The sequence below is a fragment of the Pokkaliibacter sp. CJK22405 genome, from assembly GCF_046614695.1.
Lineage (GTDB): Bacteria > Pseudomonadota > Gammaproteobacteria > Pseudomonadales > Balneatricaceae > Pokkaliibacter.
Genome location: NZ_JBKKHQ010000028.1, coordinates 57,672 through 107,521 on the forward strand (window position 1 = coordinate 57,672; position 49,850 = coordinate 107,521).

The following is a 49,850-nucleotide window of genomic DNA, read 5'->3' on the forward strand; positions in this document are numbered from 1 at the left end:
ATGACCGCTACTTCCACATGCGCGAAGATTTTCTCCAGCATGTGTTCAATAGAATCTGCCGATTGGAAAGGAAATGCCTGGATCATGCGAGTGCCACAGTCCTTAAATCGAATAAGCCCCAAGTATTAAACTTACTCTGCCGTTCACTCAGGTCAAACTTTCTGTGGCTAAAAAGCCAGTATTTACAAACGAATATCGCCAGAGTGATGGATTTCTCTCACACGCTGGCGATATGGCAGGATTTTTTCTCAACTTGGGACAGATAACGATGGAAGAAGCTCGTTAACTGCTCAGGCGGTCAACTCGGTCAGTTGCTCAACGACCCGGTCAGGAGAGGCTGTGGTGATGGGTTCACCATGATTATAGCCATAGGGCACACCAATGGCGGCCATTGCGGCGTTTCGCGCAGCTTCGATGTCATGGCGGGAATCCCCCACCATCACACATGCCGCTTTCGGCACCTGTAAGCGCTCGACAGCCAGCAGTAATTGCGCAGGGTCTGGCTTTCGCTGTGGCAGGGTATCGCCACCGATGATCACGCTGAAGTATTGGCGAATCCCCAGATGTTCCAGTAATGCAGGAACGTAACGCTCCGGTTTATTGGTCACCACCGCCAGCTTAAGCCCCTGATCCTGTAACTGTTGAAGCGCTTGGCTGACACCGGGATAAAGGCAGGCATTCTGTCCATTCAGGCGCTCATACGCACTGGCGAAAAGTCCTTCGGCATCTGACAAATGCTGCAACAAGGCAGGATGGTCGTCTGTAGGATACATCTCATGAGTCAGCGCTCGCTTGATCAGCAAGGTCGCACCATTACCCACCCAGTGCCGAGCACCTTCAATGCCGGCGGGCGGTTTACCCAGCGCGGTCAGCATTTCATCAAGCGCCGCTGCCAGATCAGGCACGGAGTCCACCAGCGTGCCGTCCAGATCAAAAAGCACGCCCTGGCAGGTTTGCCCGCAAACCTCGTCGATCAACTGACTCATACCGAAGCCTGTTTCAACAGTTCATCGCGCATCGCCTGAATCGTCGCCGCGTAGTCGTCGGTATTGAAGATCGCCGAGCCCGCAACAAAGGTATCTGCGCCCGCTTTGGCAATCTCGCCAATGTTATTGATCCCCACCCCACCGTCGACTTCCAGACGAATATCCAGCCCGGAGCGGTCTATCAACGCACGCGTCTGGCGGATTTTTTCAAGGGTGTGCGGAATAAACTTCTGACCACCAAAGCCCGGGTTAACGGACATCAGCAAAATCATATCGACCTTATCCAACACATGTTCAAGCACATGCAGCGGAGTCGCAGGGTTCAGCACCAGACCTGATTTGCAGCCACCGTCACGCACCAGTTGCAAGGAGCGGTCGATGTGCTCGGAGGCTTCCGGGTGAAAAGTGATAAAGCTGGCGCCCGCTTCGATAAAATCGCCAATTATGCGATCCACCGGTTTAACCATAAGGTGGACATCAATAGGCGCCTTAATGCCATAATTGCGCAACGCCTTGCAAACCATCGGCCCTATGGTCAGGTTGGGCACATAGTGGTTATCCATCACATCGAAATGTACGATATCGGCACCAGCGGCCAGCACCGCGTCCACTTCTTCCCCCAATCGGGCGAAGTCGGCGGAGAGGATCGAAGGAGCAATCAGGTAGTCTTTCATGATGAGGCGTTCCGTTAATACCGAGTCCGGGTCTGATTCAGGGGTTGCGCAGCAAAAGCGTCGCCACCGCGGGTCAGTATACGTAAAAGCGACAGCCCTTGCAGTGGCGATAGCCTGCGGGCTTTCCGCCTGGCAGCTTGAGGCGGCAGAACCTCCTGCGCCAGCGACCACTAATGATCCGGCGCAAGCGCCTGCCACAGCTGGAACGCAGAATACCACTGCGGCGGCCCCTGCCGAGCGCGTGTTACTCGATCCGGTGACTGAGCAGATTGCCGCACTGGCAAAGGAGGAGCACCCACCGACTCAGGTATTGACTCTGGGCGAGGCTCCCAACCAGTTCCTGGGGCTTTATGTTCCGCGTAATACCGCCCTGGTTTCCGGCGGTCTGATCATCGTACCGGATGATGGCACCCATCCTGACTGGCCGGGGGCGGTTCACGCTTTGCGTTCAACCCTGCCCGATTACGGCTGGGATACCCTCAGTGTGGCGATTCCACCGCTGCCGTTACCGGCAATTCCGGAACGCACCCTGCCTGTTCTCAAGAACATGAGCGAAGTACAGCAAGGCGCCGCCACATCACAGGCGCCAGCCGAAAATACAACGGCGCCAGCGACACCTGCGGCTGATGCACCCACCACCCTGCCCGAGCAAAATCCACCGGATGCGGCCAATGCTGCCGGTGCTTCTGCTGCCGCTGACACACAGCGCCAGGACTACGTCACTCTGGTGAATACCCGTATTCAGAGTGCAGAAAGTTACCTCACTTCTCAGGGCGTGCAGAAAATCGTGGTTTTGGGTGTGGGTAGCGGGGCAGCTTTAGCGGCCCAGTATCTGGCCGGTAAAAACGACTCGTCAACAACGTTGATTATGGTGGATACCCGCCCGGTCGACGCTCCCATTTCAATCGACATTATGGCAACGCTGGCAGGTTTCAATGGCCCGGTGTTGGACCTCTATCATGGCGATTACCGCAACCGGTTGGCGAAAATGCGCCGGGATAATGCGCGGCGCTTTGGCAAACTCGCCTATGAGCAGATCCGTCTGCAGCCCCGCTTTGCCAATCCCGCCGAAGACTGGGCTTTTCTGGTTCAGCGAGTTCGGGGCTGGCTGAAGACCCGCCAACAGGAACGCCCTGTGGACCCGCGTACGCCAGGCTAATCGGTCTGATTCAGCGTTTCGTGCTGAGTTAACTGCGAGGCTCGAATTCCCCGAAAGCGGCAGGTAGCAGACCTCCAACCGTCCACTCCTGTAGCTCATCACGGTCGCAACTGGCTCGCACACAAGCCTCAGCGCTGAAAAACTCGGCAATCACCTGACGACAGGCGCCGCAGGGGCTGTATAGCCGTTCTCCCGGCATATAGATCATCAGACTATGAAACTGCTCGGGCTTTATACCCTGTGAAAGCGCCGCAAAGATGGCGCTACGCTCCGCACAATTACTTAACCCGTAGGAGCTATTCTCAATATTGGCACCCGTGACAATGTGGCCATCCTTAAGCTGGATTGCCGCCCCCACCGGGAAATGGCTGTAAGGCACATAGGCATGAGTTGATGCATCTCTCGCGGCATCCCGCAGCATACGCTTCTCACTAACCGTCATCTCTGCACTCACCATTATCAGACGCTCCTCTTCATGCCTGTGACTCTGCTTAACTTGGGGGCAGCCCCCTTTGCGCCCAACTGATAAGGCCCATTCTTACCGGGCGCTGCATCAGGAATCCTCCTAACCCTAATCAGGCGCCAAGTTTCTGCTATCATCCCCGCCATATTCTGAGCAGATATTCAGTGTCTGTTTCCAGTAAACGCACCTATTCTTTTTCGGAGCCGCATGATGAGTATCTGGGTTGATGCCGACGCCTGCCCCAACGTGGTTAAAGAAATCCTTTTTAAGGCGGCCCAGCGCACCCAGACGCCGCTCACACTAGTGGCAAACCAATGGATCAAGACGCCGCCTTCCCCCTTCATTAAAGCGTTGCAGGTTCCCTCCGGTTTTGATGTGGCGGATCACGAAATTGTCCGCCTTTGCCAGCCGGGAGATCTGGTGATTACCGCGGATTTGCCGCTGGCCGCAGAGATCATTGAAAAAGGCGGCCATGCGCTAAACCCGCGTGGCGAGATGTACACCACTGAAAATATTCGTGGTCGTCTGAATATGCGTGATTTTATGGATACCCTGCGAAGTAGCGGTATTCACACAGGCGGCCCGGCGCCACTCTCCGCGCAGGATCGCCAGCAATTTGCCAACTCGCTGGATCGGTATCTGGCCAAGCGCTGATAAACCCTCCGATTTACAACGCTTTGTGGCGAGCTGTTTCAATGACTTGAAGGCAGGCTTGCCGCTCTCCATATAAGTTTCATCGCTGGTTCCCTTGGCCAGCCGCGCAACGCGCAACAAAACGCGCGCTAAAAAGTTCAGACCGGTGAGATCACTCCATCGCGATGAACCACAAGGGTGACCTCAGAAAGTGAGGCAACTTTACTCATCAACGCAAGGAGCAATGTGATGTCTTTAAAGCCCACTTTGATTGCACTTTCTCTGGCCGTCAGCACCACTGCCGGCATGGCTTACGCAGCCCCCTCTTCTACCAGCAGCGAATGTGATGCGGTTTGTCTGAAAACCGAACTTCCTGCCAACTTTCAGAGCAAAACCACTAAAGTTGTCGGCGGCAACCTGACGCCTGCGCAGATGGCCGTTCAGAACGTTGCCAAGAACCCGACTTACCGTACCTTCGTGCCCAGCACCTACAACGGTAACTCCCCCTTCCCAATGATTGTGGTTCTGCACCCAAGTGGTGGTGACCAAAACTCCGCTTTTGCTGCTCAGCAGTTGACTCAGCTGGCGGAAAAAATGGGTTATATCATCGTCTCGCCACTGGGTTACAACTCCACCGCAGGCTACGGTAATACCTACCCTATCGTGCAGTCCGGCTACAACGGCGCCAACAACGGCATCAAGCTGCCTCAGCCTCAGGATAACTACCTGAGTGAAGTGGCGGTGATGAGCACCATCGCCAAAGTAAAACGTGAGATGAATATTGATCCCTACCGCGTTTACCTGATGGGTTACGGTATGGGTAGCATCGGTGCACAGCATCTGGCGACCAAGTACCCTGGTGAGTTTGCTGCCATCTCTGCCGCCAGCGGTGCGGTAGCGGCGTCCAACTACCCGTATGACATTCTGGCGCAGAACCACATTGCTGCCATGTATGTGCAGGGTGATGAAGACCGTTACACCCCGGCCAACGCCACTCGCAATATGTACCTGCGCGCCAAGCAGGCGGGTGTCGATACGGATCTGGTCAGCGTGGAAAATGCCAACAGCCAGGATGCCTGGGTGAAAGCACTGCCACAGACCTTCAACTTCTTTACCCAGCATCGCAAATACTGAGTTTAAAAACTCAGTCCATTTGCACAAAGATGGCTGAAACCACTGCCTTAGGGTAAGCTGGGTCTCAGTAAAAACGGCGGCGACCAGTCGCCGTTTTTTTATGTCGATTTAACTTGAGAGATGAGGATTCTGTCATGCCCGTAGCAGGTGCACGCCACATCCTGGTGAAAACCAAAGAAGAAGCTCAACAGCTGAAAGACCGTATCGCCAAAGGCGAAGACTTTGCTGAAATGGCACGCAAGTATTCCCAGTGCCCATCCGGCAAACAAGGCGGCGACCTCGGTGAATTCCGTCCCGGTCAGATGGTTAAACCCTTTGACGACGTTGTCTTCAAAGAGAGCGTTCTGGACGTTCACGGCCCGGTGAAAACCCAGTTTGGTTTCCACCTGGTACAGACGCTGTACCGCCGTTAATCGAGACTTCGCTCTTAATCGACACTTCGTTCTTAATCGAAGTCTCGACGTGACTTGCCCGGCTCCGGCCGGGCTTGTCGCTCATGAGGCACAAACGGCTTTAGTGCCGTACTGAGCTGGGCCATATTGGTCGGCTTGAATAGCACCTCATTCATTCCCGCCTGCAAACACAGATCCCGTTCATTGCCCATAGCATTGGCAGTCCAGCCGATGATAGGCAACTCCCCCTGCGACTCACGTACTCTGGCACAGAGGGTATAGCCATCCATCACGGGCATATGGCAGTCCGTAATGATCAGCCCCAGCGACTCCTGATGCGACTGCCAGCAGCGTAACGCCTGCTCGCCATCCTCCGCAGAGAGCACCTCAGCGCCCAGCCGCTTTAGCTGACCTTTAAGTAACATGCGATTGGTGGCGTTATCATCCACCACCAGCACCTGCATCCCCACCAGCATCGGCGGCAGCGCTGAGGCTGGCTGAGCTTTAGTCGTTGCCAGTCGCTCCATCGCCAGTGGCAATTCAAGATTCAGCGTAATACGTGTTCCCACGCCTTTGCTGCTGTGAAGTACCAGATGCCCGCCCATAAGCTCTGTCAGGCGTCGGCAAATCGACAGGCCCAGGCCCGTTCCGCCATACAGCCGGCTGGTATCAGCGCTGGCCTGAATAAAAGGACTGAAGAGGCGTTTTTGTACTTCCTGCTCAATACCGATACCGGTATCCCGCACCGTCAGGCTGATACTCAGATAGCCCTCCCGCTCAACACGCGAAACGGCACTGACTTCCACCTCACCATGCTCGGTAAACTTGATGGCATTACTGATAAAGTTCGTCAGCACCTGCTCCAGACGCACGCTGTCGCCCATGACAAAACGTCGGCTTTCCTCATCGGAATACCACTGAATGCGCAATCCTTTGGAGCTGGCCAGCATGCGGTAGGTATCGACGGAATGCTGCATCACACTCAGCAGCGACATGGGCGCGACAGACAAATGCAGCTTGCCCGCCTCCATTTTCGAGTAATCGAGAATGTCGTTGATGATGCGCACCATGTGCTGCCCGGACTGCCTTGCCACTTGCAACGTTTGCAGCTGACCATCATCCAGATTGCGCTCCGGCATCAACTCCAGCATACCCAGCAGGCCATTAAGTGGCGTTCTTATCTCATGACTCATGGTGACGAGGAAGTCATCCTTGGCCTGACTAGCCCGCTCGGCATGCTCAGCCGATTCTCGCAAAGCACCTTCAATACGCCGGCGATGCCGCACTTCAGCATCCAGTGCGGCGGTGCGAGAGGCCACCTGACGTGCAACCAGCGCTTGCTGGCTCGTCGTACTCAGCACGACGAGAACAGTAAAAATGGTGACGATCAGGCTGCCGATCAGCAGGATCTGTCCGGGGAGTGACAACCCACCCTGATAGAAACCCGGGACAAACATACCTTCCAGTACCCAGTTCTGATTTGCGAAGCTCAGCTGCTGCACCGCTTTTAAACCATCGCTGTTAGCGAAATCACCAATCTGCATCAGGGTTTGCGGTACGGGCCCTCGATAAATCAGTCGCAATTGCAAATCCCGGCGAATGGATTCCTCATAAAGCAGTGTTTGCAGGCGGTCCAGCTCGACCATGCCAATCACGGTGCCGACAAACTTGCGCGAGCCTTCCGCGGTAAAGGTGCGGCTACTGTAGGCTGAGCTGGCAAGCACGAAGCCTTTCTGGCCCGTCGGTAGTGTAATCGGGGGGGAAAGAATGACACGCCGGGTGACTCGCGCCTGGTTAATGACATCGTTAATAGCGGGGATCTGGGCGAAGTTCGTTCCCGGCACCAAGCCACTGAATGAGGGGGCGACATACTGTAAAGGCGAGTACTCAGCAGCATCACCAAGCTCGCTTTTTTCACCGGCAGGAGGCTGAATTCGGTAGTCCTCATCCCAGCTTTTCTGGGCTCGCTCAAAGCTGTTTTTGTCCTCCTCACTCACCTCTGGCACCCAGGAAATATAGGACAGGCCGCTACGGGCCAGACTCGAGAGTGCAAACTGACGAAACTCCGACAGCTTCATGCGTTTGTTAAATTCAAACAGCTGAGGAAAAACCTCTACCTCATTCATCATGCCCTGCAGGGAGAAATGCAGACTACGGGTGGCCTCGGTGATACGGCTTTCCAGCTGCTGCCGCATGCTTTGCTTATCAACGACGCCTAACCAGATATGTGCCGTCACCATAACGGCCAGTACCAGCAAAAGCGGCAAGGTGACCTGAGAATAGCGAAAACTCTTGAAGGGAGGCTTAAACAGCCATAGCCCCATCAACGGGAAGGCGACCAGCACACCCAGCGCATCGCCAACCCACCATTGCAGCCAGGTATTCCAGAGATCCGAGTAATAGAGCTGATCCAGCAGATAGAGCGAACCTGTACTCAGCGTCGCAGAGACCAGGCAGCCCAGCGGCCCGGCAATCAGCAGCAGGCCAAGCAGGCGGTTATTCCCCAGAGGCCAATGGTGCAGCTGCATAAAACGCGATAAAAACGCGCTAATCACAAAAGCCTGCAGCACCACTCCGCTGGTCAGTATCGGCAGACTGGCCCAACTGGCCGCTGACCATGAGCCCGCAGGCGTTAGCGAATGCAGCTGGACGCCGATATTAATTGCCGCGCCGAGCCCAACACCTATCAGCCCCGGCCAACTCCAGAACAGGGAAAAACCCACCGCAATACCTGCAGGAATCCACACCGGGGTGGCGTAGCCAAAAGGCGTTGTCAGGGAAAGGTTGAGCCAGGCAGAAAGGTAATAACAGACCGCCGCTATCAGGATTCGCATCAACGCAGACTGTGGACGCAAACGCACGTAGCGAACAAAAGGCTCGGTATAAAAGAGATTGATCATGGCACCTCGGCCGCTCACACCATCACCGGCGGTAACCAGAGGCTACCGTTCCTATCCTTAGGATTGATATCACAAGCGTAGTCGCAAGCGAGAGGAGCTGCCTCCATTACGTCGAATGGAGGCATAATTGCGTGTAAATCAGGAAGGTTTGTTCGCAATCAGTTGATCAGCACTGAACCATAGGTCGGCTCAGCCTGGGCTTCGGACAGTGCCAACATGGCGCTACGTCCAAGACCTGCATCATCGGCGATACCACTGACTGCACTGATATCATGCGCCAGGGAGGACTGCTGACGCTGCACCACATGACGGGCATCACGCGGTGGTACGCCAAAGTACTCTCGGTAGGATTTGCTGAAATGTGGCGTTGAAACAAAACCGCAGGCTGCGGCGACTTCAATGATCGACATCGAGGTCTGCTTCAGCAGCTGGTGCGCACGGTTCAGACGTAACTTGAGGTAGTAACGAGAGGGCGAGCAGTCCAGATATTTCTGGAACAGACGCTCCAGCTGACGGCGGGAAACCCCGACATAGCTGGCCAGTTCATCCAGAGCAATAGGCTCTTCCAGATTGGCCTCCATCAGCATCACGATTTCAACCAGCTTGGGCTGGGCTGTCCCCAGCATATGACGCAGCGGAATACGCTGCTGATCATCAGCGCCGCGAATGCGCTCGTACATGAACATTTCAGAGACTGCGCCTGCCAGTGCATGGCCGTGCTGGCGCTGAATCAGGCTCAGCATCATGTCCATTGGCGCAACACCGCCGGTGCAGGTCATGCGATCACGGTCATTGGTGAAGACGCGGTTGGTGGTGTTGATCTTGGGAAACGCCTCCTTGAGGCTGGAAATGGTTTCCCAGTGAATACTGCACTCGTAGTTATCAAGTAAGCCTGCAGCACCGAGCACATAACTGCCGGTACAAATCGCGCCCATGGTGACATGGCGGCGGGCCTGTCCTTGCAACCACTGTAAGTGGGCTTTGGTATAGCTGCGGGTGATATTCACGCCACCGCAGACAATCAGAGTGTCATGATCAGGATGGGCATTAGCGGCCGCATCAGGAATCACCTGGATACCGTCGCTTGCCATGACTGGCTTGCCATCCAGGCTTAAGGTATGCCACCGATACAGCTCTCGTCCGGAAAGCTGGTTGGCCATGCGCAGCGGCTCAATCGCCGTTGCCAGTGAAATCATCGTGAAATGATCCAACAGCAGGAAACCCAGAGAACGGGTCGCAGGCGCATTTCCACGGTGGTAGTTCATTGCAGTCATTGTAAAACTCCCCAAAATCACGACTCTGTACACCGCCTTTAACCGTCAGCGATGTGGTCAGGCTTCGTCACTTTTGTTGTTTTTATATAGCAGTGCCCGGTTTGCCGGTACTGACTGGGGGCTCATAGGAGCTGCCCGACCTTGAAGGTCCGACAGCTTCAATGTAATGCAGTGGCGGGTGATTGCAATCCTGCAATGCAACAGAGTTTATCGAGGGAATACCACCGTACGGTTACCGTGAAGGAAAACCCGTTGTTCTATGTGATAGCTCACCGCTTTTGCCAATGTAATACATTCTACATCTTGCCCCTTGGCAACGAGGTCTTCGGGATAGTGAGCATGATCCACCGGCTGTATACCCTGGGTGATAATCGGACCTTCATCCAGCGCGTTATTAACATAATGCGCTGTCGCCCCCACCAGTTTGACGCCTTTTTCATAGGCCTGATGATACGGGCGTGCTCCTTTGAACCCGGGCAACAACGAGTGATGGATATTGATAGCCCATCCATCGAGACGTTCACACATTGCCGGTGAGAGCACCTGCATATAGCGGGCCAATACGACCAGTTCAGCGCCACTTTGCTGGATGCATTCCCACACCTGCGACTCCTGCTGCGGCTTAGTCTCTGATGTGATTGGGAAATGGTAATAGGGTATGCCGTGCCATTCTGCTAATGAACGCAGGTCAGGATGGTTGGAAATAATGGCGGGGATTTCGATTGGTAACGCCCCTGTCCGGTATCGATACAACAGGTCGTTCAAACAGTGATCATACTTGGACACCATGATCACTACTTTGGTGCGCTTACGACTGTCGTTCAGTGACCACTCCATCTCAAAGGGAGTCGCCAGATCAGCAAAACCTTCCCGAAAGGCGACATCATCAAAGTCAGGCTCAGCACGAAATTCCGCACGAATAAAAAAACGACCGGCCATGCGATCGTCAAAGGAATTCAGCTCAGTAATGTAATGTCCGGTTTTTCGCAGATAACTGGTCACCACATCCACTGTCCCGATCTCGCTTGGGCAGTGGGCGGTTAAAATCCAGGGAGTCACAGTACTCATTTAGAGCTCCTTGCTATCCGGTCACGCCGGACGAGAGATGTTCAAGAGAATGTTCCGGCAAAGCCGAAGCGATCACTTCGGCGCACCAGAGAAAAGAAGTTCAACACTCGATGGTATTGACGGCCAAACCTCCCTTGGAGGTTTCCTTGTACTTGTCCTGCATGTCACGACCGGTTTCGCGCATCGTCAGGATGACCTTATCCAGAGAAATAAAGTGGCTACCATCACCACGAAGCGCCAGCTGAGTCGCATTGATGGCCTTGATCGCCGCAATGGCGTTGCGCTCAATGCAGGGAACCTGTACCAAGCCGCCCACCGGATCGCAGGTCAGGCCGAGATTATGCTCAAGGCCAATCTCCGCCGCGTTTTCCACCTGCTCCGGGGTTCCACCCAGAATTTCCGTCAGTCCGGCCGCCGCCATAGCGCAGGCTGAACCCACCTCTCCCTGACAACCCACTTCTGCGCCGGAGATGGAAGCGTTTTCCTTACAGAGCACGCCAACGGCACCAGCCGCCAGCAAAAACTCGACGGCATCGTCTTCAGTCGATTGCGGGTTAAAGGTCATGTAGTAATGCAGTACTGCCGGGATAATTCCAGCGGCCCCGTTGGTCGGCGCCGTCACCATACGGCCACCGGCAGCGTTTTCTTCATTGACGGACAGCGCATAGAGGTTGACCCAATCCATTGCGCTTAATGTGGTACTGATGATGTTGCTGCCACTGGACGCACGCAGTGATGCATACAACCGATGGGCACGGCGCTTTACATTCAGGCCGCCGGGTAAAACGCCCTGCTGGTGCAAACCGCGCTGAACGCAGGACTGCATTGCCCGCCAGATCTGCACCAGGCCTTCACGGATTTCTTTCTCGCTGCGCCAGGTTTTCTCATTTTCCAGCATCAGCCGGCTGACACGCAGGCCATGGGTCTGGCAAAGGCGCAGCAGCTCACGGGCAGACTTGAAAGGATATGGCAGCGCCGACTTAAGCTCTTCCAGCGTTTGGCCGGTCTGGCTTTCATCCACGACAAAACCGCCGCCAACAGAAAAGTAGGTATTGGTGAAAAGCACACTGCCTTTGGCATCAAAGACGGCTAAACGCATGCCGTTCGGGTGAAAAGGCAAGGGCTCGTCGATAAACACCAGATCAGTCGCTTCACTGAAGGGAATACGCTGACGACCGCCCAAAAGGAGATGCCCGCCTTCGCGGATCGCATTGATGCGGGGCGTAATGGTATCCGGATCAATCTGATCGGGACGCTCCCCCATCAGGCCCATCACCACGGCGACATCAGTCGCATGGCCTTTGCCTGTCGAGCTTAAAGAGCCATAAAGCCGAATCTCTACCCGCTGGCAGTCATCCAGAACACCTTGCGACTCCAGTGCGGAGGCAAAATCCGCCGCTGCTCGCATGGGCCCAACGGTGTGAGAGCTGGACGGGCCAATCCCAATCTTGAACAGATCAAATACGCTGACAGGCATAGCCTTCTCTCCTTAACGCCCAGCCATGGCACATCGACCCATTATCAGTGGGGTATTTTTCGCGCTCATGCCAGCAGACGACATGGGAATAGCTTAAACCGCTGCCGCAAGGCTGTTCCGATACGTTGCCGTCACCCTTCACACTGTGGAAAAAGCCACAGGCTTTGCGTACCCTTGGCGAATCAGGCGCATGCCGCTTTCCCGTTTACTGGCGAGGGCTGGCGGCACAAGCAATACCTCATGGATGCTCAGGATAATTCACACTCATGCTAGCCCCTTTGAAAGAAGCGCTTTATTTCATCCAGCACAATCAGCCTGCCATTCGTCGCATCATGCTGCCCTACCTGATTTTGCTGATGCTGGCTGATCTGGCCTCAGTGGTTTTTACCCCGGCAGCCAACCTGCAGATGCTGGTGGCTCTGTTGTTGTACCCCTATTTCATGGCCAAGCTGATCCGGTTTTTGCACATGACCGTCACCCGTGGCGAGAACGGTATCACCCCGAGTAGCATCCAGGTGCCCATGGCGCTCTGGTCGAGCCTGCTCCTGGGTTATCTGGTCCACGGTGTTGCCAGTACGCTTGGGCTGTTCCTGTTCTTCGTGCCCGGCGTGTATATCTTTATCAAACTGAGCTTTATTGACTTCAATATCGTCTGCCATGGCAGCAACGTTATGGATGCCTGTAAAGAAAGCTTTCAGCAAACCTACGATAACAAGATCGCCATTCTTGTCGGGATGCTCTCGATCATGGTGCCGACTTTCCTTGCCACAGTGGTGGTCGTCCAGATGACTTTTGCCATGGGCGTGCCGCTATTGGGCTTCCTGATCGGTAATGTGCTTTCGGTTGCCATGACGGTGATGACCACGGTCTTTCTGTTCCGCCACTTCACGCTGGCAACGACAGATTACGAATAACGACAGCCTCTTAATGCTGCATAAAAAACAAAAAAGCCTGAGTCTCTCAGGCTTTTTTTTATTGGTGAATAAACGCTTTCTAAAGAATCACTCGCGGCTCGGGTAACCCCGTTACGCCTTCCGGAGCTTCGGCAATAAACGTCTTACCGCTTTGCGGTGCTCGCGCCAGGGCCGCCTCGTCCATGTCCTCTCTGGCAGAGGTCACATACAGCTCATCAAAGTGCATGCCACCAAAGGCCGGACAGGACACCTGCGGTGCTGGCATATCAACACTCATCACGGGCTGACCCGACGGGCTATAACAGCTTACTTTGGCGGCCCCCCAGTGCGCGCACCAGAGCCTGCCGATGCTGTCGGTGACGGCGCCATCCGGGTTTAGTCCTGACGAGGACAGGTCCATAAAAAGCTCGGGGTCGCCCACCGGCCAACCATGGCCACTGTCCAACCGCCAGCGATACACCCGCTTTTGCGCGGTATCAGCGAAGTAGCCACACTCGCGGTTCTGATCAAAACAGATGGCATTAGGAATGGTGATGCCGCCCTGCATACGCCGAAGCTCGCCACGATAATAGCGGTAGAGGCTGCCCGCCTGCGGCTGTGCTTGCCGTCCCATCGTGCTGATCCAGAAACCACCCCAGGGGTCAGCCCGGCCATCGTTACAACGGGTATGGACCTGATCATGTTCCAGCGGCTCAAGCTGTTCGCGGACATTAGTACGAAGATTCAGTCGCTGGAGCGAACTGGCAGAGGCAATCAGCAGGTGTTCATTGTCAAGCCAGCCCGCCGCCGATACCGGCAACTCGAATTGCCAGGCCAGTGGCGCACCGGCATCGTCCTGAGACAGCAGCTGATAATTCAGAATATCGAACCAGAAGAACTGATGTCGCGTGGGATGCCAAAAAGCCCCCTCGCCAAGATGGCACAGACGATCATCGTGACACCGGGCCACGGCAGAGGCGATCTGACTCATGATGCTTTGTCCTTGTTTTCACTTTTATTTTTATTTTTTGACAACCTGCACAGCTACACGCCGCGCGGCAGGTCACGCCTGAAAGGTTCAGGCTCACAGCCCTCATGACTGTCACAGTGCGCAATCACAACCGCTATGCGACCAATGTAGGACGATAAAACAGCTCAGGCCACAGGCAAGGCATCGTAGGCGGCAACCACTTCAGCGGCGATAACCGCCACCTCCTCTGCCGTTCGCCCCGGTACATAAAGCCCCGTCCCCAGCCCGAAACCCTGAACGCCGGCACCACGCCACTGGCCAAGATTACTGGCATCCACACCACCCACGGCATACAGGCAGGTGGTGGCAGGCAATACGGCACGAATGGCTTTAACGCCTGCCGTGCCCATCATGCCCGCCGGGAAAAGTTTAAGCGCCGTGGCTCCCGCCTCGATCGCGGCAAAGCACTCTGTCGGACTGAACACCCCGGGATAAGAGGCCATCCCCTCATCCAGCGTGGTTTCGATAACCCGCAGATTCATGTTCGGCGAGACCACAAATTGCCCACCCGCATGACGTACCTCCCGCACCTGCTCTTCAGTGAGCACAGTGCCCGCACCAATTTCCGCCCGGCCCTGACTGGCTTCCACCATCGCGGCGATACTGACCAGTGGCGAGGGGGAATTGAGCGGCACTTCGATCCGCTGAATACCGGCTTCAATAAGTACATTCATGACGCTGATCGCCTGATCCGGGCCGATACCGCGCAGAATTGCCATTAGCTCTCGCATGTTGCTCTCCAGAACCTGTCACTCTCACTATCCTGCGCCACCGTGGCATTGATCGGCTTTTGCGAAGGATTGGCGTTTATTTGGGATGGCTGGTGGTTCGCGCTGTGCTTTTAAGCGGCGCTGTGCTTCCACGCGGCACAGAGTCCGGCCAGCGCCAGCTCCTCACCGTCGGCCAGAATACCTTTGCCACCTGCCGTATCCAGCGCCAATTGATAGCGCCGCGCCAATGCCGGATTGCCAATCAGAATCACATCGCGGGACTGCCACCACTGCCGACTGGCGGCCAGCTCAACACCGATCACCCAGCCCGATAGCCGAGCGCGAAGGGTTGAAGCGCCCTCGCCCTGCAACAGATGACGAGCACGCAGCGAAAAGAGCCCGGCACAAAAGCGCTCGGGAGCATCCAGCACATGCCGCACCGCATCAATAAAGACGTTATCGCTGACCTCGGTGGGTAAGGCTGGCGCCGCCGCTTCATCCGTCAGGCTATGGCGCAGCACAGACTGCTCCGCCAGCAAGGCGTAATGCTCACCGGTCATGTAGGTGACAAAACGCTGCACCTCACCGGCACGAACATCCACCCACTTGCTGTGAGTCCCCGGCAGACAAAGCACCGCATCAGCAGTGCCTGCTTCCAGTAACCAGCCAGCAATCTGGGTTTCTTCACCACGCATGACATCGGCAGGGGTGAGCTGACTCAAGCCCGGCAGAATTCGCACCGCCAGTCGCGGGTCAGGACAAGGAGCCTGCACCGACTCACGCCAGTCCACCGGCGTACAGGGGACTTGCCGATAAGGCGCTTCAATCCAGCCCTGACGCGCGCCGGCCATGCCGCAGATCACCACCCGAAAAGGTGAAGGCGCAGACTCCGGTAGCCAGTCCTCTATCAGCGAGAGGAGCGCCTGGGTGTAATCCCCCGAGCGCAGCTTGCCCATGCCCTGATCGGAATGCCGATGCGCCAGCACATTCGCCTGCGCATCCATTCCCCAGACTCTCAGCGCCGAGGTTCCCCAGTCAGCAGCAATCCAGTGCAATCCTTCCAGCATGAAACCTCCTAGCGAAGATCGGCGGGCAAGAGCTCCGCAGGCATGTCCTGATAGCAGACCGGACGCACAAAACGGCGAATCGCCATCGTGCCGACCGAGGTTGCCCCAAAGTTGGTGGAGGCCGGATACGGCCCGCCATGCACCATCGCACTGCACACCTCAACGCCGGTCGGATAGCCATTCACCATCACGCGCCCGGCCTTGCGCTCAAGCCAGGGCAAGAGTTGCTTCGCCAGCGGCTGGTCCTCTTTTTCCATCTGCAACGTACAGGTCAGCTGGCCCTGCAGTGAGCGCGCCACGGCCAGCATTTCCTCATCATCCTCAACTTCAACGATCATACCGAAGGGCCCAAACACCTCTTCCGCAAGCACGGTGTTGGCAAGGAAGGTGCTGGCTGCCACTCGGGTCAGCATGGGCAGAGCCTGACCCGCCGCCGCTTGCTGGCTGACCAATGACTCCACCCCCGCCTGCGCCGTGGCCTCTTTCGCCAGATGATCGTACGCGCGGGCAATACCCTCGGTGAGCATGGTCTGACTGGCGCCTTGAGATAAGACTTCCTGCGCGGTTGCGGCAAAAGCCGCACTGGCTTGCCCTTTGTGCATGACCACGATGCCGGGGTTCGTACAGAACTGCCCGGCGCCCATGGTCAGCGAGGCACACCACGCTGCCGCCATCGCTGCAGGATCACCGGCCAGCCGGTGATTCAGGAAGAACACCGGATTGATGGAACCCAGTTCGCCGAAAAACGGAATGGGCGTTGGCCGCGCGGCACAAAGATCAAACAGTGCCCGACCGGCTTTCAGGCTACCGGTAAAACCCACCGCCTGAATCAGCGGATGCTGTACCAGCGCCTGACCGACCTCGATACCTCCGCCTTGCAGCATGGAGAACACACCGGCGGGCAGTCCGCAGGCCTGACGCGCAGCGTCAATGGCTTCGGCCATCACTTCCGACGTTGCCGGGTGCGCAGGATGCCCCTTCACCAGCACGGGGCAACCGGCCGCCAGCGCGGATGCTGTGTCGCCACCGGCGACCGAAAAGGCCAGAGGAAAGTTGGATGCGCCAAAGACGGCCACCGGCCCCAGCGGACGCTGCACCATTTTCAGGTCAGGACGCGGTAACGGCTTGCGCTCAGGCATGGCGGCATCACGGCGGATATCAAGATAATCACCCTGCTCAATATGGTCAGCAAAGAGACGCAGCTGCCCGATGGTACGACCACGCTCGCCCTGAATACGCGCTTCCGGCAGATGACTTTCACGGGTCGCCAGCAGGGTAATGCGCTCCGCACGGGCTTCTATTTCTTCCGCGATCTTACGCAGGAACGCCGCGCGCTCGGCACGGCTACTCTGGCCGTACACCATAAATGCCGCTTCAGCGGCCTGCGCGGCCTGATCGACTTCTGCGTGGGAGCCTTCGGCAAATACCAGCTCACGACCTTCTTCATCGAAGCCTGTCACACCCGGTGATCCTTTTACCCGTTGTCCGGCAATGAAGTGATGCCCTGTCAGCATGGAGTCCTCCTGTTCGTTGCCAACCTGACCTTGTGACATAGCAGCAAGGCAGAGAGTGCTGGCAGAAATTCTGGCGAGGCCCGAGGGGCCCCGAAGGATGGGCTCCCGGCCTGTCACCGGGAGCCTGTGCAGATTAATGACTGTCTTTAGGAATGGGTGCGCCACGGCAGCCTTTGAGGAAGTCAAAGTCGGCGCCGGTTTCCGGCCCTTCGACATGCTCGTGGAACAGCTTGATATAACCACTGGTCGGCGCCTGAACCGAGGGTTTCCAGTCCGCCAGGCGGGCCCGCAACTCTTCCTCAGGAATATCGAGGTGTATCTTGCGATTGGGCACATCGAGCTCGATCATGTCGCCGTTTTTGACCACCGCCAGCGGCCCGCCCGCGGCGGCTTCCGGTGAGGTATGCAACACCACGGTGCCATAAGCGGTGCCGGACATGCGCGCATCGGAAATGCGTACCATGTCGGTAATGCCTTTACGCAGTACCTTCGGCGGCAAGCCCATGTTGCCGACCTCGGCCATACCGGGGTAACCCTTCGGCCCGCAGTTCTTCAGCACCATTACGCAGTTTTCATCGATATCCAGACTTTCGTCATTGATCTTGGCTTTATAGTCATCGATATCCTCGAACACCACCGCCCGCCCGCGATGCTGCAGCAGATGAGGCGATGCCGCCGAGGGCTTGAGCACCGCGCCCTTGGGCGCAAGATTGCCACGCAGCACAGCGATACCGCCCTTCTGCGTCAGGGCATTTTTCACCGGACGAATCACATCATCGTTCCAGTTGCGGACGTTTTTCACCTCTTCCCAGAGGCTCTGGCCAGACACGGTAATGGCATCGTTATGCAGTTTGCCGCCTTCGGCCAGTTGCTTGATCACCACCGGCAAGCCACCGGCGTAGAAGAATTCTTCCATCAGGTATTTGCCGGACGGCATCAGGTTGACGATGGTCGGGATGTCCTGCCCCAGGCGATCCCAGTCATCCAGTGTCAGATCAACACCGGCACGGCCTGCTATCGCCAGCAGGTGAATAACCGCATTGGTGGAACCGCCAATGGCACCGTTAACGCGGATCGCATTCTCGAAGGCTTCGCGGGTCAGAATGTCCGAGGGCTTCAGGTCATCTTTTACCATCTGCACGATACGCCGCCCCGACAAATGCGCCATCACCCGGCGACGGCTATCCACGGCGGGAATGGCCGCATTCCCGGAAAGCGCCATGCCCAGTGCTTCTGACATGGATGCCATGGAACTGGCGGTGCCCATGGTGTTACAGGAACCCGGAGAGCGCGACATGGCGGACTCTGCTTCGAGAAACTCCTCCTGCGTCATGTGACCGGCTTTGATTTCCTCGGACATTTGCCAAAGCGCGGTACCGGAGCCAACACGCTCGCCACGGAACCAGCCGTTCAGCATCGGCCCGCCGGAGACCAGAATCGCCGGAATATTCGTACTGGCCGCGCCCATCAGCAAGGCCGGCGTGGTCTTATCACAACCCGCCAGCAGCACGACGCCATCCAGCGGATTGGCGCGCAGGGCTTCCTCGACATCCATCGCACACATATTGCGGTACATCATCGCCGTGGGGCGCAATGAGCTTTCCCCCGGTGAAAATACCGGGAATTCCAGCGGCAAACCGCCCGCTTCATAAATCCCGTGTTTGACCCGCTCGGCCAGATCACGAAGATGAGCATTGCATGGCGTCAGCTGCGACCAGGTATTGCAGATACCGATGACCGGACGGCCATCGAACAAATCCGCTGGCAAGCCCTGATTCTTCATCCAGCTGCGGTGGTAGATATGGTCGCGTGATGTGCCACCAAACCAATGGGTGGATCGCAGCGGGCGTGGCCATTCAGCCGGTGTGAACTTGCTCATACCCAGCCTCCGTCAACGATGAAGTTTTGTGCCGTACACATGGTGGAAGCATCAGAGGCCAGAAACAGCGCCATCTGCGCAATATTCTCCGGCAGCAGTTCACCGGGCAGGCATTGGCTTTTCCTGATCTGCTCCCTGGCGGCATCATCGACCCATAGCTCTTTCTGCTTCTCGGTCATGACCCAACCCGGCACCAGCGTATTTACACGGATACCGTCCTGCCCCAGATCCCGCGCCAGCCCACGGGTCATGCCGTGAACCGCCGCTTTGGAAGTGGCATAAACCGGATAGCCCGGCGAGGCAATCATCCAGCCCATGGAGCCAAAGTTGATGATGCTGCCGCCACCGGCCTTGCGCATCATCGGCGCGACCGCCTGCGCTGCAAACATGCTGTGGCGCAGGTTGACGGAGATCAGCTCATCAAAGCGATCGACGCTCAGGTCATCCAGGGAGTGGCGCACATCATTGGCGGCGTTATTGATCAGTACCTGAAACGGGCCACAGACTTCGGCCAGCTGGCGAATGGTGCTCTGATAGCCTTTGGTTTCGGTGATATCGCAGGCGCGAAACACCACATCGCAACCTTCTTCACGGAGCGCTTTTTCCAGCGTTTCTCCGGCAGAACGGTTGAGGTCAACAAAAGCCGTGCGAGCGCCCTGGCGGGCAAATGCCGTCACCAATGCCTGTCCAATGCCTGTGGCGCCGCCGGAAATAAATACCGCTTTCCCTTGCAGATCGGGATAGTAAGCAGCCTGGTTCTCCTTGGGGGTAGGTAGGCTCATAAGGAAATTACCTCCACAGCGTGCAGTGCTTCCGCTGTCAGTGGGTTACGCAGCGCTGTACCGAATGCTGGCGCTGAAATCTCGAACACATCCCCTGCTTCGGCCTTGATACCGTCAGCAAATGACAGGGTCGCTGTGCCGAACATGTGAATATGGACATCCCCCGGCTGACAGAAGAGCCGGTACTTAAAGTGGTGATACTCAAGGTTACGAAGTGTGTGCGACATGTTCGCCTCGCCAGTGACGAAGGGCTTTTCCCACAGCACCTTGCCCTCACGCAGAATGCGCGATGTGCCCTGAATATCCGCAGGCAAATCACCGATACGCATCTCTGGTCCGACCGAGGCCGGACGCAGTTTGGAATGGGCCAGATACAGATAGTTGATGCGCTCGGTCACGTGATCAGAAAACTCATTGGCCAGGGCAAAGCCCAGTCGATACGGCGTGCCGTTGGTGCCGATCAGGTAAATACCGGCCATTTCCGGCTCTTCACCGCTGTCCAGCGCAAAACCCGGAGAATGAAGCGGCTGGCCAGGCGCCACCAGCGTTGCGCCATTACCTTTATAGAACCACTCAGGCTGCACGCCGGTTTCCCCTGCTGCAGGTTTGCCGCCTTCCAATCCCATACGGAACATTTTCATCGAATCGCTAAGGCTGGCTTCATCACTGGGTTTGGCATGCATGGCATCCCGTGTTGCGGCCGATCCCAGATGGGTAAGCCCGGTGCCGGTCAGCCAGAGCCGTGCCGGTTCCGGGTGGCGAATCGGACAGTCCAGCCGCCCTTCTTTCGCCAGCGCTTCCAGATCCACCTCACGGCCTAAACCGAGCTTGTCGATTTGCGCCATCAGGGTGTTGCCTTCAGCGATGGCGCGCTGGGCCAGGTCAAAGGTCGTTTCGACCTGTTCGACGATTCGGGCAGCCCGCTCATCACGGAAGATCACGCCACCACCGATCAATTGCGAAACAAACATGGCGTGCTCCTTAGCGTGCTTTGTTCTTGTTGTAGACATCGAAGATGACGGCGGCGAGCAGCACCAGGCCTTTAATCACCTGCTGCCATTCGATACCAATACCGAGAATCGACATGCCGTTGTTCATCACGCCCATGATCAGCGCGCCGATGACCGCGCCGATAATCTTGCCAACACCACCGGACATGGACGCACCGCCGATAAACACCGCCGCAATAACGTCCAGCTCAAACGCCAGACCCGCTTTAGGCGTCGCGGTATTCAGGCGCGCTGCGAAGATAAGACCCGCCAGCGCCGCCAGCATGCCCATATTGACGAAGGTGAAGAAAGTCAGACGCTCGGTGTTAATCCCGGAGAGCTTGGCCGCTTTTTCATTGCCACCGAGGGCGTAAACCCGGCGACCCAGCGTGGTGCGATTGGTCAGGAAGGTATAAGCACAGGTCAGGACCGCCATGGTGATCAGCACATTGGGCAGGCCGCGGTAGGTCGAGAGCAGGTAGGTCACGTAAATCAGCGCCACGCCGATCAGCAGGTTTTTGCCGATAAAGAAGGCAAAAGGCTCATCCTCAATACCGAACTTGAGCGCACGTATGCGGCTGCGGGCCGCGAGATAAATAATGGCAAAGGCACTCAGCGCACCGAGGGCCAGCGCGGTCATGTTGGGACGACCCACACCAAACACATCGGGAATAAAACCGGTGCTCATGGCCTGAAAGGATTCGGGGAAAGGCCCTACGGACTGACCGGCCAGAAAGGCCAGGGTCAGACCACGAAATACCAGCATGCCTGCCAGGGTCACGATAAAAGACGGGATCTTCCAGTAAGCAATCCAGTAGCCCTGCGCGGCGCCAATGATTCCGCCCATCACCAGACAGGCAGGCACGACCAGCCAAGTTGGCAGATGCCAGTTGACCGCCATCACTGCCGCCAATGCACCGATAAAGCCGACCACACTGCCGACGGAAAGGTCGATATGCCCGGCAACAATCACCAGCAGCATGCCCAGCGCCATAATGATGATGTAGCTGTTCTGCAGGAACAGGTTGGTCAGGTTGATGGGCCGCATCAGGGTGCCGTCTGTCAGCACCTGAAACAGCAGCATAATGACGACCAGCGCCATCAGCATGCCGTAGTCACGCATGTGACCCTTGAGATATCCCAGAACGGATTGCCCGGAAGACACGGGGCTATCGTCCACGGCGGAAGTTGTTTTTGTTGTAGCCATGTTACGTTTCTCTCCTTCAGGCATTGACGATCATCGCCATGATGCGCTCTTGACTGGCGTCAGCGCGGCCGAGTTCACCGACAAAGGCCCCTTCATTCATCACATAAATGCGGTCACACATGCCGAGCAGTTCCGGCATTTCAGAGGAGATCATCACCACGCCTTTTCCTTCGCTGGCGAGCTGGTTGATGATGCTGTAGATCTCGAATTTGGCCCCGACATCGATACCACGGGTCGGCTCATCCAGAATCAGCACTTCGGGCTCGGCGAACAGCCATTTGCTCACCACCACCTTTTGCTGGTTTCCGCCGGATAAATTCGACACGCGCTGGAACACGCTGGGGGTACGGATGCGCAGGGTCTTGCGGTATTCCTCGGCAATGTGACGCTCACGGTTATCGTCAATCACGCCGTTTTGCGACACCCCTTTGAGGTTTGCGAGAGTGGCGTTGTGGAGAATGTCTTCATCCAGAATCAGCCCCAGCTCCTTGCGGTCTTCGGTAACGTAGGCAATACCGGCATCCACCGCTTTCTGTACAGAGGAGACATCCACCTTGCTGCCATGCAGCTGCACCTCTCCGGAGATTTTCTGGCCATAGCTTTTGCCGAAGATACTCATGGCCAGCTCGGTACGACCGGCGCCCATCAACCCGGCAATACCGACCACTTCCCCGGCCCGCACTTCAAAGTTCACGTTGTGGATCATCTGGCGGTCGCTCTTCTCGGGATGCCAGACATTCCAGTCGCTGACCGCCATCAGCACATTACCGATATTGGGGGTGCGTTCAGGGTAACGGTGCGCCATATCGCGCCCGACCATGCCACGGATGATTTCATCCTCACTCACACCGGATTGGCGGCAATCCATAGTCGCCACTGAAGTCCCATCACGCAGCACGGTGATAGCGTCTGCGACACGGCTGATTTCATTGAGTTTGTGCGAGATAAGAATGGAGGTGATGCCCTGCTCACGAAACTCGATCAGCAGATCCAGTAGCTTCTGGCTGTCGTTTTCCTGTAAGGCTGCTGTGGGCTCATCGAGAATCAGCAGTTTGACGCGCTTGGATAACGCCTTGGCGATTTCCACCAACTGCTGCTTACCCACCCCCAGCTTGCCGACCGGAGTCGCAGGGTTTTCCTTTAGCCCGACCTTATCCAATAGCTCGCGGGTCCGGGTGTAGACCGCAGGCCAATCGATAATGCCGTGCTCGGCGATTTCGTTGCCAAGAAAGAGGTTCTCGGCGATAGACAAATGCGGCACCAGAGCAAGCTCCTGATGGATGATGATGATGCCTTCATCCTCACTGTCGGCGATGCCACGAAATTGCATTTCGCGCCCTTCATAAAAAATGCCGCCGCTATAACTGCCGAAGCCGTAAACGCCGCTTAACACTTTCATCAGGGTCGATTTGCCTGCGCCGTTCTCACCGCAGAGGGCGTGAACTTCACCTTTGCGAACTTGCAGGCTGACCTTGTCGAGCGCCTTCACCCCGGGAAATTCCTTGGTGATGGAGCGCATTTCCAGAATGATGTCGTCCATAGAAGCAGATCCGATCATGGGCTCGCCGCCTGCATCGACGGCGAGCCGGTGAAACAGGGAGACTTACTTGATCTGGCTTTCCTGGTAGTAGCCGCTATCGACCAGTACGGATTTCCAGTTATCCGCATCGACAGTGGTGGGCTCCAACAGGTAGGAAGGAACGACTTTCTTGCCGTTGTTGTAGGTTTTGGTGTCGTTGATTTCAGGCTCGGTGCCTTTCAGCACGGCTTCCACCATATTCACCGTCACACTGGCCAACTTACGGGTGTCTTTAAAGACCGTGGAGTATTGCTCACCGGCAAGGATGGATTTAATGGAAGGCACTTCCGCATCCTGGCCTGTCACAATCGGCATAGGCATGTCGCCGGAACCGTAACCCACACCTTTAAGAGAGGAAAGAATACCGATGGAGAGACCATCGTAGGGAGAGAGAACACCATCTACACGCTGGTTGGTGTAGTTGGCGGAGAGCAGGTTATCCATACGCGCCTGGGCAACCGCACCGTCCCAACGCAGGGTGCCGACTTTATCCATGCCCATCTGGCCGGACAGAACCTTCACCTTGCCGCTGTCGATCATTGGCTGCAGCACAGACATCGCGCCGTTGTAGAAGAAGTAGGCGTTGTTGTCATCGGGCGAGCCGCCGAACAACTCAACGTTATAGGGGCCTTTGCCACGAGCTTCCATCCCCTTCACCAGCGAGTTGGCCTGCAGCACACCTACCTTGTAGTTATCAAAGGTGGCGTAATAGTCGACGTAAGGCGTGTCACGAATCAGACGATCATAAGCGATAACCTTGATCCCTGCGGCGTGAGCATTCTCCAGCACGTTGGTCAGGGTTGAGCCATCGATGGCGGCAATCACCAGTACATCCACCCCTTTCACCATCATGTTCTCAATCTGAGCCAGCTGGTTGGGGATATCGTCTTCTGCGTATTGAAGATCCGTCTTGAAGCCAGCTTTCTGGAATTGCTTGACCATGTTGTCACCGTCCGCGATCCAGCGTGCGGATGACTTGGTGGGCATGGCAATACCGACATAGCCTTCGGCGGCAGAAACGGCAGTGGAAACCATAGCAGCGCCCAGAGTCAGGGCCGCCATCAGCGTCTTGAGGTGTTTCATTAGTATCTCCCAAAGCGGTTTGGGTAAGGCCGGAGGCACTTCCTACGTCCGCATTATTTTTATCGTATGAGTCTAATGGGCCAGTTTGCTGGCTCAGATTCACCTTAGGAGAGCATCACATACCATTCAAATTCATTTTTTGTAGAATGACATACCAAATCTGCTATACCTCAATAAAAACAATAAGCGAACGGTGGAGTGATTCATGGATATTGGTTTATCCCGGCACCTGAAAATCAGTCAGTTACGGTTGATCGCCGCTATTGCCGAACACGGCCAGCTCGGCCTTGCCGCAGAAGCCCTGGCCATGACTCAGCCAGCTGCGTCACGCATGCTCAATGAGATCGAAAAGAATTTGAGCGCCAAGCTGTTCGAGCGAACCGCGCGCGGAATGGAAGCCACCCTGATTGGCCGCGCCATCAGCCAGCGGGCCCATAATCTTTTAGTCGAACTGCGCGACTTGTCTCAGGATGTTGAAGAGCTGAAACAGGGTAACGGCGGCTATACCACCGTCGGCGCGGTGACAGGCGCAGCAGTAGGCTTTGTGATTCCGGCGATTCGTGTACTCAAAGCCATGTCACCCAAGGCGGAAGTGCACGTTAACGTTGAAGCCAGCGACGTGCTGGTTCACGATCTCGCTGCCGGAAAAAATGACTTTGTACTGGCGCGCTTGCCCCGTTCTGTCGACCCGCGGGATTTTGAAATCACTCCGGCGCGAACCGAGCAGGTTCGTCTGGTGGTGCGGGCAGACCACCCTTTGGCGGGCGCCGAGAAAGTCTCAGTGCATGATCTTTCCCGCTATGAGTGGGTAATGCAGTCCCACCGCGCACCGATCCGCGAAGCCGTCGAGTCCGTTTTTCTCAAACAGGCCGCTCCCCTGCCGACCAACATCACCAACACCACGTCCTTGCTGGCGATGATCGCGATTCTTGTCCACTCCAACGCCATTGCCGCACTGGCCAGCGAAGTGCCGGAGCTATTGATGAGTGATAAAGTCGGGGCCAGACTCGCGGTGTTACCGCTGGAGGAGTCCATTGTGATGAGCCCTTACAACCTGATTATGGTGAAGGGCCGACAACTCTCCCCGATTGCGAATCGCCTGCGGATACTGGTCGCCAATGAGCTGAATCAGGCGCCAGCCAGCAAAAACTAGGCACTCATCCTTACTCATCGCCGCACCAGCGCTGGGCACATTAAAATAACAGGAAGAATCTATGAACCTCACCGAATGGGGCGCGTTGGCGCTGGTTTGCTTACTCGGCGCCCTCTCACCCGGCCCAAGCCTGGCGATGGTTGCACGACATGCGTTGGCGGGCGGAAAACGTCAGGGAATCGCCATCGCCTGGGCTCATGCCTGCGGTGTGGCCTGTTATGCAGCTCTCAGTGTGATCGGACTGGCACTTCTGCTCAAACAGTCCCCCGTGGCGATGGAAATTATTGCCATTGCCGGTGGAGGCTATCTTGCCTGGCTGGGAATCAAGGCACTGCAATCCAAAGGCGGCGTTGTCAGCACGCTTCAGGCTGGCCAGAAAATGGCGCTACGCGATGCTATTCGTGATGGCCTGCTTATCGCCTTACTGAACCCCAAGCTGGCACTTTTTTTCATTGCCCTGTTCAGCCAGTTTGTCAGCGCTGAAAACTCAGCCTCCACGCAAGTAGCACTGATTGCCACACCACTGGTGATCGATGGCGGCTGGTATACGCTGGTCACCTTACTTCTGGCCTATCCACCCGTGCTTCAGGCGCTTCGACGTCAGGCCAAATGGATTGATCGCATGAGCGGAGTGCTACTTATCGCCCTCGCAGGCAAGGTATTTCTGACAGCGCTGGCATAGGGAAAACGACGGCGGAAGTAATACTCTGATAAGTTTTTCAAGCACTTAGCGACAAACCTGCCGGGCAATCCGTAGACCTGCCCGGTCAGATACGTTAGACTTCACCACTACTTAGGGGCTGTTCTGGATTCGACAATGTCGCGGATGCTCCAAGTGCCTCCCGTGAGCGGTGCGCGATCACGTAAATCAACCGTACCAAAATATAGTCGCAAACGACGAAAACTACGCTCTAGCCGCTTAAGGCTAGACTCTCCACCTACGTCTGCCTATGGGATAGGGTTCGGAGAGTCATCTCACATAGGATCGTGTGGAAGTCTTCGCCCGTAGACCAAGCACTAAAACCAATCGGGACAGCTGATCAGTATCCTGCCTATCGGAGCCTGCTCAGTTAAAAAATAGATAAGGCTATGGATGGTAGACCTTGGTTCAGAAGGATGTTGGACGGGGGTTCGATTCCCCCCAGCTCCACCATATACAAAAAAGCCCGGACAGTGTCCGGGCTTTTTTTATTGTCTGCATTTTGCGTGACATGCCCTGTATGGTAAGGGTTTACGGACTTCACCACCGATGTAATTACGGACTTCTGCCGGCAGTTCTTTTCTGAATGTCCGAATACTCTCTGTGCCTCTCCCCAACCCGCCAGGCCAAAGTCCATGAACTGAGGCCCCCTTCAAATCATTAGATTATTACCGGACTCAGGAGATGAGTTTGATTGACGAATTGGATAGGTGAAGGAAAAAAGCAATAACAAAAATAAAAAAGATAGTGGTCATCAAATTGACACACACATACACATCAATTACAAATACACACTACTAAATAGTTGTACGCAGCTCTGATGGGTTTGCAGCACCTTTGGCAATCCAGTAGCCGGCTCAGCAGTTTGAGAATATGAATGTTTTAGCCCATAGATAACAGGGAATCGAATGCCCAACGCACCAGACATCGAAGAACAGTTGGCGGCAGTTAACCAGTCTCAGCGGGAACGTCTATTCCACATAGATTTCAAACTCTACTTCTTGGGCTCGGTAAACCGCACTGATCTGGTATCACGTTTTGGTATCAAGGAAGCAGCCGCCTCTCGCGACCTCTCACTCTACAAAGAGCTCGCTCCGAAGAACATCGAATACGACACCAAAGCAAAAACTTACATCCAGCGAGAAGGCTTTACCCCGCTTTTTGAATACACCGGCAGCCAGACGCTCGCAGCCTTGTTGCATGGCTTTGCAGATGACTTTGTTGGTAGCCAAAAGCCTATCGTTACGTGTGAAGCACCTACGCAGCTTAACTTCCCGAACATCGCTACGCTGGCTTGTATTACGCGTGCAATCCATAACAGGCAGGTTTTGAAGGTTCAATATCGATCTTTATCCAGTGGTATTAGTGAACGAGAGATAGTGCCCTTTGCTTTGGTCGATAATGGATTGCGCTGGCATGTTCGCGTCTACGACAGGGCTCGGAGTCGTTTTGCCGACTTCGTAGTAAACCGCATTGAGTTCCCCAGACTCATAGCGGGAGAAATCCCCGAGCAACAAACCAAATCGGCTGACAACCAATGGAACAGAATCGTTGATCTGCACATTGTTCCGCATCCAAGCCTTAAACATCCCGAGACAATCGCATTTGAATACTGCATGACGGAAGGAAAATTAGAAATTCAAATCAGAGCTGCAGCGGCTGGGTATTTATTGCGAAAATGGAATGTCGATTGCTCTACGGGACACGAAATTAATTCAGCTGAAACTCATCTGTGGCTTGAAAATCCAGAAACACTATACGGTGTTTCAAGTGCAAGCCTAGCACCAGGTTATGAAAAATCACGAGGAAGTAAATAATGGAAAACGTATTCAAATTTAGAGATGAATTGATTGATGAATACAGTTCGTTTTCCAGGAGCTTCGTATCAATTGGTGCTATAGATATAAAAAATCTAGTTGAAAAAGAATACATCGACGGTCGTTATTGGCCGCAGCCACTGATTCAAATTAATCCTAATTATCAGCGAAAAGGAACTGTTCAGGACCTAGCTAATAGCGGTGTACTACACCCTCTATGCGCAGATATTTTTAGAACAGGGAAGACCGAAGGGAAATCAGATCCCCTTTTTCTCTACAAGCACCAAATAGAAGCTCTTGCGAAAGGACAGGAAAAGCAAAGCTTTGTGGTGACAACTGGTACCGGTTCTGGGAAATCTTTGTCATTTTTTATCCCAGTCATTGATGCAATTCTTAAGGGTAAGGAAAAGGATTCTAAACCAAGAACTCGGGCAATAGTCATATACCCGATGAATGCTTTAGCTAATAGCCAGCTAGAGGAGCTTGAGAAATTCCTTGTCGATTTCCCAGCGAGCGAGCGGCCTTTTACGGTGGCTCGATATACCGGTCAAGAAAATTCGGCTCGCAGAGAAGAGATTGCAAACAACCCTCCAGATATTTTGTTAACAAACTTCATGATGCTTGAGTTAATTCTGACGCGTTATGAGGACGTTGATCGAAGAGTAGTCGAAAACTGTGGCGGTCTAGAGTTTTTGATTCTTGACGAATTGCACACCTACCGTGGCAGGCAAGGTGCAGATGTCGCTGTCTTGGTTCGTAGGCTTAGAGAGCGACTCACAGCCAATTCAATGACTTGTATTGGTACGTCTGCAACAATGTCTAGCACAGGCAAACAAGCGGATAGAAACCGAGTTGTTGCCGATGTCTCCAGTAAATTGTTCGGCACGAAAATCTCGGAACATGATGTTATCGGAGAAACACTCGAGCGAGTAACCACCCAATCAAAAGATGTAGCATCCATTAAGCCTCTTTTAAGGCAAGAGGTTGAAAGGGATTTTTTTACTTGGAGCGGGTTTGATGAATTCAAGGACTCTCCGCTGGCAATTTGGGTTGAACTCAATTTAGGTATTGAAATACCTGATGATGAGCCGCCTAAGCGCGCCAAACCTCAAACGCTTAAATCCGCATCTGAAAGACTCGCTACTGATGCGGGAATGTCTCAAGAGCAAGCAACGATAGCACTGCAAAAATTTTTGGTTGCTGCTCACGACATCAGAACACCCCAAGGTCGGCCACCTTTTGCTTTCAAGCTTCATCAGTTCATCAGCGGTCCTGGAAAAGTGCTGGCAACCCTTGAGCCTGAGGGCACTAGAACTATCACCTTAGATGCACAACGTTTTGCACCGGGTCGGCAGGAGCAGGCAGTTCAATTGTATCCTACACACTTTTGTCGAGACTGTGGCCAGGAATACCACCCTGTTTGGAAAACAACTCACGGCCAAATCAGATTTGATCCACGAGATATTGGGGAGATTACCACAGCAGATAACGAGGAATTGAATTTTGGATTTTTGTGTCCTAAAAAGTTAACTCTGGCCTATAAAGGCGGATTAGAGGATCTTCCTGAAGCTTGGATTGATTTCAGCAAATCAGAACCAAAACTCAAGCCTACCTATAAAAAGGCCCGACCAGAAGAGTTTACTATTGACGCCCAGGGCATAGAAGGGCGAGGTCATAGATATTGGTATATTCCAGGTAAGTTTCGTTTTTGTTTGAATTGCTCACAGGTTCATGAAGCGCATGGGAAGGATATAAATCGTCTTGCAAGTCTATCTGGTGAGGGTCGATCATCTGCAACAACGGTACTTGCACTTTCAGCACTGCAACAACTTTTTTCAATGGAAGAGCTGCCAGAAGGCACACCAGATCCAAGAAAGCTATTGGGATTTACAGACAATAGGCAAGACGCTGCCTTACAAGCTGGCCACTTCAATGACTTTATTTTCCTCTTGACTCTGCGGGCAGGTCTCATAGGTGCGCTGAAATCTAATAATCTATCACTGGATGAGGAAAAGCTATCCGAAGAAGTTTTCAAATCCCTTGGCTTTGATAAGGTCGATGAAGGCACACTTGCTGAGTACCTTAAAACGCCAAAGCTTATGGGACTTGCGAGACAAGAGGCCCAAAGAACTCTGCGCTATATTATTGGCTACCGCCTAATACGTGATTTACGACGCGGCTGGCGATTTAACAACCCGAACCTCGATCAGTTGTCACTCCTGCAAATAGGTTATCGGGGACTAGAAGACTTTTGTGCAGAAGAAGAGCTTTTCAAAAATTCTAAAAATTCGGTACTGGAAAAACTTAACGCTTTTAATCGAGCCAACCTATGCAAAGTTCTGTTTGACGAAATGCGTCGATCACTTTGCCTCGAAACTCGCTACCTCGATTCAGTAGAGCAAGACAAAGCAAGAAATAGCGCATTCACCTATCTTAATGAACGCTGGGCATTTGCGCCCGATGAAAAATTAGAAACCTCAAAATTTCTTATTTTGACAAAACGACCAGAGTATAAAGGCAAACCCAGAACGGATTTGGTTTCAGCTGCAGAAAGATCTCGTGTAATTAAAATCATCAAGACCGCAGAATTCTGGAAATCATCGTCATTCGCTGGGCAAGTGAGTACTTGGAAAGATGGCGAATGGGTTGAACTCGTTGCAGCCTTGCTTGAGCTAGGAACTCTTTATGGTTATGTACAGAAGCACAGCGTTGAAAAAGGTTTGGCCGGCTATCGCTTAAACGCGTCGGCGATGGAATGGCGGTTAACAGATTCTGTCGCTCAAGAAGAAAGCACCACTAACCAGTATTTCCGGCAGCTTTATCTAAATTTGGCAGAACTTTTAAAGCAACCTAATCACCCTTTATTTTTCTTTGAGGCACAAGAGCACACGGCGCAGGTTGATGCAGCAAGACGCCAGTTGTTAGAGCAACGATTTCGTTACACTGAAAAAGATCAAAAGGAATGGCTTGAAGAGCCCGGCCACGAGACGCCACTCGAGCGTTTGCCGGTCATGTTCTGCTCCCCAACCATGGAATTGGGGGTCGATATTTCAGCACTCAACACAGTCTATTTGCGCAATGTTCCGCCGACGCCTGCAAATTACGCGCAGCGAAGCGGACGCGCTGGCCGATCAGGTCAGCAGGCATTAGTCATAACCTACTGTGCATCACTGAGCCCACACGATCAGTGGTTCTTTCATAACGCTAATGAAATGGTTCATGGTGTGGTAAAAGCGCCAACCTTAGATTTAGGAAATCGTGAACTCATTGAAAGCCATTTACACGCTGTTTGGTTGGCCGCCGCAGAAATCGAGCTTGATAGCAGTATCGCCCCAATGGTCAATTTAGAGGACGAAGCCAAACCGTTACAACCCGCGCTAATGCAAAAGTTGGCAGACCCTAATGTTATTGCCAAAGCTCGAGAGGCCGCAAAGGGTGTTATCAGGCAACTGGAGAGCGAACTTAGCAATAGTCATTGGTTTACTCAGGATTACATTGATTCAGTCATCAATCAGGCGCCATCAAATTTTTCACAGGCACTGGATCGTTGGCGAGCCCTATTTGACGCTACGCGCAAACAAATGGATATGGCTGAAGCAGTAGCCAAAAGCCATACAGCCACAGATATGGAAAGAACAAATGCAAAACGTCGTTGGGGTGATGCGGCGAATCAATATGGCATTTTGTTGAAAACAGGGAATACACAGAATTCTGACTTCTATACGTATCGATATTTGGCAAGCCAAGGGTTCTTGCCAGGTTATAACTTCCCTCGCTTACCGCTGATGGCATGGATTCCCGCACGTGGCGGTCAAGGTGCAGGTAAGGATGATGAAGGCAGCATGGTCAGCCGCCCAAGATTCCTAGCGCTCTCTGAATTTGGCCCTCGCAGCCTTATTTACCACCAAGGTCGTATGTATCGAGTGGTTCGAGCCAAATTGAATGTCGGAAATAGCGACCACATCTCAGGTAATAGTTCACTCGCTACAATCACGTCACGTGTATGCAGCCAATGTGGATATGGGCATTTAGGTCAGCCAGGCGGTGAAGAACCACTGGTTGAACGCTGTGAAAATTGTGATGCCTTATTAACAGAGGCGGATTGGGTAAAAGAACTGTACCGGATTGAGACAGTCGAAACACTGCCCGTTGAACGCATCTCTATCAATGATGAAGATCGGCAGCGCCAAGGCTTTGAATTACAGACCACTTATCGGTTCTTACCCGGTCCGGACGGAAAAATTCAACAGCACAAAGCCATAGTTGAGTCAAACGAAGAGCCTTTGGCTGAAATAACCTACGCGCCCGCTGCTCGAATCTGGAGGATCAACCGTGGCTGGAGAAGAAGAAAAGATAAAAACCAGTTGGGCTTTTACATCAACCCAATTACCGGCACCTGGAGCAAACAGGATGACCCCAACAGTGAAGACGACAATAGCAACGATGAAAGTGCCATGGACAAGGTTGCCAATCAGCGAATTGTCCCTTTTGTTGAAGACCACCGAAACCTGCTGATTCTTCAACCAACTCGATTGCTTTCAATCGAAACAATGGCAACGGTTCAGGCAGCCCTGAAACGCGGCATTGAAATGACATTTCAAATTGAAGAGTCCGAGTTAGTCGCTGAACCATTACCTAAGCTAGATGATCGAAAATCACTGCTATTTTACGAGGCCGCCGAAGGTGGAGCTGGCGTTTTAACGCGCTTAGCTTCCGAGCCAGAAAGTTTGGCAATGGTGGCAAGTAAAGCGCTGGAAATCATGCATTTCCAAAAACCAGATGACAATTGGGATATAAGCCAACTGCCAGCGCTTGAGAAAAAAGATGAGCTAGGTAATGCCCTATGTGAAGCAGGTTGTTACCAATGCCTGTTGTCCTATTTCAACCAGCCAGATCACGAAAACATCAACCGAAGAGATCGAGACGCGCTTGAATTGCTGGTTACACTCGCGAATGCCAATGTGCGCCAAAGTTCACAAATTGGCAGTGATGCAGCAAGCAACTCCATGCTTGATTCCCATAAAACGACGGGCTCTGCAGCTGAGTTTCTCAGCACCATCGAAAAGAATGGCTTTAACAAGCCTGACGCCACAATGGTGACCGTCGCAGGTGGCGTTGCCAAAGCCGTTGCGCAATATAAATCTGCACGCACCTTGATTTTTACCGACTGGCCAAACGACGAAACTATTCAGCAATTAACAGACAAAGGCTGGACATGCCTGAACGCATCGAACAGCGCGCAGTGGGAAAGCTTGTTTAACGAACACAGTAAGCTGTTTAACCCAGAAGGCCGTAAGGAAATTTAAGCATGACACAAGAATACAACTACCTTCCGGGTAACTTAGTACACGCACGCGGCCGCGAATGGGTCGTGCAAAATGAGTCGAATCCTGATTGGCTTCGCCTGCGACCGCTGGGCGGTACCGATGACGACATTATCGCGTTGATTCCAGACTTAGAACTCGAGCCTGTTAAATCGGCCACCTTCCCTTGGCCTGATGCTGAGAAACCTGGTAGCCACTCGGGTGGATTGCTGCTGCGCGACGCCCTGCGCTTAAAGTTGCGCACCGGCGGCGGGCCGTTTCGCTCCTTTGGCAATATCGCGGTTGAGCCACGCGCATATCAACTAGTTCCTCTGCTAATGGCGCTGCGCCTAAGTACAGTTAGGTTATTGGTCGCGGACGACGTAGGTATCGGTAAAACCATTGAAGCAGGTTTAATCGTTCGAGAGTTGATGGACCGTGGTGAAATTTCCAAACTAGCGGTTTTGTGTCCGCCCCATCTAGTTGAACAATGGCAATCAGAATTGGAAAGTCGCTTTAATTTGCATGCGGTTGCCTTAACTTCAGCAACGGCCAGCCGCGTTGAGCGTCAAGTACCGCATGGCACAAGTTTGATGGATCACTTCCCCATTGTGGTGGTGAGTCTTGATTACATTAAAAGCGAGCGGCACAGGGAGCATTTCCTCTCCATTGCCCCGGAATGCATCATTGTCGATGAGGCACACACCTGTGCATCCTCTGGCCAGGGCAAACAGCTGCGCTTTGAATTATTGCAGCGCCTTGCAGCAAACGAAGAACGCCACCTTATTCTCCTGACCGCCACACCTCACTCCGGCGATGAAGCCGCCTTCTACAATCTCATATCACTTTTAAACCCGAAATTCTTGGCACTTCAAAACCGAACCGCTGCCAGTGACCCACTTCGACAAGAGTTGGCACGTCACTTTGTGCAACGTCGTCGTAAAGACATTACCGAATGGCAAGCCGAAACCAACGATGGCACTGGTTTTCCTCGTCGAATGAAGACTGAAGTGACTTATAAACTCACTGGTGACTGGGGTGGCTTTTTTGATGCCGTGCAAAACTACTGTGTAGAGCTGGCCGAAAGTGTCGAGCGCCAAGGGGAAAATGATGCGCGTTTAATCTGGTACGCCACACTTGCCTTGCTACGCTGTGTGGCATCATCACCTGCCGCTGCGGTTAAAGCGTTAAGCAACCGATTAGAAGGCTTGCAAACACCCGATGAGCTGCTCACCGATGAGCGCCTGCACGATGGTGAAGCCGATGATCTCTCGGCGTCGGATATCGAACCACCCGCACAATTAGACAACCATGCACTTAAACATTTAATCGATGAAGCAGAGCGCCTAAGCGGAAAACAAGGCGACCCTAAACTTGCCGCCCTGATTCAGCACATTGAATCACTGCTGAACGAAGGCTTTCATCCCGTCGTATTCTGTCGTTATGTGGCTACAGCCCACTATGTTGCTGAACACCTTCGCAAACAATTTCCCAAAGCGACCATCGAATCTGTAACGGGTGAACTAACGCCTGAAGAACGCCGCCTGAAAGTGGAAGATATGGAAGAAGGTGCCAATTCTACAAAAGAAGGGCGCATTCTGGTGGCCACCGACTGCTTGTCAGAGGGTATTAACCTTCAGCATTTGTTTACCGCAGTTGTTCACTACGATCTAGCCTGGAACCCAACACGCCATGAGCAACGCGAAGGCCGTGTGGATCGCTTTGGCCAGCAAGCCAATGAGGTGCGTTGCACCATGCTCTACGGCCAAGACAACCCAGTCGATGGATTCGTTTTAAACGTTATTCTGCGCAAAGGCGAGGCGATTCAAAAAGAGCTGGGCGTATTAGTGCCCATGCCCGAAGACGATACCCGCATTAATCAAGCACTGGTAAAAGCCGCCTTGATGAAACGCTCCGCAGGTAACTCACCCTACACGCCAGATATGTTCGCCGATGCCGAAGAGCTGCTCGCACCGGTCGAAACAAAATGGCAAGACGCACTGACCAAAGCCAAAGCGAACCGCACCGTATTTGCCCAGCGCCGTATCCAACCGAACGAAGTACTGCCTGAGTGGCAAAAGCAACAAGAATCCTTAGGCACCCATGAAGATGTTCAACGCTTTATAAAAACCGCAGCGGCACGCTTAAATGCGCCTTTAGAGACCACCCGTGGCAATCGCTATCGCTTTTTGCCGCAATACACACCGGAGAACTTGCGCCAACGCTTAGCCGATGAAGGCATTGAGCAGCCAGTAACGATCGACTTTAACGAGCTGCACCGCAGCCACCTGTTAGTCAGTGTATTGGCTGATCACTTGATAGAAGAAAGCCTGCAAGGCGATAGCAACTTGGCTGCTCGTTGCGCAGCGGCAGAAACCGACAGCGTCGATGTCGTGACCACCATCTACTTACTGCGTTTGCGTCACCAACTGGAATATGTACGTCGTCGTGAACCTTTTCAACTGATGGCTGAGGAAACCGTCGCCCTGGCGGTCAAAGGCCGCACCTCCCCAGAATGGATTACTGGTATTGAGGTAAACAAACTCTTGGAATGCGTGCCCAGCGGCAACTTGCCCAAGGAGGCCATGACCCGCGAGATCCAGCACGCGCTGACCTTTATGCAAGATAACCAAGCAAAACTCAAAGCGCTCGCCGAAGAGCGGGCTAACACCTTGCTGGTCGACCATAAGCGCGTGCGCGAAGCGGCACGCGATGTGGGCCAATACAGTGTACAAGCCTGTCTGCCGGTAGATGTGATCGGTGTGTATGTATTACTGCCCGATGCGCTGTAAGGAGCTTTGAGAAAAATGAAAAAAACAAAACGCCAAATTAAAAGCGCACTGAATCTGCCCAGCATCACCCTCGAAGGCACGCTGTTTCTGCCAGACCAGTTAGAAAAAGCCGCCCTGGGCCAAGCCAAGCACCAAAGCGAGGCCGACTACCACACGCCCAAAGGCCTGCGCTTAAAAGACGATTACAGTCGCGCTTTTCAAATTGCCTGTGCCCAGTGGAAGCACTTTGCGCCAGCATTAGAGCGGGAAGATGTCGATGCACTTACCGTCACCCAGACCTTTATTGAAGAGCTCCTGCGCGATGCCTTCGGCTACAGCAGTTTACAAGCCACGGCAGCTGTTCTGGTAAATGAGCGGGCCTACCCAATTACCTTTATAGCTGGTCACGTGCCGGTGGTGGTCGCGCCCTTTAACGCCAAGCTGGACGACAGCCTGCCCAACTTCGCCATTGAAGGTAGCGGCAGCCGCAAAAAGTCGGCGTTTCAGTTAGCCCAAGAACTGTTAAACGCCAGCGATGCCCACCTGTGGGCCATGGTCACTAATGGCAAACAGCTGCGTTTATTGCGCGATGCCGCCAGCCTGACCCGCCCGAGCTTTTTGGAAGTGGATTTTCAGGATGTACTGCAAGGCCAACGCTTTAGTGAATTTGCCAATATCTGGCGCGTGTTGCATGCCAGCCGCGCAGCAACGAATGACAAGCCCGAACACTGTATTTGGGAAGCCTGGCGCGAAACAGGCAAAGCTGAAGGCACCCGTGTACGCGAAGGGCTGCGCAATGGCGTAGAGCAAGCGCTCCTGGTGTTAGGGGAAGGCTTTATTCAACACCCCGCCAACCAGCAATTAAGGCAGCAACTGGATAACGGCGAACTCAGTAAAGATGCTTACTTCCAACAGCTATTGCGCCTGATCTACCGGCTGATTTTCATGCTCACTGTAGAAGAGCGCGGTGTATTACACCCAGCCGACGAGAGCAAAACCGCGCAGCACGCCCGGCGCGCTTACGCTCAGGGTTATGCCTTAGGTCGTTTGCGGGAAGCCTGTTTGAAGCGGCGCAACCTCAACCGCTTTGACGACCACTGGCAAGCGCTGCGCATTGTGTTTAATGGTTTAGCTGAAGGTGAACCCCGTTTGGCATTACCGGCCTTAGGGGGCTTGTTTAACCCTGCGCAATGCAAAACCCTGGATGCCGCCAGCCTCAGTAACAAACACCTGTTGTTGGGCATGCGTCATTTGCGCTGGGCCAACCATGGCGGTACCCCAGCGCCGGTGGATTACCGCAACATGGGGCCGGAAGAACTCGGTAGCGTGTATGAAAGCCTGCTGGAATTGGTGCCAGAAATTGATCTTGCAGCAAAGACCTTTGGCTTTATCGGCATCACCAGCGAAGGCTCCACCGCCGGCAACGCCCGTAAAACCAGCGGCAGTTACTACACGCCCGATTCCTTGGTGCAAGAACTGATTAAATCTGCACTCGAACCCGTCATTGCGCAGCGCTTGGCAGATAACAAAGCCAACCCCACCGAAGCGTTACTCAGCATTCGTGTGATCGACCCCGCCTGTGGTAGCGGTCACTTTTTACTGGCGGCGGCGCGCCGATTAGCCCAAGAGTTGGCTCTATTACGTAGCGAAGACGGCGCCGTAAAACCTGCTGATTATCGCCATGCCCTACGTGAAGTGGTTAGCCACTGTATTTTTGGGGTGGACCGTAACCCCATGGCGCTTGAACTTGCTCGCACAGCGTTATGGTTGGAAGGCTTTGAAGAGGGCCAGCCGCTTTCCTTCCTCGATCACCACTTACAATGTGGTGATGCCTTGTTGGGGTTAACGGATCTAAATGCGCTCGAATACGGCATTCCCAAAGCCGCCTTCAAAGCACTTTCGGGTGATGAAAAGCCTATCTGTACAGCGCTGAATAAAGAAAACACCAAAGCCTTAAAACAGCTAGAAAAAGGCCGTAAAAGCCCCCAGTTCAAACTACCGCTGGAACAGGCCAACCAGCTGGCTGAGCTGCAAGCCATCGAGGCCATGCCGCAAACCAGCACCAAACAGGTGGCCAAACAAGAAGCGGCGTACAAAGCCTTTTTAGATAAGGCGCAAACCAGCCACCTGCGCCATACGGCCGATATGGTATTGGGTGCGTTTTTACTGCCGAAAACCGAAGCCACTGAAAGTACCATCCCCACCACTGCTAGTGTCTATTTAGAACTGGTCAGTGAAAGCCACAATGCTCAGCATATCGCCCAGCGAGAGGCGGCAATGCAATCTTGCGCAGAAGCCCGTGTATTCCATTGGCCCTTAGCCTTTCCGCAAGTATTTGCCCAGGGCGGCTTTGACTGCGTATTGGGTAACCCGCCGTGGGAGCGCATCAAGCTGCAAGAAGAAGAATTTTTTGCCACCCGTAATGCCGATGTCGCTAAAGCCAAAAATAAAGCCGAACGTGCCCAACGCATTCAATGGCTCAGCGAAGGCATGTTGGCCAAACATTTATTGCCGGAATTGCACCACCCCGAGCACGAATGCAAGGCCGAGGTGCGTTTATTTAACGAGTTTGTGAATGCGAAACGCACAGCAGAGGCAGCCAGTGCCTTTATGCATGTGAATGGCGATGAAGGTGGGCGTTATGCATTGACGGGTGTGGGCGATGTGAATACTTATGCGCTATTTAGCGAAACAATTTTACAGATTACTGCTAGCAATGGTCGTGCAGGTTTCATTGTACCTACAGGCATAGCTACTGACGATAGTACAAAAACTTTCTTCTCTCATTTAATTCGTGATAAACGTTTATCAAGGCTCCTTAGCCTTTACGAAATAAGGGGTTGGTTCAAAGATACTGATGATAGAAAATCATTTTGCCTTTTGACCTTAGGACAATCCGAAGTAGCTGAATTTTTATTCGATGCTAAATCTATTAATGACTTCAGTGAGCCGGAAAAGTGGTTTGAGTTAACAAGTGAGGATTTTAAGCTACTAAATCCCAATACATTGACTTGCCCTGTATTTCGAAGCAAAAGAGATGCAGAAATAACAAAAAGTATCTATCGAAATACTCCCGTGTTAATCGATACATCTCGACCGGAAGGGAATCCTTGGGGTGTCCATTTCATGACCATGTTTCACATGGCTAACGATAGTTATCTATTTAAAGATGAGTCAGGCTCAGATTTAGTTGCCTTATACGAAGCAAAAATGGTTCATCAATATGATCACAGATGGGCGACTTTTGTTGGCGATAAAGCTAGAGATTGTGAGCTTCATGAAAAAGATAACCCGGGATTCAATTCAACTCCTCGTTACTGGGTTAAAAATGCAGACGTAATTGAGCGCCTTACGAAGAGGGATAAAGCTGGTAAAGTAACTTGGCAATGGAAAAGTGATTGGCTGATAGGGTGGCGGGATATTGCTCTACGTTCAGTCGAGAGAACTGTAATCGCGTCTGTTATTCCGAAGTGCGGAGTAGGAAACACGATGCCACTACTCTTTTCAAATCATGGTGCGTCACTGCTATCTTGTTTGTTAGCCAATTTTAGTTCACTAGTTTTTGATTATGTAGCTCGTCTGAAAGTTGGGGGGACACACCTTACATATAACTACCTTATGCAGCTGCCAGTTATACCACCTGAGCGCTATCAGGCGGCTGATATAGATTTCATCGTCTCCCGAGTATTGGAGCTTACTTACACGAGCGATGAGATGTCAGCTTGGGCGCAAGATCTTGGATTTGTGGGTAGCCCTTATTCTTTTGATTCAGTTCGCCGCGCTCAGCTGCGGGCTGAGCTAGACGCCTATTTTGCCCAGCTCTATTGCCTCACCCGTGACGATTTGCGTTTCATTCTCGACCCAGCAGACATTCTAGGGGCTCAATACCCAAGTGAAACCTTTCGAGTTTTGAAGAATAATGAGGTTAAAGTCTATGGCCAATATCAAACCCAACGTTTGGTATTAGAAGCCTGGGATAAACTCGAAGCGGGAGAGCTGCACTGATGCTTACCCACTTAAAGCTTGATAATTTTAAAATCTGGCGCAGTACCGGCCCGCTGCGCTTGGCACCGCTAACCTTATTGCTGGGCACCAACTCCTCGGGTAAATCCAGCTTGATTCAAAGCCTGTTACTGATTCGCCAAACGGTCAAAAGTGACGACCCAAATTTAGATTTGAATTTGGGTAATCCCGACAACGACAGCAGCAAGTCCGATTCCGTTACCCTTGGTCAGTTTCAGGATGTGCTCTGCCGTAGCGCCAGTGCCAGTCCAGGCACTCCAGCCAATCAGTTTGGTATTGAATTTCGCTGGGCAGAGCAAACCGATAACACAGATTCATCCCTGTTTTCAGCACGCTACCGAAAAGGCGCAGGTGACAGCGCCGAGTTGGACATACTGCGTTTAGGCAAAGATGGCCAAGGCTTTACCGTAAAGCGCCGCAAAGCCGGTATTTACCAACTGAGCCTCGCCAACCAACGTCGCCCATTAGGTCAAAGCGCCGACTTTCGCCCCGAACGCTCCTTCGCTTTTTCTGCCGCCACCCTCAATAAGCTGGTCGAACAAGCAGAACAGATTAAAGACATCGGCCCGGAACTGCTGGATGAACTCAGCCGAATCATCTATTTAGGCCCAGTGCGCCGTTTAGCACAACGCGACTACGTCTGGGCAGGCCGGATGCCCGCCCACATTGGTGATGACGGCGCCAAGGCCATTGATGTTTTGATTGCCAGTGGCGTGGAATACCAAAAGCAAATGAAAGCCGGTTCGCCCATTAGCGGGGATGCGCAACTGTTTGAGCAAGCAATGCACTGGCTAAAAACCATGAACCTGGCCGATGCTTTGGCAGTAAAACAGCTAGGGCGTTCTGCCCGTTACGAGCTGCAAATTATTAACCATAACGAAGCCAGCAATTTAAAAGATGTGGGCGTAGGGGTTTCGCAGGTACTGCCGGTGATTGTCGCCGCTCTGTTTGCCGCGCCTAACCATATCGTCATCATCGAAGAGCCTGAGAGCCATTTGCACCCTTTGGCGCAAAGCCAGCTGGCAGAGTTGTTTGCCCAAGTTAGTCATGAACGCGGTGTGCAGTTCATTATCGAAACCCATTCCGAACATCTGCTCACCCGCCTCCAACGCCGCGTGGCCGAGCAGAAAATCGAGCCGGAAACACTGGCCATGTATTTCGTAGAGCGTGATGGCACTAAAGCCAAAATCAATGCCCTCAAACTCGACGACTACGGTGAAATCAGCAATTGGCCAGAAAACTTCTTCGGCGACGAGATGGGCGACATCGCCGCACGCACCATGGCCGCCATGCAGCGCAAAATCGACGAAAAGAAAGCATCAGCGACCAAGGAAGGTGAGGAATGAATGCCGTAGTGATTGATACCAATGTGCTACTCGTGGCCAATCAGCAACATGCTGATATTTCTGAAGAGTGTGTTTTAGCCTGTACTGTAAAGCTACTGGATGCAAAAACAAAAGTGGTAGTGATCGATGACGGTTTTCGCATTCTCAACGAATACCAAAATAAAACATCGGCACAACAAAACACCCGTATGGGCGATGTATTTTTAAAGTGGTTGCTGCAAAACAAAGCCAATACGGATCGAGTACATCAAGTCACCATTACAGAAACCGCCAAAGACAACTTCGCAGAATTCCCTGACCAAGCCTTACAGCCCAGCTTCGACGCACCTGACCGCAAATTCCCGGCCGTAGCCAACGCACATGCTGATAAACCACCCGTGTTGCAAGCCGCCGATTGCAAATGGCTGAATTGGTGGCCAGCTCTGCAAGCAGCCGGCATCCTGGTGGACTTTGTTTGCCCGGATGATATCTGCGGTTTTTATGGTAACAAGTTCCCCGGCCAGCCTGTTCCGGCTTTGCCGTAAGGTGATGTGATGGATGCCCTAAAACGTTCGTTAATTGAAAAAGCCGGCCATGATTTTGGCTTTGAATACACCGTAAGTGAAACCCCGGAGTCCATAACCCTCGGCTCAGCACGCCACCCACTGCACGTGGAAATTGCACTAGCAGCAAGCAACTTCCGTTTGCACTTTGGCAACGCCAAACATCAGTTGTTGAATGAATTGAAACGCGATTTCCCATTACATGATCGTGAAATTCTGAGTGATTCAGTCAACAGTATGGCGGTTGTGTTTAAGCGTGCAGCCGCGCTAGCGCACGCCCTGCCTAACCAAGCAGAAAATGATTTTGGATCCGCGCTAACAGCCGAACTCAACAAACTACCCGAAGGTGTTAAAAACACGGAAGTGGAGCGCATCGTACGGCAGCGAGTTGGGCAAGACACTTACAGAAAAGCTATGTTGGAATACTGGGGTGGTGCCTGTGCTGTCACCGGAGTCGCCATGCCTGAAGTATTGCGCGCAAGTCATGCCCTGCCCTGGGCAGAATGTGAAAGTGATGCCCAGCGTTTGGACGTTTTCAATGGCTTTTTGCTGACCGCGAATTTGGACGCACTTTTTGACCGGTTCCTCATCTCCTTTGATAGCAATGGGATTGTCCTTATAGCAGAGGATATTTCAGAAAATGATCGTGAATTTTTAGGACTCCATTCAAATTTGTCACTTCGGTGGGTCGCAAACCAACACGAGCCTTATCTGGCCCAGCATCGCCTTCGACTTAAAGCGCGGCAAACCAAAAACAGCCAAGGGGGCTCGGAGTGATCACCTTTGACCAACTGATGCTTCCATTAATGAAAGCGCTTGTTAACCTTGGTGGATCAGGCAGCATCGATGAGATCTATGAGGACGTGGTCGAGCTTGAGAAGTTCGATGAAGATACGCTGGCCATTTTGCACAACCCGGACAAAAACAGCCAAAGAGAAATCGGTTATCGCTTGTCCTGGGCTCGCAACCATCTGAAGAAGGCTGGGTTTCTCAAGAATTCGTCACGCGGTATATGGGCGATTACGGATAAAGCGAGGCAAGCGCGTGAAATTGATAGCTGCGAGATCGTCAATTATGTGCGGTCACTGAATAGACAGGCTTCTCTAAATGAACCAACTCAGCTCCCGTTTTGGGAGTTAAACCCGCGTCCTAAAGCTCCACCAAACATAGAAAAACCCCTTGGTTAACGCCAAGGGGTTTTTGCTTTTCAGGGATAGCGTAACGCACTATCACGCAATCTGCTGGTGCGCCTGTGTTGCCAGACGCTGCGCGGCGTCACGCAGGGTTTCTTTACCGTGAGCGCTTTCACCCAGGAAGCTGAATTGCAGCGGCATGCCGGTGTCTTCCTCACCGTAGTGAAACTTCACTTTACCGATCAGTTTCTCCAGCCCGACATTGGATGAGCTTTTACCACCGACAAAAAGAGCCGGTGCATTGAAGGTTTCATTCAGGCCTGTCATCGCCAGTACCTTGAAGTCCTTGATACGCAGGTTCTTTGGGTCTTTCATCAGCAGGGCAATATCCGCCGCCGAGATTTTATTCTGCGCCAGCATGCGGCTCGCTTTCTGTTTGATATCTGCCCGCAACTCCATCGTTACCTTGCAGCGCGCGCGGGGGGTGTCCTGCAGGTGCTTAAGCAATGCCGCAAAGTTAGGGTCCTGCTCAGCATAGACTCTCAGACGTTCAGCATTACTCATCGCTCGCTCATCATCGATATGCGACAGCAGTACTTCGACAATATTATCCTGGGTGAGTCGCGCCAGATTGCTGAAGTGGGTGGAGTACTTCACTTCCTTGCCAAGCACCATGCTGTGGTTCTTGTGCGCCAGACCTGCCGTCAGGGTGTCTTCCATCTGGGTGACGGCACTGCGCTGGGCCATATTCACCGTTGGCATATTGGTGAAGTAGGAATGCAGACGACGCAGCTTGTTCAGATCCCGCTCATGGCGCGCCAGTGTCGAAGTGCCATCCAGTGAGTTGTCGTTTTTCACATCATTCAGCAGACGCTGGGTTGGCGCATCGGTAAAGGCGCTACTCAGCGTGGAAAGCACCGTCTTGATCGAGTCAAAAGGCAAACCGCCAGGTTCCTGTATCTGCACATCCACCTGTCGGCTGGAGGCATCCTCAAAGCTCAGTTTGGCTTCGATACCGGTAAAGCTGGAGAATTGCTGAAGGCTGTCACCGTTTCGGTTAACACGCGGCGAAGTCACGCCCTGTGCCGTGAGCCCGGCGCTCATCTGTGTCTTGTTAAAGAGTTCAGCACGATTATTGGCCGTCTGGCGGTGAATCGCCTCGCCGTTTTCCTTATCGCGGGTATGGGTAAAGCTCAGCATATTGTTAGCGAAACCTACACCGGCTTCACCCCGCAGTTTGAAACCGGGATTCGCTTCTGAGCCTGTACCACCCACAGCAGCGCGAAGACCAAACTTACCCACCAGATCAACGCTGAAAGACACCGTGTGGCCATGACGATTACGGTGATCAAAGCCCAGCTCAAGCAGCTCTTTTGGGCTGATCTGCTCAATGTTGGAATCCATCAGACGATCGACGAAGTTATCCAGCTCAGCCTCGTTGATCCGAAACTCAAGACCATGACGGGCGGCATGGGTCAATGTGTTCGATACGGTGATACCGGCACGGACATCAAGACTGGCGTCCCGGTCATTACCCACATCCATTTTGAACTTCGAGGAGAAGTCAGGATCATTAACGTCCAGACCGGCCATCAGCGGCATCACATTTTTGCCGATGTAAGCACCACCGGTAATACCCTGCGCTTTATTGCGAGCAAAGGAGATGTAGATCTCGTTTTCATCACGAGTAATGGTCATGGCCCGGTTAACACCGGAGTTCGCGCCAGCAACAGCATTAGTGAATACCACACCTTCCTTGCCGGGCACGTACATGGTGCTGACACCTGCCTCATAAGCACGGCCCAGTGACAGCGTTTCACCTTCACGCAGATGCCCCAGTACTTCTTTCAATGTCTGGCGCAATTCCTCACGATTTTTGGCATCCAGCGCAGAGCGGCTGGTCATGGTAACGCCATGATCATCCTTACGCAGCGCCTTCATAAAGCCTTTGACGACATCGTAGTTCGCTTCAAGATCACCATAACTGGCATGACCCATATCGGTATAAACCTTGACGGGATTGTCCCGATATTGTTCATCACGCAGTGCGCTCAAGTCTTCCCACAGGCGGTTCATCTGTCTTTCGGAAGGCGCAGCATTGCCAGCAGCATACATTTCCAGCTTAGCCAGAATGGGCTGCATTTTCATGAGGGTCAGCGTGTTAAAACTCAGGCGAGACTTCACCAGTGAATGCTCATCATGAGTATCTCGACGACGACCCAGCGCGATGTCACTTTTGCTGTGGCTCAGGTCAATACCACGCTCGTGCAACTGCTCAAGCATCTTGCCGGTCGTTGTCGACGAAAGCCCCTGCTGATCCCACAGCGTCTTCAGCTCTTGCGCCAGATTATGGCCCTTCGCACTATGAATACCGTGCTGGTGCTTGGCTTTAGCCTCTGCTTTTAGCTGGCCGTGCTTGTCAGTGAGGCCTGCATGGTTGGCGATGTTCGAGAGAAGTCGGAATGACGAGCGGTCCACTTCATCGGTGAACAGACGGATTTCATCCAGCAGGCGCTGGCCCTCTTCACCCAGAGAGCAACCAGGCTGCCCACGCTTGCCACTGACTTCCAGTGAACTCAAACGCTGATGAATATCCTCAGCCCGGCGCCCCTGTTGACCACTCAGACTTTCCATCTCGTGGTTGATGCGCGCGGCCTCTTCGTATACGCCAGAGAGGCCTTCACGACCACGGTAGCTATGCTGAATCGCATCCCCTGCGATTTTGACGGGGCGTGGGGTGCTCATATCCATGCGGACATAATGGGCACGTAACCGCTCGCGGAAGCCACTTTGTACCGAGGCTGTCTTTTCTGCGTTGTTAAAGCCCGCCAACCCCATGGTGAAGCGCATTTCACGGCCACGCACCTTCATGCTTTTCTCCGCCTGCGACAGACGTGTAAACGCCTGGTCAAAACGAGAGTTCAGATTTGAGGTACGGGATTCAGGCAAGCTGCCTGCCTGCCACTGGCCATCCTTCAGCGTAAAACTTTCGCCATTCAGAGACAGCGAAAGCTCCTGACGGGAAGAGAGCGCGCTGGTAATTTTTGGCGTATTGATCAGCGGCAGCATGGGTAATGACATCGGTTGCCAACGCGTCGCACGGCGGCCTGCCAGCGGATGGTTCCATTCGCCCTTTGGCATCTGATAAACAGCACCATTGGCAGTCACGCCAATCAGGTTCTGATCACGATCCATATGAATTTGGGCAAGCTTCTCGCCTGCTGGAATCCCCAGCGCCGGCAACTTCACCGTTTGGCGCATCGCCCGGTTATGCGCCTGAGAATTCATGCGCACATGAGCGCTTCCTTCACTGTCCAGACCCACATAATGGTGATTATCGATCACTGCGGCTGAGATAAAACGATCGCTCTCTTCAGCTCCCATGGCTGAACGGCCGAGCTTCGGCTGATTACGCTGCATAGGAATGCTGTAGATGCTGCTTCCCAGCACATAGCGGTCGGTTACGTCCGCCGCCTGGAAGCTGCGGAGCTGTCCATCTACGACTGCATAGCTATTGCCATCCAGCCCTCGCGTAATGGCACTGAACTTCTTGCCATTATCCAGGGTGCGCCAGTCGCCTGAGAGAGGATCCTTATAAGACACCCGGCCTTCTTCGCCAAGGCGCATAGAACCGAAACGCTCCTGATGAACATAGCTGCCAGCAACGTCACGTGAAGTCAGCCCCTGCGTATGATGGCTGACAAATGAGTCACCGATATTCCATCCGGCTTTAACGTCATCCGGGCTCTTAACAGGACACGTATGGCTCTGTCCTTTTTCATCCTTAATAACGGTATTCAACTGGCCGCGGCTATCGTTAAAGAAGCCAGTCACACTCTGATCTTTGCTAAGACCCGGAACATTTACATCCTGACGGGAGAATGCCACAGGCTGGCCACTCTGTCTGGCAGCATCGATAGATGCCATGGTGGTGGTAAAAAGAACACCATGCGCATCGGCCAGATAGACGTGATCATCGTCAACAGCCACATGCTTGATTGAGCCGGCCTTTGCTGGTGGATGCTCTTCATCGACACGAAAATCATTCACCGTGAAAGCAATACGCTGCTCTTCTCCCGAAAGCGGGTTTAGCATACGGAGAGACTGGCCTGACTCGCTCTTGGTCACAACTGTGAGCTGGCGCTGACCATTTTGATGATAGGCGCTAATCGCATCTTTGGTCTGAAACAACACTTTGCCATCAGCCGTCAGATCGACAATGCTACGCTCCTGACCCACATCAACCTGAGCAGTAATTCGACCGGCACTGGTTTGCAGTGATTTCCAACGGTCGCTTTGCTCACCGGTATCAACCCGGCTCCATTGTTGCTCTTGTGCAGCAAATGACATGAGCTGCTGATCATGGAGGCGAAAGGTATTGCCGGCAGCATCCTTGTGCACTCGGCTCATCAAAGCCTCATGCTCATAACCCGGCAAATCCAGCTCACCCGAGGCCGCGGGCAGAGAGCTATGCATTGCCGTCATACTGGCGGGCGTGCTCGATAAATAATGCACCAAACCTTCCCGATCTTTTAATAAAGCGCGGCTCTGCCCGTTGGTTTCACCATTGGCAAGCGTACTTACCTGCTCGAATCGGCGATCATTTCCGGCAACGGTTTCCTCAAGCAAGGTTTTCATTTCAGGTGAAGTCTCTGGCCCATACGCCAGACGCCCTTCACTATCCACCTTAAGCTTGAAACGCGTCCCCTGCCCGGACAACACTTCTGGCGATGCGACTACACCTGGACGACGCTTTTTGAGCGTGCTGCTAGTGTGATCTTTAGTGACCCAATTATCGAGACGGCTAAACGGATTCCGACTCGGCCTTTTTACTTCGCTATTCGAGAGAGCACCGTTGGGAACAGCGGTGTTAACCGGCTCTTGGCTTCTTGCTTGACGCAGTGCCGCACGCTGCTCGGTCAGGCCCGAAAAAGGCTGAGGCATCTGAGAGCGAACTCCCTGACGAATCTGTGCGATGGAGCGCGGCGGTCTAAACTCAGTACTCGGGTTAGCACTCACCGGATCCAGCGGTTCCTTGGGCGGCCGTGGCGGTGGGTTTTGGTTTGAGTATTGCGAGGGAAGATAGTTATTAAGTAATTCATCCTCCCACGCATAGGGGTTCTGTGCAGAACGTCCTGAAGAGCGCCTGCTGGACTCTGCCGCATTAAGCCCTTGCTCGCTACCTCTTAAATGTTGTGAAGATGACGAGCTTGGGCTGTGCAGATGACCGAGTAACGAATCTCTGAGCTGCGGCTTTAAATGATCACGATAAAACAGCTCCGGATGATCATCAAAAGGGGTTCTTGTGACAGCCGGGGATGCTACCGACACGCGATGTTCTGCACGCGGCGAGTGCTGTTGTGCTGGAGTCGCGGCAAACGCGCGCTCATCGCGCGGCTGTAGCGGCGCAGGAGCTGACCGGATAGCTGGGCCTCGAAGCGGATTACATTGAGCCAATGACGACGCGGAAGACGCAGGGCTCAGGCGTGGAGAGATATTTGATGCTCCCGCTTTATTTTCCCCCTTAAAGCGCTCTTTGAGGGCAGTAAAGGAAAGGTAGCGATGTTTATGTTTACCTGTCTCTGCAGCCTGCTTTAAGGATGGTGGCTGTGCAGATGCAGTAAGACGATCAACCTTATCTGCACGAGTGGCAGGCGCAGGTGATTGCTGCAGCTGTCCACGCTGCAGTCCAGATGTCATTCTTGAGGAGTCCAACGCAGCAACGTGCGATGAACGATTGAAAACTTTGCTAAGCAACCGACTAAGTCCGTTCAAGTACCGAGTCAAAAAAGCGTACAGCTCCATGCCATGGCTTTATTTGAGGTACAGGGTGATTACTCACGCAAAGATAACTGAGGAAAATGTCGCTTTTATTTCAAAATCATGTAGATCAAAAAAGTATTTTCGAAGAGCAACTTTCTACAGATAAATGAACGAAAACCACTAATTCATCTCGAGCAAAAATGCCACGGCATTAGCTGACTGGTCGTCAGAAGAACTTCTGCTCAGGGAAGAAGGTGTATTAGAGACCGGTTACTCGGTACTACAGAATTTTTTAAGCTCTTAGAATGAGCTTTCAGGAGGGCGTTATATTTTTCCAAGCATAAAAAAACACCCTGACCATCTCTGATCAGGGTGTCGGTGTTGGATGCCTGGCAATGACCTACTC

The 49,850-nt window shown here is 53.4% G+C and carries 34 protein-coding genes and 1 other RNA gene (1 of these 35 only partly in view); 16 read left to right on the top strand and 19 right to left on the bottom strand.

Annotated features, from left to right (window positions below; genetic code table 11):
* The 3 genes from ACKC9G_RS17900 to rpe all read right to left on the bottom strand — a co-directional run.
* Positions 1-86, bottom strand: partial view of a diguanylate cyclase gene (locus tag ACKC9G_RS17900; RefSeq protein WP_411407961.1) — the start only. It extends 1,399 nt beyond the left edge of the window; 86 of the gene's 1,485 nt are visible here — the first part of the coding sequence; its start codon is at positions 84-86; its stop codon lies off the left edge, out of view.
* Positions 87-290: 204 nt separating this feature from the next.
* Positions 291-986, bottom strand: coding sequence for a phosphoglycolate phosphatase (locus tag ACKC9G_RS17905; RefSeq protein WP_411407963.1), 696 nt, complete (start codon positions 984-986; stop codon positions 291-293).
* On the bottom strand, positions 983-1,660 hold the full coding sequence (gene rpe, locus ACKC9G_RS17910) for a ribulose-phosphate 3-epimerase (RefSeq protein ID WP_411407965.1): 678 nt from the start codon (positions 1,658-1,660) through the stop codon (positions 983-985). Before rpe ends, ACKC9G_RS17905 begins: the two co-directional genes overlap by 4 nt.
* Here rpe and ACKC9G_RS17915 point away from each other — a divergent pair.
* Positions 1,659-2,819: a DUF3530 family protein gene (locus ACKC9G_RS17915; RefSeq protein ID WP_411407967.1), complete on the top strand. Its 1,161-nt coding sequence runs from the start codon at positions 1,659-1,661 to the stop codon at positions 2,817-2,819. The genes rpe and ACKC9G_RS17915 overlap by 2 nt on opposite strands.
* 28 nt (positions 2,820-2,847) lie before the next feature.
* Here ACKC9G_RS17915 and ACKC9G_RS17920 read toward each other — a convergent pair whose 3' ends face one another.
* Entirely contained in the window at positions 2,848-3,276 is a 429-nt protein-coding gene (locus ACKC9G_RS17920) for a cytidine deaminase (protein ID WP_411407969.1), read from the bottom strand.
* Between the two features lie 213 nt (positions 3,277-3,489).
* Between ACKC9G_RS17920 and ACKC9G_RS17925 the strand changes: the two genes are divergently transcribed.
* From ACKC9G_RS17925 to ACKC9G_RS17935, 3 genes are all read left to right on the top strand, one after another.
* On the top strand, positions 3,490-3,936 hold the full coding sequence (locus ACKC9G_RS17925; protein ID WP_411407971.1) for a YaiI/YqxD family protein: 447 nt from the start codon (positions 3,490-3,492) through the stop codon (positions 3,934-3,936).
* 228 nt (positions 3,937-4,164) lie between these two features.
* Positions 4,165-5,049: an alpha/beta hydrolase-fold protein gene (locus tag ACKC9G_RS17930; RefSeq protein WP_411407973.1), complete on the top strand. Its 885-nt coding sequence runs from the start codon at positions 4,165-4,167 to the stop codon at positions 5,047-5,049.
* A gap of 134 nt (positions 5,050-5,183) precedes the next feature.
* Positions 5,184-5,462, top strand: a complete 279-nt coding sequence (locus ACKC9G_RS17935) for a peptidylprolyl isomerase (RefSeq protein ID WP_411407975.1) — start codon at positions 5,184-5,186, stop codon at positions 5,460-5,462.
* A gap of 32 nt (positions 5,463-5,494) precedes the next feature.
* Here the strand turns inward: ACKC9G_RS17935 and ACKC9G_RS17940 are convergent, their stop codons facing one another.
* The 4 genes from ACKC9G_RS17940 to ACKC9G_RS17955 all read right to left on the bottom strand — a co-directional run bounded on the left by ACKC9G_RS17940 (position 5,495) and on the right by ACKC9G_RS17955 (position 12,160).
* The gene (locus ACKC9G_RS17940) at positions 5,495-8,359 is read right to left on the bottom strand and encodes an ATP-binding protein (protein WP_411407977.1); all 2,865 of its coding nucleotides are present in this window, start codon (positions 8,357-8,359) and stop codon (positions 5,495-5,497) included.
* 140 nt (positions 8,360-8,499) lie between these two features.
* Entirely contained in the window at positions 8,500-9,615 is a 1,116-nt protein-coding gene (locus ACKC9G_RS17945; RefSeq protein ID WP_411407979.1) for a GlxA family transcriptional regulator, read from the bottom strand.
* A 207-nt stretch (positions 9,616-9,822) separates the two neighbouring features.
* Positions 9,823-10,683 (bottom strand): formyltetrahydrofolate deformylase, encoded by an 861-nt coding sequence (gene purU / locus ACKC9G_RS17950; protein ID WP_411407981.1) that lies wholly within the window; start codon positions 10,681-10,683, stop codon positions 9,823-9,825.
* A 100-nt stretch (positions 10,684-10,783) separates the two neighbouring features.
* Entirely contained in the window at positions 10,784-12,160 is a 1,377-nt protein-coding gene (locus ACKC9G_RS17955) for an L-serine ammonia-lyase (protein WP_411407983.1), read from the bottom strand.
* A 266-nt stretch (positions 12,161-12,426) separates the two neighbouring features.
* Between ACKC9G_RS17955 and ACKC9G_RS17960 the strand changes: the two genes are divergently transcribed.
* On the top strand, positions 12,427-13,074 hold the full coding sequence (locus tag ACKC9G_RS17960) for a YciC family protein (protein WP_411407985.1): 648 nt from the start codon (positions 12,427-12,429) through the stop codon (positions 13,072-13,074).
* Positions 13,075-13,153: 79 nt separating this feature from the next.
* Here the strand turns inward: ACKC9G_RS17960 and ACKC9G_RS17965 are convergent, their stop codons facing one another.
* The 10 genes from ACKC9G_RS17965 to chvE form a co-directional block, all read right to left on the bottom strand.
* Complete coding sequence (locus tag ACKC9G_RS17965; RefSeq protein ID WP_411407987.1) at positions 13,154-14,044, bottom strand: SMP-30/gluconolactonase/LRE family protein; 891 nt, start codon at positions 14,042-14,044, stop codon at positions 13,154-13,156.
* 164 nt (positions 14,045-14,208) lie between these two features.
* The gene (locus tag ACKC9G_RS17970) at positions 14,209-14,814 is read right to left on the bottom strand and encodes a 2-dehydro-3-deoxy-6-phosphogalactonate aldolase (protein ID WP_411407989.1); all 606 of its coding nucleotides are present in this window, start codon (positions 14,812-14,814) and stop codon (positions 14,209-14,211) included.
* 110 nt (positions 14,815-14,924) lie between these two features.
* On the bottom strand, positions 14,925-15,860 hold the full coding sequence (locus ACKC9G_RS17975; protein ID WP_411407991.1) for a 2-dehydro-3-deoxygalactonokinase: 936 nt from the start codon (positions 15,858-15,860) through the stop codon (positions 14,925-14,927).
* A gap of 8 nt (positions 15,861-15,868) precedes the next feature.
* Positions 15,869-17,374, bottom strand: coding sequence for an aldehyde dehydrogenase (NADP(+)) (locus tag ACKC9G_RS17980; RefSeq protein WP_411407993.1), 1,506 nt, complete (start codon positions 17,372-17,374; stop codon positions 15,869-15,871).
* 133 nt (positions 17,375-17,507) lie between these two features.
* Positions 17,508-19,253, bottom strand: a complete 1,746-nt coding sequence (gene araD / locus ACKC9G_RS17985; RefSeq protein ID WP_411407995.1) for an L-arabinonate dehydratase — start codon at positions 19,251-19,253, stop codon at positions 17,508-17,510.
* A complete protein-coding gene (locus ACKC9G_RS17990) occupies positions 19,250-20,035 on the bottom strand; it encodes an SDR family NAD(P)-dependent oxidoreductase (protein WP_411407997.1) in 786 nt (261 codons plus the stop codon). Before ACKC9G_RS17990 ends, araD begins: the two co-directional genes overlap by 4 nt.
* Positions 20,032-21,006, bottom strand: coding sequence for an AraD1 family protein (araD1, locus tag ACKC9G_RS17995; RefSeq protein WP_411407999.1), 975 nt, complete (start codon positions 21,004-21,006; stop codon positions 20,032-20,034). Before araD1 ends, ACKC9G_RS17990 begins: the two co-directional genes overlap by 4 nt.
* Positions 21,007-21,016: 10 nt before the next feature.
* Positions 21,017-22,231 carry a multiple monosaccharide ABC transporter permease gene (gene mmsB, locus ACKC9G_RS18000; protein ID WP_411408001.1) on the bottom strand — a complete coding sequence of 405 codons (1,215 nt, stop codon included), beginning with the start codon at positions 22,229-22,231 and terminating at the stop codon, positions 21,017-21,019.
* Between the two features lie 16 nt (positions 22,232-22,247).
* Entirely contained in the window at positions 22,248-23,771 is a 1,524-nt protein-coding gene (mmsA, locus tag ACKC9G_RS18005; protein WP_411408029.1) for a multiple monosaccharide ABC transporter ATP-binding protein, read from the bottom strand.
* 63 nt (positions 23,772-23,834) lie between these two features.
* Positions 23,835-24,893, bottom strand: coding sequence for a multiple monosaccharide ABC transporter substrate-binding protein (gene chvE / locus ACKC9G_RS18010; protein ID WP_411408003.1), 1,059 nt, complete (start codon positions 24,891-24,893; stop codon positions 23,835-23,837).
* Between the two features lie 205 nt (positions 24,894-25,098).
* Here chvE and ACKC9G_RS18015 point away from each other — a divergent pair, with 205 nt between their 5' ends.
* The 11 genes from ACKC9G_RS18015 to ACKC9G_RS18065 all read left to right on the top strand — a co-directional run bounded on the left by ACKC9G_RS18015 (position 25,099) and on the right by ACKC9G_RS18065 (position 43,735).
* On the top strand, positions 25,099-26,046 hold the full coding sequence (locus tag ACKC9G_RS18015) for a LysR family transcriptional regulator (RefSeq protein WP_411408005.1): 948 nt from the start codon (positions 25,099-25,101) through the stop codon (positions 26,044-26,046).
* 61 nt (positions 26,047-26,107) lie between these two features.
* Complete coding sequence (locus tag ACKC9G_RS18020) at positions 26,108-26,728, top strand: LysE family translocator (RefSeq protein ID WP_411408007.1); 621 nt, start codon at positions 26,108-26,110, stop codon at positions 26,726-26,728.
* Positions 26,729-26,842: 114 nt separating this feature from the next.
* Positions 26,843-27,199: a transfer-messenger RNA gene (gene ssrA, locus ACKC9G_RS18025) on the top strand.
* A 455-nt stretch (positions 27,200-27,654) separates the two neighbouring features.
* Positions 27,655-28,563 (top strand): WYL domain-containing protein, encoded by a 909-nt coding sequence (locus ACKC9G_RS18030; RefSeq protein ID WP_411408009.1) that lies wholly within the window; start codon positions 27,655-27,657, stop codon positions 28,561-28,563.
* Positions 28,563-33,869, top strand: coding sequence for a DEAD/DEAH box helicase (locus ACKC9G_RS18035; RefSeq protein WP_411408011.1), 5,307 nt, complete (start codon positions 28,563-28,565; stop codon positions 33,867-33,869). The genes ACKC9G_RS18030 and ACKC9G_RS18035 overlap by 1 nt, the downstream gene beginning before the upstream one ends.
* Positions 33,870-33,871: 2 nt before the next feature.
* A complete protein-coding gene (locus ACKC9G_RS18040) occupies positions 33,872-36,658 on the top strand; it encodes an SNF2-related protein (RefSeq protein WP_411408013.1) in 2,787 nt (928 codons plus the stop codon).
* 15 nt (positions 36,659-36,673) lie between these two features.
* On the top strand, positions 36,674-40,642 hold the full coding sequence (locus ACKC9G_RS18045; protein ID WP_411408015.1) for an Eco57I restriction-modification methylase domain-containing protein: 3,969 nt from the start codon (positions 36,674-36,676) through the stop codon (positions 40,640-40,642).
* Positions 40,642-42,006, top strand: coding sequence for an AAA family ATPase (locus tag ACKC9G_RS18050; protein ID WP_411408017.1), 1,365 nt, complete (start codon positions 40,642-40,644; stop codon positions 42,004-42,006). Before ACKC9G_RS18045 ends, ACKC9G_RS18050 begins: the two co-directional genes overlap by 1 nt.
* Entirely contained in the window at positions 42,003-42,530 is a 528-nt protein-coding gene (locus tag ACKC9G_RS18055; protein WP_411408019.1) for a hypothetical protein, read from the top strand. The genes ACKC9G_RS18050 and ACKC9G_RS18055 overlap by 4 nt, the downstream gene beginning before the upstream one ends.
* A 9-nt stretch (positions 42,531-42,539) precedes the next feature.
* Complete coding sequence (locus ACKC9G_RS18060) at positions 42,540-43,325, top strand: HNH endonuclease (RefSeq protein WP_411408021.1); 786 nt, start codon at positions 42,540-42,542, stop codon at positions 43,323-43,325.
* Positions 43,322-43,735: a winged helix-turn-helix domain-containing protein gene (locus tag ACKC9G_RS18065; protein ID WP_411408023.1), complete on the top strand. Its 414-nt coding sequence runs from the start codon at positions 43,322-43,324 to the stop codon at positions 43,733-43,735. The genes ACKC9G_RS18060 and ACKC9G_RS18065 overlap by 4 nt, the downstream gene beginning before the upstream one ends.
* Before the next feature lie 42 nt (positions 43,736-43,777).
* Here ACKC9G_RS18065 and ACKC9G_RS18070 read toward each other — a convergent pair whose 3' ends face one another.
* Positions 43,778-48,625, bottom strand: a complete 4,848-nt coding sequence (locus ACKC9G_RS18070; protein WP_411408025.1) for an AvrE-family type 3 secretion system effector — start codon at positions 48,623-48,625, stop codon at positions 43,778-43,780.
* Positions 48,626-49,850: the final 1,225 nt, after the last annotated feature.

Excerpts from the sequence above, each read along its gene's own strand:
- ACKC9G_RS17945 (WP_411407979.1), bottom strand. The coding sequence starts at position 9,615 with ATGACTGCAATGAACTACCACCGTGGAAATGCGCCTGCGACCCGTTCT.
- mmsA (WP_411408029.1), bottom strand. The coding sequence starts at position 23,771 with ATGGACGACATCATTCTGGAAATGCGCTCCATCACCAAGGAATTTCCC.
- ACKC9G_RS17925 (WP_411407971.1), top strand. The coding sequence starts at position 3,490 with ATGATGAGTATCTGGGTTGATGCCGACGCCTGCCCCAACGTGGTTAAA.
- araD (WP_411407995.1), bottom strand. The coding sequence starts at position 19,253 with ATGAGCAAGTTCACACCGGCTGAATGGCCACGCCCGCTGCGATCCACC.
- ACKC9G_RS17930 (WP_411407973.1), top strand. The coding sequence starts at position 4,165 with ATGTCTTTAAAGCCCACTTTGATTGCACTTTCTCTGGCCGTCAGCACC.
- purU (WP_411407981.1), bottom strand. The coding sequence starts at position 10,683 with ATGAGTACTGTGACTCCCTGGATTTTAACCGCCCACTGCCCAAGCGAG.
- ACKC9G_RS18070 (WP_411408025.1), bottom strand. The coding sequence starts at position 48,625 with ATGCCTCAGCCTTTTTCGGGCCTGACCGAGCAGCGTGCGGCACTGCGT.
- ACKC9G_RS18055 (WP_411408019.1), top strand. The coding sequence starts at position 42,003 with ATGAATGCCGTAGTGATTGATACCAATGTGCTACTCGTGGCCAATCAG.
- ACKC9G_RS18045 (WP_411408015.1), top strand. The coding sequence starts at position 36,674 with ATGAAAAAAACAAAACGCCAAATTAAAAGCGCACTGAATCTGCCCAGC.
- ACKC9G_RS17935 (WP_411407975.1), top strand. The coding sequence starts at position 5,184 with ATGCCCGTAGCAGGTGCACGCCACATCCTGGTGAAAACCAAAGAAGAA.
- ACKC9G_RS18020 (WP_411408007.1), top strand. The coding sequence starts at position 26,108 with ATGAACCTCACCGAATGGGGCGCGTTGGCGCTGGTTTGCTTACTCGGC.
- ACKC9G_RS17975 (WP_411407991.1), bottom strand. The coding sequence starts at position 15,860 with ATGCTGGAAGGATTGCACTGGATTGCTGCTGACTGGGGAACCTCGGCG.
- ACKC9G_RS17960 (WP_411407985.1), top strand. The coding sequence starts at position 12,427 with ATGCTAGCCCCTTTGAAAGAAGCGCTTTATTTCATCCAGCACAATCAG.
- ACKC9G_RS18050 (WP_411408017.1), top strand. The coding sequence starts at position 40,642 with ATGCTTACCCACTTAAAGCTTGATAATTTTAAAATCTGGCGCAGTACC.
- ACKC9G_RS18060 (WP_411408021.1), top strand. The coding sequence starts at position 42,540 with ATGGATGCCCTAAAACGTTCGTTAATTGAAAAAGCCGGCCATGATTTT.
- ACKC9G_RS17905 (WP_411407963.1), bottom strand. The coding sequence starts at position 986 with ATGAGTCAGTTGATCGACGAGGTTTGCGGGCAAACCTGCCAGGGCGTG.
- araD1 (WP_411407999.1), bottom strand. The coding sequence starts at position 21,006 with ATGTTTGTTTCGCAATTGATCGGTGGTGGCGTGATCTTCCGTGATGAG.
- ACKC9G_RS18030 (WP_411408009.1), top strand. The coding sequence starts at position 27,655 with ATGCCCAACGCACCAGACATCGAAGAACAGTTGGCGGCAGTTAACCAG.
- ACKC9G_RS17955 (WP_411407983.1), bottom strand. The coding sequence starts at position 12,160 with ATGCCTGTCAGCGTATTTGATCTGTTCAAGATTGGGATTGGCCCGTCC.
- ACKC9G_RS17970 (WP_411407989.1), bottom strand. The coding sequence starts at position 14,814 with ATGCGAGAGCTAATGGCAATTCTGCGCGGTATCGGCCCGGATCAGGCG.
- ACKC9G_RS18035 (WP_411408011.1), top strand. The coding sequence starts at position 28,563 with ATGGAAAACGTATTCAAATTTAGAGATGAATTGATTGATGAATACAGT.
- mmsB (WP_411408001.1), bottom strand. The coding sequence starts at position 22,231 with ATGGCTACAACAAAAACAACTTCCGCCGTGGACGATAGCCCCGTGTCT.
- chvE (WP_411408003.1), bottom strand. The coding sequence starts at position 24,893 with ATGAAACACCTCAAGACGCTGATGGCGGCCCTGACTCTGGGCGCTGCT.
- ACKC9G_RS17990 (WP_411407997.1), bottom strand. The coding sequence starts at position 20,035 with ATGAGCCTACCTACCCCCAAGGAGAACCAGGCTGCTTACTATCCCGAT.
- ACKC9G_RS17965 (WP_411407987.1), bottom strand. The coding sequence starts at position 14,044 with ATGAGTCAGATCGCCTCTGCCGTGGCCCGGTGTCACGATGATCGTCTG.
- rpe (WP_411407965.1), bottom strand. The coding sequence starts at position 1,660 with ATGAAAGACTACCTGATTGCTCCTTCGATCCTCTCCGCCGACTTCGCC.
- ACKC9G_RS18040 (WP_411408013.1), top strand. The coding sequence starts at position 33,872 with ATGACACAAGAATACAACTACCTTCCGGGTAACTTAGTACACGCACGC.
- ACKC9G_RS17915 (WP_411407967.1), top strand. The coding sequence starts at position 1,659 with ATGATGAGGCGTTCCGTTAATACCGAGTCCGGGTCTGATTCAGGGGTT.
- ACKC9G_RS17920 (WP_411407969.1), bottom strand. The coding sequence starts at position 3,276 with ATGGTGAGTGCAGAGATGACGGTTAGTGAGAAGCGTATGCTGCGGGAT.
- ACKC9G_RS18015 (WP_411408005.1), top strand. The coding sequence starts at position 25,099 with ATGGATATTGGTTTATCCCGGCACCTGAAAATCAGTCAGTTACGGTTG.
- ACKC9G_RS17980 (WP_411407993.1), bottom strand. The coding sequence starts at position 17,374 with ATGCTGACAGGGCATCACTTCATTGCCGGACAACGGGTAAAAGGATCA.